63 protein-coding genes (1 of these 63 cut by a window edge) are annotated in these 57,671 nt (G+C 42.9%); 2 read left to right on the top strand and 61 right to left on the bottom strand.

Going from position 1 to position 57,671, the window contains the following annotated elements:
* Positions 1–33: 33 nt before the first annotated feature.
* The 22 genes from ispG to HGJ98_RS17780 form a co-directional block, all read right to left on the bottom strand.
* Positions 34–1,113, bottom strand: coding sequence for a flavodoxin-dependent (E)-4-hydroxy-3-methylbut-2-enyl-diphosphate synthase (ispG, locus tag HGJ98_RS17885; protein ID WP_291353138.1), 1,080 nt, complete (start codon positions 1,111–1,113; stop codon positions 34–36).
* A gap of 21 nt (positions 1,114–1,134) precedes the next feature.
* Complete coding sequence (gene rseP / locus HGJ98_RS17880) at positions 1,135–2,205, bottom strand: RIP metalloprotease RseP (RefSeq protein WP_291353044.1); 1,071 nt, start codon at positions 2,203–2,205, stop codon at positions 1,135–1,137.
* Positions 2,206–2,411: 206 nt separating this feature from the next.
* Positions 2,412–3,587 (bottom strand): 1-deoxy-D-xylulose-5-phosphate reductoisomerase, encoded by a 1,176-nt coding sequence (locus HGJ98_RS17875; protein ID WP_291353043.1) that lies wholly within the window; start codon positions 3,585–3,587, stop codon positions 2,412–2,414.
* Between the two features lie 53 nt (positions 3,588–3,640).
* The gene (ytvI, locus tag HGJ98_RS17870; RefSeq protein ID WP_291353042.1) at positions 3,641–4,744 is read right to left on the bottom strand and encodes a sporulation integral membrane protein YtvI; all 1,104 of its coding nucleotides are present in this window, start codon (positions 4,742–4,744) and stop codon (positions 3,641–3,643) included.
* A gap of 10 nt (positions 4,745–4,754) precedes the next feature.
* Positions 4,755–5,537, bottom strand: a complete 783-nt coding sequence (locus HGJ98_RS17865) for a phosphatidate cytidylyltransferase (protein ID WP_291353041.1) — start codon at positions 5,535–5,537, stop codon at positions 4,755–4,757.
* Positions 5,538–5,545: 8 nt separating this feature from the next.
* Entirely contained in the window at positions 5,546–6,310 is a 765-nt protein-coding gene (locus tag HGJ98_RS17860) for an isoprenyl transferase (protein ID WP_291353137.1), read from the bottom strand.
* Positions 6,311–6,539: 229 nt separating this feature from the next.
* Positions 6,540–6,752 carry a hypothetical protein gene (locus tag HGJ98_RS17855; protein WP_291353040.1) on the bottom strand — a complete coding sequence of 71 codons (213 nt, stop codon included), beginning with the start codon at positions 6,750–6,752 and terminating at the stop codon, positions 6,540–6,542.
* Complete coding sequence (frr, locus tag HGJ98_RS17850) at positions 6,749–7,306, bottom strand: ribosome recycling factor (RefSeq protein WP_291353039.1); 558 nt, start codon at positions 7,304–7,306, stop codon at positions 6,749–6,751. The genes HGJ98_RS17855 and frr overlap by 4 nt, the downstream gene beginning before the upstream one ends.
* Positions 7,306–8,028 carry a UMP kinase gene (gene pyrH, locus HGJ98_RS17845; RefSeq protein WP_291353038.1) on the bottom strand — a complete coding sequence of 241 codons (723 nt, stop codon included), beginning with the start codon at positions 8,026–8,028 and terminating at the stop codon, positions 7,306–7,308. The genes frr and pyrH overlap by 1 nt, the downstream gene beginning before the upstream one ends.
* A gap of 96 nt (positions 8,029–8,124) precedes the next feature.
* A complete protein-coding gene (gene tsf / locus HGJ98_RS17840; RefSeq protein ID WP_291353037.1) occupies positions 8,125–8,778 on the bottom strand; it encodes a translation elongation factor Ts in 654 nt (217 codons plus the stop codon).
* 354 nt (positions 8,779–9,132) lie between these two features.
* Positions 9,133–9,855: a 30S ribosomal protein S2 gene (gene rpsB, locus HGJ98_RS17835; RefSeq protein WP_291353136.1), complete on the bottom strand. Its 723-nt coding sequence runs from the start codon at positions 9,853–9,855 to the stop codon at positions 9,133–9,135.
* A gap of 188 nt (positions 9,856–10,043) precedes the next feature.
* A complete protein-coding gene (locus HGJ98_RS17830) occupies positions 10,044–10,493 on the bottom strand; it encodes a hypothetical protein (RefSeq protein ID WP_291353036.1) in 450 nt (149 codons plus the stop codon).
* Between the two features lie 17 nt (positions 10,494–10,510).
* A complete protein-coding gene (codY, locus tag HGJ98_RS17825) occupies positions 10,511–11,302 on the bottom strand; it encodes a GTP-sensing pleiotropic transcriptional regulator CodY (protein ID WP_291353035.1) in 792 nt (263 codons plus the stop codon).
* A 64-nt stretch (positions 11,303–11,366) separates the two neighbouring features.
* Positions 11,367–12,752 (bottom strand): ATP-dependent protease ATPase subunit HslU, encoded by a 1,386-nt coding sequence (gene hslU, locus HGJ98_RS17820; RefSeq protein WP_291353034.1) that lies wholly within the window; start codon positions 12,750–12,752, stop codon positions 11,367–11,369.
* 12 nt (positions 12,753–12,764) lie between these two features.
* The gene (hslV, locus tag HGJ98_RS17815; RefSeq protein WP_291353033.1) at positions 12,765–13,295 is read right to left on the bottom strand and encodes an ATP-dependent protease subunit HslV; all 531 of its coding nucleotides are present in this window, start codon (positions 13,293–13,295) and stop codon (positions 12,765–12,767) included.
* Between the two features lie 87 nt (positions 13,296–13,382).
* Positions 13,383–14,297 carry a site-specific tyrosine recombinase/integron integrase gene (xerA, locus tag HGJ98_RS17810; RefSeq protein ID WP_291353032.1) on the bottom strand — a complete coding sequence of 305 codons (915 nt, stop codon included), beginning with the start codon at positions 14,295–14,297 and terminating at the stop codon, positions 13,383–13,385.
* A gap of 2 nt (positions 14,298–14,299) precedes the next feature.
* Positions 14,300–15,619, bottom strand: a complete 1,320-nt coding sequence (gene trmFO, locus HGJ98_RS17805; protein ID WP_291353031.1) for a methylenetetrahydrofolate--tRNA-(uracil(54)-C(5))-methyltransferase (FADH(2)-oxidizing) TrmFO — start codon at positions 15,617–15,619, stop codon at positions 14,300–14,302.
* A gap of 25 nt (positions 15,620–15,644) precedes the next feature.
* Complete coding sequence (gene topA / locus HGJ98_RS17800; RefSeq protein ID WP_291353030.1) at positions 15,645–17,738, bottom strand: type I DNA topoisomerase; 2,094 nt, start codon at positions 17,736–17,738, stop codon at positions 15,645–15,647.
* Positions 17,739–17,933: 195 nt separating this feature from the next.
* Positions 17,934–19,055 carry a DNA-processing protein DprA gene (gene dprA / locus HGJ98_RS17795; RefSeq protein ID WP_291353029.1) on the bottom strand — a complete coding sequence of 374 codons (1,122 nt, stop codon included), beginning with the start codon at positions 19,053–19,055 and terminating at the stop codon, positions 17,934–17,936.
* Positions 19,056–19,205: 150 nt separating this feature from the next.
* Positions 19,206–20,207, bottom strand: a complete 1,002-nt coding sequence (locus HGJ98_RS17790) for a Ku protein (protein ID WP_291353028.1) — start codon at positions 20,205–20,207, stop codon at positions 19,206–19,208.
* 276 nt (positions 20,208–20,483) lie between these two features.
* On the bottom strand, positions 20,484–21,089 hold the full coding sequence (locus HGJ98_RS17785; RefSeq protein WP_291353027.1) for a DUF3786 domain-containing protein: 606 nt from the start codon (positions 21,087–21,089) through the stop codon (positions 20,484–20,486).
* 147 nt (positions 21,090–21,236) lie between these two features.
* Entirely contained in the window at positions 21,237–22,070 is an 834-nt protein-coding gene (locus HGJ98_RS17780) for a TIM barrel protein (protein ID WP_291353026.1), read from the bottom strand.
* A 218-nt stretch (positions 22,071–22,288) separates the two neighbouring features.
* Here HGJ98_RS17780 and HGJ98_RS17775 point away from each other — a divergent pair, with 218 nt between their 5' ends.
* Positions 22,289–22,477: a protein sspF gene (locus HGJ98_RS17775; RefSeq protein WP_291353025.1), complete on the top strand. Its 189-nt coding sequence runs from the start codon at positions 22,289–22,291 to the stop codon at positions 22,475–22,477.
* Positions 22,478–22,599: 122 nt separating this feature from the next.
* Here the strand turns inward: HGJ98_RS17775 and HGJ98_RS17770 are convergent, their stop codons facing one another.
* The 16 genes from HGJ98_RS17770 to HGJ98_RS17695 all read right to left on the bottom strand — a co-directional run bounded on the left by HGJ98_RS17770 (position 22,600) and on the right by HGJ98_RS17695 (position 38,019).
* Positions 22,600–23,028, bottom strand: coding sequence for an Hsp20/alpha crystallin family protein (locus HGJ98_RS17770; RefSeq protein WP_291353024.1), 429 nt, complete (start codon positions 23,026–23,028; stop codon positions 22,600–22,602).
* 108 nt (positions 23,029–23,136) lie between these two features.
* Positions 23,137–24,075, bottom strand: a complete 939-nt coding sequence (locus HGJ98_RS17765) for a hypothetical protein (RefSeq protein ID WP_291353023.1) — start codon at positions 24,073–24,075, stop codon at positions 23,137–23,139.
* A gap of 331 nt (positions 24,076–24,406) precedes the next feature.
* The gene (locus tag HGJ98_RS17760; protein WP_291353022.1) at positions 24,407–25,018 is read right to left on the bottom strand and encodes a superoxide dismutase; all 612 of its coding nucleotides are present in this window, start codon (positions 25,016–25,018) and stop codon (positions 24,407–24,409) included.
* A gap of 141 nt (positions 25,019–25,159) precedes the next feature.
* Positions 25,160–25,855 (bottom strand): response regulator transcription factor, encoded by a 696-nt coding sequence (locus tag HGJ98_RS17755; protein WP_291353135.1) that lies wholly within the window; start codon positions 25,853–25,855, stop codon positions 25,160–25,162.
* A gap of 17 nt (positions 25,856–25,872) precedes the next feature.
* The gene (locus HGJ98_RS17750; RefSeq protein ID WP_291353021.1) at positions 25,873–26,586 is read right to left on the bottom strand and encodes an ATP-binding protein; all 714 of its coding nucleotides are present in this window, start codon (positions 26,584–26,586) and stop codon (positions 25,873–25,875) included.
* A 16-nt stretch (positions 26,587–26,602) separates the two neighbouring features.
* Positions 26,603–27,034 carry a response regulator gene (locus tag HGJ98_RS17745; protein ID WP_291353020.1) on the bottom strand — a complete coding sequence of 144 codons (432 nt, stop codon included), beginning with the start codon at positions 27,032–27,034 and terminating at the stop codon, positions 26,603–26,605.
* Between the two features lie 269 nt (positions 27,035–27,303).
* The gene (locus HGJ98_RS17740; RefSeq protein ID WP_291353019.1) at positions 27,304–30,000 is read right to left on the bottom strand and encodes an MASE3 domain-containing protein; all 2,697 of its coding nucleotides are present in this window, start codon (positions 29,998–30,000) and stop codon (positions 27,304–27,306) included.
* A 283-nt stretch (positions 30,001–30,283) separates the two neighbouring features.
* A complete protein-coding gene (locus tag HGJ98_RS17735) occupies positions 30,284–30,493 on the bottom strand; it encodes a hypothetical protein (protein ID WP_291353018.1) in 210 nt (69 codons plus the stop codon).
* A gap of 175 nt (positions 30,494–30,668) precedes the next feature.
* The gene (locus HGJ98_RS17730) at positions 30,669–31,106 is read right to left on the bottom strand and encodes an ATP-binding protein (protein WP_291353017.1); all 438 of its coding nucleotides are present in this window, start codon (positions 31,104–31,106) and stop codon (positions 30,669–30,671) included.
* Positions 31,103–31,924, bottom strand: a complete 822-nt coding sequence (locus HGJ98_RS17725; RefSeq protein WP_291353016.1) for a PAS domain S-box protein — start codon at positions 31,922–31,924, stop codon at positions 31,103–31,105. The genes HGJ98_RS17730 and HGJ98_RS17725 overlap by 4 nt, the downstream gene beginning before the upstream one ends.
* Before the next feature lie 171 nt (positions 31,925–32,095).
* A complete protein-coding gene (locus HGJ98_RS17720) occupies positions 32,096–32,308 on the bottom strand; it encodes a hypothetical protein (protein ID WP_291353015.1) in 213 nt (70 codons plus the stop codon).
* Between the two features lie 24 nt (positions 32,309–32,332).
* A complete protein-coding gene (locus HGJ98_RS17715) occupies positions 32,333–32,890 on the bottom strand; it encodes a hypothetical protein (RefSeq protein ID WP_291353014.1) in 558 nt (185 codons plus the stop codon).
* A gap of 302 nt (positions 32,891–33,192) precedes the next feature.
* On the bottom strand, positions 33,193–34,764 hold the full coding sequence (locus HGJ98_RS17710; RefSeq protein WP_291353013.1) for a YifB family Mg chelatase-like AAA ATPase: 1,572 nt from the start codon (positions 34,762–34,764) through the stop codon (positions 33,193–33,195).
* 214 nt (positions 34,765–34,978) lie between these two features.
* Complete coding sequence (locus tag HGJ98_RS17705) at positions 34,979–36,790, bottom strand: ATP-binding protein (protein ID WP_291353012.1); 1,812 nt, start codon at positions 36,788–36,790, stop codon at positions 34,979–34,981.
* Positions 36,791–37,480 (bottom strand): response regulator transcription factor, encoded by a 690-nt coding sequence (locus HGJ98_RS17700; RefSeq protein ID WP_291353011.1) that lies wholly within the window; start codon positions 37,478–37,480, stop codon positions 36,791–36,793.
* A 182-nt stretch (positions 37,481–37,662) separates the two neighbouring features.
* Positions 37,663–38,019: a YraN family protein gene (locus HGJ98_RS17695; protein WP_291353010.1), complete on the bottom strand. Its 357-nt coding sequence runs from the start codon at positions 38,017–38,019 to the stop codon at positions 37,663–37,665.
* Positions 38,020–38,324: 305 nt separating this feature from the next.
* Here HGJ98_RS17695 and HGJ98_RS17690 point away from each other — a divergent pair, with 305 nt between their 5' ends.
* A complete protein-coding gene (locus tag HGJ98_RS17690) occupies positions 38,325–38,483 on the top strand; it encodes a hypothetical protein (protein WP_291353009.1) in 159 nt (52 codons plus the stop codon).
* Between the two features lie 215 nt (positions 38,484–38,698).
* Here the strand turns inward: HGJ98_RS17690 and HGJ98_RS17685 are convergent, their stop codons facing one another.
* The 23 genes from HGJ98_RS17685 to HGJ98_RS17575 all read right to left on the bottom strand — a co-directional run.
* Entirely contained in the window at positions 38,699–40,141 is a 1,443-nt protein-coding gene (locus tag HGJ98_RS17685) for an NADH-quinone oxidoreductase subunit N (RefSeq protein ID WP_291353008.1), read from the bottom strand.
* Entirely contained in the window at positions 40,141–41,688 is a 1,548-nt protein-coding gene (locus HGJ98_RS17680; RefSeq protein ID WP_291353007.1) for a NuoM family protein, read from the bottom strand. The genes HGJ98_RS17685 and HGJ98_RS17680 overlap by 1 nt, the downstream gene beginning before the upstream one ends.
* Positions 41,688–43,634 (bottom strand): NADH-quinone oxidoreductase subunit L, encoded by a 1,947-nt coding sequence (gene nuoL, locus HGJ98_RS17675; protein ID WP_291353006.1) that lies wholly within the window; start codon positions 43,632–43,634, stop codon positions 41,688–41,690. The genes HGJ98_RS17680 and nuoL overlap by 1 nt, the downstream gene beginning before the upstream one ends.
* A gap of 21 nt (positions 43,635–43,655) precedes the next feature.
* Positions 43,656–44,000: an NADH-quinone oxidoreductase subunit NuoK gene (gene nuoK / locus HGJ98_RS17670; RefSeq protein WP_291353005.1), complete on the bottom strand. Its 345-nt coding sequence runs from the start codon at positions 43,998–44,000 to the stop codon at positions 43,656–43,658.
* Positions 44,000–44,503, bottom strand: a complete 504-nt coding sequence (locus HGJ98_RS17665) for an NADH-quinone oxidoreductase subunit J (RefSeq protein ID WP_291353004.1) — start codon at positions 44,501–44,503, stop codon at positions 44,000–44,002. The genes nuoK and HGJ98_RS17665 overlap by 1 nt, the downstream gene beginning before the upstream one ends.
* Positions 44,504–44,505: 2 nt before the next feature.
* Positions 44,506–44,907, bottom strand: a complete 402-nt coding sequence (locus HGJ98_RS17660; protein WP_291353003.1) for an NADH-quinone oxidoreductase subunit I — start codon at positions 44,905–44,907, stop codon at positions 44,506–44,508.
* Between the two features lie 4 nt (positions 44,908–44,911).
* Complete coding sequence (nuoH, locus tag HGJ98_RS17655; protein ID WP_291353002.1) at positions 44,912–45,979, bottom strand: NADH-quinone oxidoreductase subunit NuoH; 1,068 nt, start codon at positions 45,977–45,979, stop codon at positions 44,912–44,914.
* Between the two features lie 25 nt (positions 45,980–46,004).
* Complete coding sequence (locus HGJ98_RS17650; protein WP_291353001.1) at positions 46,005–47,108, bottom strand: NADH-quinone oxidoreductase subunit D; 1,104 nt, start codon at positions 47,106–47,108, stop codon at positions 46,005–46,007.
* Positions 47,109–47,119: 11 nt separating this feature from the next.
* Positions 47,120–47,608: an NADH-quinone oxidoreductase subunit C gene (locus tag HGJ98_RS17645; RefSeq protein ID WP_291353000.1), complete on the bottom strand. Its 489-nt coding sequence runs from the start codon at positions 47,606–47,608 to the stop codon at positions 47,120–47,122.
* Positions 47,598–48,119 carry an NADH-quinone oxidoreductase subunit B gene (locus HGJ98_RS17640; protein WP_291352999.1) on the bottom strand — a complete coding sequence of 174 codons (522 nt, stop codon included), beginning with the start codon at positions 48,117–48,119 and terminating at the stop codon, positions 47,598–47,600. Before HGJ98_RS17640 ends, HGJ98_RS17645 begins: the two co-directional genes overlap by 11 nt.
* Complete coding sequence (locus tag HGJ98_RS17635; protein ID WP_291352998.1) at positions 48,110–48,469, bottom strand: NADH-quinone oxidoreductase subunit A; 360 nt, start codon at positions 48,467–48,469, stop codon at positions 48,110–48,112. Before HGJ98_RS17635 ends, HGJ98_RS17640 begins: the two co-directional genes overlap by 10 nt.
* A gap of 115 nt (positions 48,470–48,584) precedes the next feature.
* Entirely contained in the window at positions 48,585–49,349 is a 765-nt protein-coding gene (locus tag HGJ98_RS17630) for a ribonuclease HII (RefSeq protein WP_291353134.1), read from the bottom strand.
* A gap of 123 nt (positions 49,350–49,472) precedes the next feature.
* Complete coding sequence (gene ylqF, locus HGJ98_RS17625) at positions 49,473–50,312, bottom strand: ribosome biogenesis GTPase YlqF (protein ID WP_291352997.1); 840 nt, start codon at positions 50,310–50,312, stop codon at positions 49,473–49,475.
* A 47-nt stretch (positions 50,313–50,359) separates the two neighbouring features.
* Complete coding sequence (gene lepB, locus HGJ98_RS17620; RefSeq protein ID WP_291352996.1) at positions 50,360–50,875, bottom strand: signal peptidase I; 516 nt, start codon at positions 50,873–50,875, stop codon at positions 50,360–50,362.
* Between the two features lie 182 nt (positions 50,876–51,057).
* The gene (gene rplS, locus HGJ98_RS17615; RefSeq protein ID WP_007786333.1) at positions 51,058–51,405 is read right to left on the bottom strand and encodes a 50S ribosomal protein L19; all 348 of its coding nucleotides are present in this window, start codon (positions 51,403–51,405) and stop codon (positions 51,058–51,060) included.
* A 164-nt stretch (positions 51,406–51,569) separates the two neighbouring features.
* Entirely contained in the window at positions 51,570–52,130 is a 561-nt protein-coding gene (locus tag HGJ98_RS17610) for an RNA methyltransferase (protein WP_291352995.1), read from the bottom strand.
* Positions 52,131–52,261: 131 nt separating this feature from the next.
* On the bottom strand, positions 52,262–53,074 hold the full coding sequence (gene trmD, locus HGJ98_RS17605; protein ID WP_291352994.1) for a tRNA (guanosine(37)-N1)-methyltransferase TrmD: 813 nt from the start codon (positions 53,072–53,074) through the stop codon (positions 52,262–52,264).
* 78 nt (positions 53,075–53,152) lie between these two features.
* The gene (rimM, locus tag HGJ98_RS17600; protein WP_291352993.1) at positions 53,153–53,656 is read right to left on the bottom strand and encodes a ribosome maturation factor RimM; all 504 of its coding nucleotides are present in this window, start codon (positions 53,654–53,656) and stop codon (positions 53,153–53,155) included.
* A gap of 95 nt (positions 53,657–53,751) precedes the next feature.
* The gene (locus tag HGJ98_RS17595) at positions 53,752–53,982 is read right to left on the bottom strand and encodes a KH domain-containing protein (RefSeq protein ID WP_291352992.1); all 231 of its coding nucleotides are present in this window, start codon (positions 53,980–53,982) and stop codon (positions 53,752–53,754) included.
* Between the two features lie 25 nt (positions 53,983–54,007).
* Positions 54,008–54,274 carry a 30S ribosomal protein S16 gene (gene rpsP, locus HGJ98_RS17590; RefSeq protein WP_291352991.1) on the bottom strand — a complete coding sequence of 89 codons (267 nt, stop codon included), beginning with the start codon at positions 54,272–54,274 and terminating at the stop codon, positions 54,008–54,010.
* A 188-nt stretch (positions 54,275–54,462) separates the two neighbouring features.
* Complete coding sequence (gene ffh / locus HGJ98_RS17585) at positions 54,463–55,821, bottom strand: signal recognition particle protein (protein WP_291352990.1); 1,359 nt, start codon at positions 55,819–55,821, stop codon at positions 54,463–54,465.
* Positions 55,822–55,902: 81 nt separating this feature from the next.
* Positions 55,903–56,271, bottom strand: a complete 369-nt coding sequence (locus HGJ98_RS17580) for a putative DNA-binding protein (protein ID WP_291352989.1) — start codon at positions 56,269–56,271, stop codon at positions 55,903–55,905.
* A 178-nt stretch (positions 56,272–56,449) separates the two neighbouring features.
* Positions 56,450–57,671: the 3' portion of an amidohydrolase gene (locus tag HGJ98_RS17575; RefSeq protein WP_291352988.1), read on the bottom strand. It continues 80 nt past the right edge of the window; 1,222 of the gene's 1,302 nt are visible here — the last part of the coding sequence; the start codon falls outside the window, past its right edge — the gene reads right to left on this strand; its stop codon occupies positions 56,450–56,452.

Raw genomic sequence — 57,671 nt, 5'->3', positions numbered from 1 at the left:
ATTCATTTTGCTTCCTATCCCAATGGATTTAAACTAAAGTTTCTGATGTCCCCGGACATACTCCTCAATTTCTTGGAGCAAGGCCGCTAACAATTCTTCTTCCGGAAGACGGGCTACAATCTCTCCTTTGCGAAATAAAAGCCCCATACCTTTACCGCCGGCGATCCCGTAATCAGCTTCACGGGCCTCTCCAGGTCCATTAACTACGCAACCCATAACTGCAACTTTTAAGGGCTTGTCCAGTGGCGGAAGTTGTGATAACCTTTCCTCAACTTTTTCAGCTAGGTCTGCTAAGTCAACCTGTGTTCGGCCACAAGTGGGACAGCTGATTAATTCCACACTGCGTTGTCGCAAGCCGAGGACATGTAGGATCTCTAAAGCCACTGGAATTTCCCGTACAGGGTCTCCAGTGAGTGATACTCGAATCGTATCCCCAATTCCTTCTGCAAGCAGGGTCCCAATTCCTATGGCTGATTTTACTACACCTGAGCGAATTGTTCCTGCTTCGGTTACCCCAAGATGTAAGGGATAATCGATAACTTCATGGATCTTGCGATAGGCTTCAAGCATCAGGGGAACAGAAGAGGCTTTAAGGGAAACTTTAAGTTTATCATAACCTTCCTCTTCAAGTAAACGGATATGTCCTAAAGCACTTTCAACCATACCAGCTGCCGTGGGGCCTCCGTACTTTTCAAGAAGTTCTTTTTCCAGCGACCCTGCGTTCACTCCGATACGAATCGGAATCTGTCGTTCCCTAACAGCACGCACGACCTCCTGAACTTTCCAACGCGCCCCAATATTCCCTGGATTTAATCTTAATCCATGGATCCCTTGTTCAACCGCCTGTAAGGCCAAACGGTAATCAAAGTGAATATCAGCAATGACCGGTAAGGGACTTAGTGCAGATATTTCTTTTAGAGCTTTCGCTGCCTCTCCGTCCAAAACAGCAAGGCGCACAATTTCACACCCGGCTTCAGCTAAGTTATGAATCTGAGCTAACGTGCTTTTAATATCACGGGTATCCGTATTGGTCATTGATTGAATAACAATAGGGGTTCCGCCACCCACTGTCACCGACCCAACCTGTACTGGTTGGGTCCTCTTTCTCTGTATCATAACTTTATCCCCCTGTTACTACCCGGCTTTAACAAACAAGCGCAAGACATCTTTGTAAGTTACGGCGAGCATTAAACCCATAAGCAAAACAAAGCCAACTAAGTGAATCATGTTTTCCTTTTCCGGGTTCAGTGGTTTTCCTCTTAAGCCTTCAATCAAAAGGAAGACTAACCTGCTTCCGTCTAAGGCAGGTATGGGGAATAAGTTAATAAGACCCAGTTGGATGCTTAAGACGCCTGTTAAACCCAATAAGTTTGAAAATCCTTCTTTAGCACCTTCTCCAATGACCTGAGCAATCATGACCGGACCACCTACGTCTGCCGGAATCTTCCCAGTGACCATTTGTGTTAATGTCACTATAATTAGCTTTGTGAAGTCCACTGATCGTTCAATTCCTACACGGGTCGCCTCAAAAATCGAGGCATGTACATAAGTGACTTCCGGCGCAATCCCGATCATCCCATACCCAGTTTGAGGATCTTTTTCTGTCTTAACAGACACAGTTTGACGTTGCTGTTGGCTTCCTCGTTCGATTGTTAAGCTTAACACTTGTTCCGGTTTGGAATGAATAACTTCCGTCAAACGAATCCAATCCTCTGTCGTTTCTTGGTTGACTGCAATGATTCTATCTCCTAGTTGAATCCCTGAAGCAGCTGCTGGTTTTCCCTGAACCAGTGAGCCGACGGTATTGCTGCTCCCTTGTGATGGAATCCCAAGATAAGCAAAAACACTTACAAACATGATTATCGCCAAAACGAAGTTCATAATTGGCCCAGCCGCAATAACAGCCATACGCTGCCAGACAGGCTTATTCATAAAACTTCTCGCATCATTTTTCGAGGCTATAACCGCCTGACCTTTTTCGTTGATTTCTGCATCCATCCCATGAAGTTTAACGAACCCACCTAGGGGAACAATGCGAAGAGCATAAAGTGTTTCTTTCCCTTGATAACCCACAATTTTCGGACCGAAACCAAAACTGAACTCAATGACCTTGACTCCAATCCACTTGGCTACAATATAGTGTCCGAATTCATGAATCATTACCATACTTCCAAAAACAAAAACGATGGCGAGTGTCGTTAACACTTTTACCCCCCCTTTATCGATATGCGATGTTCGTGGTTCGAGGCTCGAATACCCTTTAACTGATATCGAGATATCAAGTACTATATTCCATTCCCGTTGTCTTTTAGATAACGAAATCGTGGTTTCGAACTATCGGATATTCAAATACTGACTACGAGTACTATATTATCTCTGAATCGATTTCATACTTCAAGCTTATTGTCCTTTTAAGACTCGAACCTCCTACCTCGCGCATCGAACTTCCCAATAAGTTCTTCCGCCCTACGACGAGCCCAAGTGTCTGCATCGAGTATGCTTCCCAAATCCATATTATCTAAAACATTGTGCTCCGTACAAACCTTTCGTACTATGTCTAGTATTCCCAGATAAGATACTTTCTTCTGAAGGAAGGCTGATACAGCAACTTCATTTGCAGCATTCATAACAGCCGGCAAAGTCCCCCCTTGTCGTCCGACCTGATAAGCCATCGCTAAGGCGGGAAAAGCTTCGAGATCAGGTTCATGGAAGGATAAGGTTTTTCCGCGCAAGTCAAGGCGTTCAAATGGATTCTTCCAACGGGTTGGATAACTTAAGGCATACTGGATTGGCAGCCTCATATCGGGCCTGCCTAACTGAGCCAGCACTGAACCATCATAATACTGAACCATAGAATGGATCACACTCTGAGGATGAATCAAAACCTCTATCCCGTCATAGTCCATGTCAAACAAATGATGAGCCTCGATTACCTCGAGACCCTTATTCATCATTGTTGAGGAATCGATGGTGATTTTTGCCCCCATTTCCCAGTTGGGATGGCAGAGAGCCTTCTCTAAGGTGACTGTCGCTAACTTCTCCTTAGTCCAGCCAAAAAAGGGTCCTCCTGATGCTGTCAGAATAATCTTTTCCATAGTTCTTGAGTCTTCTTCGAGACATTGAAAGATTGCTGAGTGTTCACTATCGACTGGCAGGATCTTGCATTTCTTTTTCTTAGCCAATGACATAACTAAATCTCCGCCAGCTACTAAGGTTTCTTTATTCGCAAGTGCAATTGTTTTGCCTGCCTCTATTGCTGCAAGGGTAGGCTCTAGGCCAATACGTCCGGAAAGGGCTGTAACGACTGTATCTGCTTGGGGAGCCGTGACAGCTTTGATCATACCATCCATGCCTTGATCAACTTTAATCGGCAAATCCCTCAATCGACCGCGTAGTTCAAGAGCCGCTTTTTCGTCCATCATTACAACCAGGGACGGGATAAATAGACGAGCTTGCTCTTCCATTAAGTTTACATTTTTATCTGCTGCTAGAGCATGTATCCTAAGGTTCCCTTCGGCGTGACGAACGACATCTAGAGTTTGTCGTCCAATAGATCCTGTTGATCCTAATAGAGTTAGCGTTTTCAACGCGAATCATCTCTCCCTGCTCTACAAGCTTGTTATAGTTGTCATTTTAATGGTTACTCTTTAGGAGGTCCAAAAATACTGACTCTTCGCACTGCTTCATAACATATCACAATAGCAGGTCCTACAATAAGACCAAAGCCGCCTATCAACTGAAGCCCCACATACATCGAAATTAGGGTTGGCAATGGGTGAATCCCAATTCCTTTGGACATAACTTTGGGTTCAAGAAACTGCCTTACAACCATGATTATTATCCACATAGTCAATAGTTTTAGTCCTTCTCCGAAGGATCCCATAATAAAAAGCCCGATAGCCCAAGGTACGAACAGCATCCCTGTACCTACAATCGGGACAATATCAAGTAATCCCGCGAGGACTCCTAGGGTAACAGCGTAACGATTGCCCATAAGCAACAACCCGCCGATAGTCGCAAGGGAAGTCACAGAGACTAAAATAGCTTGAGATCGCACAAACCCTACTACAGCTGCTCCCAAATCCTCGCTAATCGCTTGAGCACTGACACGGAAGCGACGAGGAAACAACTTAGAAATATACTGTTTAACATTTGGATAGCTTGAACTAATGAGTATTGTAGCAACAATAGACACCACAATAACGATAAATACACGGGGTAGGGCAGTTAAAACCGAAAGTAAAAATGAACTTGCTGATTTGGCCCAAGCTTGAAGCATCGATGCCAGGGTTTGTGTCGCACTAAACAAAGTATCCTGAACTTGAGGGTTAACCTCAACAAATCGTTCAGCGGTCTCTACTTGCTTTGATACAAGATCAACAAGATACCCATAGTTCGGCAAGCTTATAGCTAGTTCAGATAACTCTGTGTACAGACGGGCAACAATAATAAAAATGAAAAGACTTACTGCCGCGATGGCTAGTAATAGTGAAACGACTGCTGCATAAGGCCGGCGGATTCTTAAGGTACGCATCACTCCAACGAGGAGCGGTTCTAGTAAAAAAGCGATAATAATTGCAATAACGAAGGGCAAAAAGGCGCTAAATAATACACTTATTACATCACCAAAAACAGGTAAAAAGTCTTGAAAGAAATATGTAAAGACTTTCAAACTTACTAAGATACTTGTTACAATTGCTAGCCTATTGATATTTGTCCAGAGAGGGTGTTTTTGGATACTCAATGTTTTCACCTCATGATAGAAGGATTACTCCATAGTATACTAAGGGAAGGGCAAAGATAAGACTATCAAAGCGATCTAAAATACCGCCATGGCCTGGAATAATTTCCCCTGAATCTTTAACCCCTGCACTTCGCTTTAATGCTGATTCGAATAGATCTCCAATTTGGGCACTAATTCCAATAACAACTGCCAAAATAACATAGGTAAGCCAAGAAGATCCACCGATTAAATACCAGCATAGGATAGCTACCACGATACTCAAGAGTAATCCACCCACCGAACCTTCCACCGTTTTCTTAGGACTTACTTGTGGGGCTAGAAGGTGACGTCCAAATTGTCTCCCTATGAGATATGCGCCTGTATCCGTAGCCCATACCAAAAAAATTGTCACAAACGTCCACTCAAGTCCCCGTGGAAGTTCTCTAAGTAAATAAAGATGGGAAAGCAGGACAACGGCATAAATAACAGACAACAAATTATAGTTTACTTCCGAAAGGGGTGACTTAGGATAGGTTAGAGCAAGTCGTCCAAGGCAAATTACAACCCAAAAGAGAAGCGCCGTTACTATCCATTCTTCCCTACCAACGAATAAACTAGTCAACCAAACAGCAGTAGCCAGAGTAGTTTGGATATACCAAGCATGTACACCCATTTGAACGCCAATTTTCAAAAATTCCCGCAAGGCCAGCAATGTTAAAACAGCGACCAAGAAGGCTGTATAAGGTCCCCCTAAATAGATCAATCCCAGAAAGATTGGGGCACCGATCAATGCACTCATTGTTCTTCTAAACATTTACTACCTCAATCTGTATGTATTCCACCAAAACGGCGATCTCGTTTCTGATAGGTTTTAATCGCATCAATTAACGTTTTTTCTCCAAAATCAGGCCAAAGATCCTCTATAACAACAATTTCAGTGTATGCTAATTGCCACAGCAAAAAGTTGCTGAGTCTCATTTCCCCTGAGGTCCGAATCATTAAATCTGGATCCGGTAAGCCTCTGGTAAAGAGTGCATTACTAAATTGTTCTTCATCTATCGCTTCTATTTGCTGTTTCCCACTTAAAACATCTTTGCAAACTGTCCTTACAGCATTAATAATCTCGGATCGTCCGCCATAGTTTAACGCAAGGTTAAGAATAAGACCCGTGTTATTACTGGTTCGCTTAATAGAGTTCTCTAATTCACGCTGTGCCTCCCGAGGCAGGTCAACTATTCCCCCTATAGCACGGATCACCACATTGTTCTGATGGAGCTCTTGGAGTTCTTTTTTCAAGTATTCCGTGAGCAACGTCATGAGCACACCCACTTCATCTTTAGGCCTACTCCAATTTTCCGTCGAGAATGCATACACTGTGAGAACTTTAATTCCCAACGTGGAACAGGTTTTGACAACTTTCCTTAAAGCCTCTACTCCTGCCCTGTGTCCCATCGAGCGAGGAAGTGCACGCTTTTGAGCCCAACGCCCGTTTCCGTCCATAATAATGGCAATATGGCGAGGAAGGCGTTCAGGCGCAATCTGATCCAATAAATCCTCTTTATTTTGTCTCCAAGGTTTGAGCCACATTACTGATTGCACCCCCAACTCGATATACGTGGTTCGTGGTTCGTGGTTCGACATTTAAGAATGATATTAGGATAATGTACAGAACCCTATTTCGAACCACTGAAATCTATCAGACATCAGATATCTAATTCTCTAAATAATTGAACCTGACTTTTAACTACTTACAGAGGAATTCTTATTCGAACTTCGAACCACGAACCTCGAACTACGAGTAAGACCCCCTTGTAATTTAGGGGGTCAATGTCTGCCTTGGCGAATATTTTTCGTGCGCTAATACAACCTCTACCAGGTTATCGAACTCTCTAACTCGAACAACCCGGTAGTTTCCCCATGATTCTATATTACCATGAGGACGTGTGATTTGGAAAGCGCAAGGTTTACCCAAACCTACGATTTCCGGTTGAATCTTATTCCACTCTCGACCAAGCCAAGCCTTGATCATACTTCCATGATTTCGCTTTCCTTGGCTTCCATGACACGTTCGATTTCTTTTATCATTTTATCAGTCATTTTCTGTACGTCTTCTTGGGCACGTTTGACCTCATCTTCTGAAGCCTCGTGATCCTTTTCTAATTTCTTCAACTGATCGTTGACATCCCGACGTACGTTTCGAACTGCGACACGTGCATCTTCTGCCTTCTTTTTTACAGCCTTCACTAGTTCGACACGCCGTTCTGAGGTGAGCTGAGGAATCATGAGACGAATCACATTACCATCACTTGAAGGATTAAGCCCCAGATCGGATTTCATGATTGCCTTTTCAATGGCCGGAAGAACGGATCTGTCCCAAGGCTGAATCATCAGCATTCGGGCTTCCGGCGCAGACACATTCGCCAGTTGATTAATAGGGGTTGGAGTTCCATAATATTCAACCATGACCTTGTCTAAGACACTTGGATTGGCACGGCCCGCACGAATAGAGGTGTATTCTCTGCGTAAGGCATCAATACCCTTATGCATCCGCTCGTCCGCGTCTTTAATCACTTCTGAAATCATTAAGTATCCCTCCCAACATATGTTCCAATTGACTCTCCCAGGACAACCCGGCGGATATTACCCTGTTTCGTAAGGTCAAACACTATAACCGGAATATTATTATCCATACAAAGTGAGGTGGCCGTGGAATCCATCACACCCAGCCCTCGACTTAGGACATCCAAATAGCTTAAGCGCTCGAATCTCTTAGCATCAGGATTGATCATGGGATCTGAGTCGTATACTCCATCCACTCGTTTAGCCATCAAAATGACATCCGCTTCAATCTCTGCAGCTCTTAACGCAGCCGTAGTATCTGTTGAAAAGTAAGGATTACCTGTTCCAGCAGCAAAGATTACGATACGCCCTTTTTCCATATGTCGGATAGCTCGACGGCGAATATAAGGTTCAGCGACCTGTCGCATTTCAATTGCTGACAAAACACGGGTATCTGATCCAGCTTTTTCTAAAGCATCCTGTAAGGCTAAGGCATTCATCACTGTTGCCAACATCCCCATATAATCTGCTTGAGCCCGATCCATGCCTTGTGCACTGCCTGTAATACCACGCCATAAGTTTCCCCCACCAACAACTAGGCTCACTTCAACTCCCATTTCAAGGATTTGTCCCACCTGCTCTGCAACGGAAACCAGCATATCATGTTGAAGGCCAAACCCTTGATTACCTGCAAGGGCTTCTCCACTTATCTTAAGGACAACTCGTTTATACCGTGGCTTTTCCATGGATTAACCTCCATCAATCTAATTATCCTAAATTGAAAACCTTTCACATTCCAAAAAGAGAACACCGGGGTGTTCTCTAGATGATGGCTAGGTCACTTATCGATTTAGTTCTTTCATAACTTCTGCAGCAAAATCATCCTGCCGTTTTTCGATACCTGCACCTAACTCATAACGAGTGAATCGACGAATCACAATACGTTCACCAATTTTAGCGGTCTTATCTAAGACGAGTTCGCTAATGCTCTTATCTGGATCTTTAACAAAGGCTTGTTCTAATAAACATACTTCTTTGTAGTACTTTTCAATTCTGCCTTCGACCATCTTTTCAATGATCTTTTCAGGTTTTCCTTCATTAAGGGCTTGAGCTTTCAAGATATCTCTCTCGTGTTGGAGCACATCAGCAGGAACCTCTTCCTTGCTTAAGTATTGTGGGTTTGCTGCAGCAATGTGCATACCAATATCACGAACTAGTGCTTTAAATTCATCTCCACGTGCAACAAAGTCGGTCTCGCAGTTTACTTCAAGCAATACGCCGATTCGTCCACCGCCATGAATATAGGACTCAATTGTTCCTTCCGCGGCAACACGAGCTCCTTTTTTTGCGGCAGCAGCTAATCCTTTCTCACGGAGAAAATCACAAGCTTTTTCCATTTCTCCACCACATTCTGTTAGGGCCTTTTTGCAATCCATCATGCCTGCCCCGGTCCGTTCTCTAAGCTCTTTTACTAGAGCTGCAGTTACCTCTGCCATTGTGTTAACCTCCTAATATCGATGCACGAAGCTCGAGGCGCGAGGCACGATATTAAATCTATGCTCGATGCTCAACATCAACGCGCACTATAGTTATGTGTTCTATGAAACCTTATAAGTATAAGAAAACCTCATCTGCGCTACGTTCCTTATGCAAACCATCCTTGCGAAACGAAGGCTTGTCATTCTGAACGCAGTGAATAATCTATCCCGCTTTGTCCGGAAACTTTGGGTTAAAACGAAAGATTATTCTGTAAGTTAAACGGTCATGTAAAGGGAGTCTCAAAACTTAATGCGTCAGATATTATGAAATATGCGAGGTTCGAACTTCGAGCTTCGAACCTCGCACTTCGCTTACGCTTCGACTGCTTCTCCAGCTTCCTCTTCTTCTTCGTTCCCCTGTTGTCCCTCGATAATAGCATCAGCCATTTTTCCGGTTAATAACTTAACAGCACGAATGGCGTCATCATTAGCTGGAATAACAACATCGATTTCATCTGGGTCGCAGTTCGTATCGACTATTGCCACAATAGGAATATGCAAACGGCGTGCTTCCGCAACAGCAATGCGCTCTTTGCGTGGATCTACGATAAATAGAGCATCTGGGAGTTTCTTCATATTCTTAATACCACCCAGGAAGCGCTCCAGTTTTTCCATTTCATGACGCAGTGCCGAAACTTCTTTTTTAGTAAGAACTTCGAAAACACCTTCTGCCTCCATACGTTCCAAAACACGTAAACGATCAACTCGTTTTTGAATGGTTTGGAAGTTGGTCAGCATTCCGCCAAGCCAACGTTCGTTGACAAAGTACATACCGCAACGTGCAGCTTCATCTTTGACAGACTCTTGTGCTTGTTTCTTGGTACCTACAAACAGCATGGTACCCCCTTCAGTCGCAAGATTCCTAACAAAGTTGTAGGCCTCATCTACCTTTTTTACGGTCTTTTGTAAATCGATAATGTAGATCCCGTTGCGCTCAGTAAAAATATAGCGCGCCATCTTAGGATTCCACCGACGAGTTTGGTGTCCAAAGTGAACACCCGCTTCAAGCAATTGTTTCATAGAAATGACAGCCATTTGTAAATACCTACTTTCTTTTTGTTTGTTCCGCCGCAGGTTCATCTCAAAGTGCCCCTTGCCTCCCGACAAGGAACCGGCACCTTCATCCCACTGCGTGTGTCATTTAATCACACTGTTACTAGATTAGCATATTATTAGTAGCTTTGCAACGAAATCTACGCTTTTAAACTGCTGATAGAGTCCACTTAATTAGCATACCTTGAAAGATTTGAACGTATATCGTATTGCTCAATAAAAATCTCCAAATCACTCATAAGTTCGGGAAAGGGGAAATAGAATTCACTTACATAGTACAAATCCTCACTCGTCCGAATCTGAGCAATTTCCTGCCCTTTATCATCGAAATAAAAGGCAACCCGCCGAATATCCTTCGGTTCAAGAATCCGCTCACCCAGCAGCGAACGGAAGACAATTTGATTACCATTAATGATAATACGTTTGCTCTTGCCTACGACCCACAAGGTGATGATTCCAAGTCCTGAAATCACATAGATTCCTATGAGCACCCTTAGTTCCAGGGCTGGTAACTTGCTGAAAGCATGTATTCCTCCAACAATTAGAGGATATAGGATAAGAAAGATGAGGCCCGGAATTATTAGGGGTCTTAGTTGGTAAACATAATCATGTTCTTCCATCAAATACCTCCTACGGCCTATTTCATGTGTTTAGTCTGTTTCTCTAGTTCATCTAACAGGTAATCGTTTAGAACCCGAATATAAGTTCCTTTCATCCCTAAGGACTTTGACTCAATCACGCCGGCAGATTCAAATTTTCTGAGGGCATTAACGATCACGGAACGAGTAATCCCCACTCGATCAGCAATTTTGCTTGCAACTAAAAGTCCTTCTCCGCCGCCCAGCTCTGCGAAAATATGCTCAACTGCTTCAAGTTCGGAGTACGACAAAGTCCCTACAGCAATTTGGACCGCTGCTTTTTTACGTGCTTCTTCTTCGGCACGTTCTGCTTTTACTCGCAAAATTTCCATACCCACAACGGTTGCTCCATATTCGGCAAGTACAAGATCGTCCTCATTAAATTCTACATCATATTTAGCGAGCATAAGTGTCCCGACGCGTTCCCCTCCACCTAAGATTGGCACAGTTGTTGTCAGTTTATTAGTGAAACCACAGGCTTCATTACTATTAAAGATACAACCATTGGCAACTTGGGTTGTATTTGTGGTTGTTCCGGTAACTTTCATAAGTCCCTCGTTGTAACTTTCTGGAAAACGTTCGGAATGGATCACGATTTCTTCCATGATTCCACAGGCAAAGCCCTCCATAAAACTATACCCAAGGATCTTTCCTCGTCGTCCTACAATATAGCAGTTAGAAGTCACTGCTTGCCCGAGGACTTTTGCCATTTCCTCAAAATCAACTGGATTACCCGCAGCACGTTGTATTAACTTATTGATTGATCTCGTTTTTTCTAGTAATGATGCCATAATTTTTGCATCCTCCTTTTAGTTACTATTTTTAAGATAGACATATCTTTTAAAACAACATTTGTTACAGAATATAGCGAGCTAAATCTTGGTTTCGAATAACATTTCCTAGACGATGCTCGACATATTCACGATTAATGGTCACCGTGTAATCATCCGGTAGTTCTGAGGCTTCAAAGGATAATTCTTCAAGTACTTTTTCCACAATTGTGTGGAGTCGACGGGCACCGATGTTTTCTGTACTGGAATTAACTTTGTAGGCGACTTCTGCCAATTCATCAATAGCATTCTCTGTAAATTCTACGTTTATCCCTTCAGTTCCCAATAAAGCACTGTACTGTTTAATGAGGGATGATTGAGGTTCTGTAAGTATACGTTTAAAATCCGCAACACTTAGGGACTCAAGTTCAACACGAATTGGAAATCTGCCCTGGAGTTCGGGGATCAGGTCCGATGGTTTACTGACATGGAACGCTCCAGCTGCAATAAATAGAATATGATCAGTTTTAACAGGACCATACTTGGTTACGATAGTAGATCCCTCAACAATTGGAAGGATGTCACGTTGGACGCCCCCTCTGGAGACATCTGCACCGCTAGAGTTTTCCCGTCCCGCGATTTTATCAATTTCATCCAAGAATACTATTCCTTCTTGTTCAGTTCTTCGAATTGCTTCCTGAACCGCTTCATCATGGTCTATTAAATTTTGAGCTTCTTCTTGGATCAAGATTTTTCGTGCTTCGCGTACTGTCACTTTTCTCTTTTTGTGTCGCTTGGGAAGCATCCCAGACATCATATCTTGAATATTTAAGCCCATCTCCATCATGTTATTGTTGCCCAGCATATCGGAAAGCGGCATGCTTTCTTCAACTGAAATGTCGATAACCTTTTCTTCAAGATCCCCGCGTTCTAAGTGTTCCCTTACAATTTTGCGTTCCTTTTCTATCTCTGGAGTTACTTGAGGTTCTTTTTCTTGATTTGCTGACTGCCCGAATAACATTTGAAAGGGGTTGTTTGATGAACTCTCAGTACGCTTTTCTGGAACAAGCAACTCAAGTAACCGTTTTTCGGCATTGATTGCTGCCTGAGCCTGAACCTGTTCCATCCGCTCGGCCTTGACCATCCGCAGGGATATTTCGACTAAATCACGAATGATGGATTCCACATCCCGGCCTACATAACCAACTTCTGTAAACTTAGTTGCTTCGATCTTGATAAACGGGGCTTTTACCAGCTTTGCCAGACGCCGTGCTATCTCTGTCTTACCAACACCCGTTGGACCTATCATCAAGATGTTTTTAGGTATAACCTCTTCTTGCAACTGCTCTGACAAACAAGAACGTCGGTAACGATTACGTAAAGCAACGGCAACAGCCTTTTTAGCTGTATTTTGTCCAATTATATACCGATCCAATTCATGGACAATTTCACGCGGAGTCAAGTGATCCATAGTCACACCCCCTTATAACTCTTCGACAATAATTTGTTCATTAGTATATACACATATTGAGGCAGCAACCAGCATGGCTTCTTGGACAATTTCCCTTGTTGGTAAATCTGAATGCTTCGCCAAGGCGCGAGCGGCTGCTAATGCATAGTTCCCCCCGGATCCAATGGCCGCAATACCATCATCCGGTTCGATCACTTCACCTGAACCACTTACGATCAAAAGGTTTTTCGCGTCAGCAACTAGAAGTAACGCTTCGAGATTCCTTAACATTTTGTCTGTTCGCCATTCTTTGGCCAATTCTACGGCTGAACGCTGAAGATTTCCATGGTATTCTTCGAGTTTTTGCTCAAACTTATCAAATAGAGTAAACGCATCCGCAACGGATCCGGCAAACCCTGCAATGACTTTTCCATGAAATAAACGACGAACTTTGCGGGCCGTATGTTTCATAATAGTCGCCTGACCCATTGTTACTTGACCGTCACCCGCGATAGCTACGTGTTCTCCTTTTTTCACAGCGACAATAGTTGTTGCATGAAACATCATCGAACCCCCTTTGATTTAAGTTTACTAGGGCCATTTCGGCATGTCAAGTTGAATTGTAGGTAATTTACATTTTTTTGTGAAAATTTATGGTAACTCCTCCTTGTTAACTACTTTTGCACGAGGATGAGCCAGGGTAAAGACTTCTTTTAGTCGTTCACGGGTTAAATGCGTGTAGATTTGAGTGGAGGAGAGTTTCTTGTGTCCCAATAACTCTTGAACACTTCTTAAGTCCGCTCCCCCGTCTAATAAATGAGTAGCAAAGGAATGACGCAGCATATGTGGATTTACATGTTGTTCCAAACTAATCTTACCGACAAGTTTGTCTAGGATTCTGCGGACAGATCGTTCAGATAACCGAGTTCCTTGATAATTAAGCAAAAGAGCTTGACGGTGATCTACACGTCTTGTTAGGTAGGTTTTGATGGCTCGGATAGCATAGTTTGTTACCGGAATTACCCGCTCTTTACTTCCCTTCCCAAGAACTCGAATCAACCCGCTGTCTAAATCAATAGACTCTCGATTTAAGCCGACTAATTCACTAACCCTTAGGCCTGAGCCATAAAGAAGCTCTAGAATGACTCTATCTCTGCAGCCTAATATATCCTTATCGTCTGGAGCACTAAGCAGCCCCTCAACCTGATCTTGATAAAGAAAATGCGGAAGTTTGCGCCCTAGCTTTGGACTGGCCACCCGCTGAACAGGATTATTTAGCAGGATATCTTTATGGCATAAGAACTTGAAAAACGAGCGCAGTGCAGCCAGCTTACGGGCCATACTTTTTCTCGCTAATCCATGGTCTGACAGAACACCTAGAAAACTACGAACAATATATATATCAATCTGGTCTACTGTCAGTGTTTCTGGCTCTTGATTAAGTTCTGATGAAGCAAATCTAAAAAACTGATTAAGGTCGGTTTGATAGGCAATTACCGTATAGTCTGAACGATTTTGGGAAGATTGATGGCCCACAAATAAACTTAACGCTTCATCAACGAGCATAGTTACCTCCCTATATCCTCTCGCGCACAGAACTCCTTCAAACTTGCTAAAGCCCTTTCCGAAATTTTAGTATTCTTTTCACGCTTGTCCCGTATACGCTGATCCAAAGGGGGCAATAGCCCAAAGTTAATATTCATTGGCTGGAAACTTTGACTAGGGGATCCCTCTAAATGGCGCGCTAGTCCACCTAAGGTCGTTTCAGGCGGAAATACTAAGGTATCCATCTGATTAAGCCTTCGCCAAGCATTAAGGCCTGCTAGAAAGCCGCTGGCAGCAGATTCTACATATCCTTCGACTCCAGTCATTTGACCGGCAAAGAAAAGGCCTGGTTTAGAACGCAGACTAAAATCCGCGTTTAGCACTTTCGGGGCATTGAGGAAGGTATTGCGGTGCATGACGCCATAACGTACGAACTCAGCCTTCTCTAGACCCGGTATTAATGAAAATACACGCTTTTGTTCTCCCCATTTTAAATGAGTTTGAAACCCTACTATATTAAACAAGGTTCCAGCTTGATTTTCTTTACGAAGCTGTACAACAGCATAAGACCTAATGCCCGTTCTTGGATCAACCAAACCTACCGGCTTCAGTGGACCAAAGGTCAGTGTCTGGGGTCCACGCTTGGCCATCACTTCCACAGGGAGGCAGCCTTCAAAGACCTTACCTTGTTCAAATCCCTGGACTTCAGCCATCTCTGCCTCTACTAATGCTTTGTGAAAGGAGTCGTACTCTTCCCTAGACATCGGACAATTTAAGTAATCCGCTTCTCCTTTATCATATCGCGAAGCCCAAAAAGCTTTGTCTAAATCGATGGATTCCAGAGTAACGATGGGAGCTGCCGCATCGTAGAAGGATAAAGCTTGTTCGCCAGTCAGCTTCAGTATATCAGCTGCTAAATCATCTGAGGTCAAGGGCCCGCTGGCAACGACAGTTATTCCTGTCTGGGGAACCCTTCGCACTTCCTCACGATGAATACAAACGTTGGGATGTTCCGCTAGCCGGGTTGTAATTTCACTCGAAAACAGTTCCCGATCGACAGCTAAAGCACCGCCAGCGGGAACCGCGTTATGATCCGCCGCACTCATAATTAAGGACCCTAAGCGGCGCATTTCTTCTTTTAATAACCCTACGGCATTCTCTACAGCAGCTCCCCGAAGGGAATTGCTGCAGACTAGTTCTGCAAATAGATCCGTTTGATGAGCAGGGGTCGTTTTGGTCGGACGCATTTCAAAGAGATCCACCTTGACACCACGTTCGGCCAGCTGCCAAGCAGCCTCCGACCCTGCGAGACCTGCGCCGATCACAGTTATAGACTGTTCCATGTGTTTATTCGCTCCTATACCTTCTTCAATTGGTTTCTTCAAGCACGATTGTATGCCGACATTCTGGGTTAGTGCAAACATGCTTCTTTTGCCGTTTTGTTGATTTAATGACCATCAAATGCTGGCACTCTGGGCAAGGGTCAGGGGCAGGCATTTCCCACGATACAAAATCACAGTCCGGATAGCCAAGGCATCCATAAAACTTTCGTCCTTTCTTGGAGCGACGAACTACAAGAGGTTTAGTACAGGTTGGGCAATTTGCACCCACTTCTTCAAAGAGTGGCTTGGTATTTCGACACTCAGGAAAACCTGGACACGCTAAGAATTTGCCGTAGCGACCCATCTTGATCACCATATTTCGGCCACAATTCTCACAAATCTCTTCTGAGACTTGATCTTCTATCTTCACCTTTCCAATCTTCTCTTCGGCCTCAGCCAAGGCCACGGAAAAGGGGGTGTAGTATTCTTCTATCACAGCTTTCCAAGGCGCTTTTCCTTCTTCGATTAGATCCAGCTTCTCTTCCAAATTAGCTGTGAACTCCAAATTTAGAATATCCGGAAAATGTTCCTTTAATAAGGTTATTACGATATCTCCAAGTTCCGTAATAATGAGCTGTTTCTCATCTTTAACAACATAGCCCCTGGTTTGAATAGTCTCAATGGTTGGAGCATAAGTACTCGGTCTACCGATTCCTTCCTCTTCCATCTTGCGCACGAGAGAGGCTTCTGTATAACGCGGTGGTGGTTCGGTAAAATGCTGTTTCTCTTGAAGTTTAATCAGGTTTAGCTTCTCTCCAGGTGAAACTGAAAGTGTTAAAGAATTTTGTTCCTCCTCAACTGTCTCAACCTCATCTTTTCCTTCCTCATAGATCGCTAAAAATCCAGGAAAACGGACCTTCGATGCATTGGCACGAAACAAGTATTCTTCCACAAGTGTTTCCACCGTCAAGGTATCTACCAAGGCCACACTCATCTGACTTGCCATAAAGCGCTCCCAGATCAAGCGGTATAATCGCAATTGATCCCGGGACAAAATCCCTTTCAAAAAATCTGGAGTGCGCAAAGGCAGAGTGGGACGAATCGCTTCATGGGCTTCTTGTGCCCGCCCCTTATTGGCAAATTGACGCGGTTCTGGAGGATAATAATCGTTCCCATAATTGGTGAGAATCCATTGCTTAGCCTCCTCTTGCGCAACTTCAGCAATCTTAACAGAGTCTGTACGCATGTATGTAATTAAACCAACCGTACCTTCTTTGCCCAGGTCAAGACCCTCATACAATTGCTGAGCTAACATCATTGTACGCTTTGGGGAAAAACTCAGCTTTCGATGAGCTTCCTGCTGTAGACTGCTTGTTGTAAAGGGTGGCGCCGGAAGTCGTTTCTTTTCTTTGGTTCGAACATCGGAAACTTGAAATTCCTTCCCCGTTAAATCCGCTAAAATCGTCTCCATTTCAGCTTTGCTGGAGATGGAGATCTTTTTCCCTGACTTCTTTAACAGCTTCGCTTGAAACTTTCCTCCAGCTGATTGGAGACTAGCCATCAAACTCCAGTATTCTTCCGATACAAAGGCACGAATTTCTTCTTCTCGATCATCCACTAAACGGACCGCCACAGATTGTACACGCCCGGCACTTAAGCCTTTTTTGATCTTCCGCCAAAGCAAAGGGCTTAGTTGGTAGCCCACTAAGCGATCAAATACTCTACGGGCTTGTTGAGCGTCCACTCGATCTTGGTCTATCTGCCGGGAATGCTTTATCGCGTTTTGTATGGCTTGTTTCGTAATCTCATGGAACTCAATCCGATTTTTGTCCCCTTTGTTAAGTCCTAACAGATGTGAAAGATGCCAAGCAATAGCTTCTCCCTCACGGTCAGGGTCAGACGCTAAGAAGACCTTATCCGCTCCTTTAGCGGCTGCACGAAGTTCTTTAATCAGGTCTCCCCGTCCGCGTATAGCGATATATTTTGGTTCAAAGTCGTTTTCTAAGTCCACACCCAACTGGCTTTTCGGTAAATCACGCAAATGCCCCATGGAGGCTTTAACAGTATAACGACTGCCTAAAAATTTGCTGATGGATTTTGCCTTGGCAGGGGACTCCACAATAACAAGCGTTTTTGACATTATTTCACCTCAATAAACTACTCGAGGTTCGAAGCGCGGTGCGCCAGGATCGAACTCGATGGTTTTCTTTACAGAAAACAATTATTATTTTTCACTCCATATACTTTAACTTATATCCAGATTCGTTTAATCTCAGTACTATGGTTAACAATTGGTAAAACTAAGCCCTATCTTAACGCCTTTTTCGTAGTATGTCTAGCGTTCTCGTGCTAATACATAGTGTTGACCTGGCAATTGTATGACTTTTCCGGCTAGTTGGAGCTCTAATAAGCCCAGCGAAACGGCTGATACTGGAAGATTTGAGTTTATTGTAATTTTGTCAATATGTAAAGGAACATCACTTAACAAACCTAGGATAATGTCATAGTCTTTTACACCATTAGAACTCTCAATGTCACTTGCTAAAGCTTCTTTGCGCAACGAAATATGTCCCACATAGTTGGACCATGCAGGTAATTCCTTGCAAATATCGTCGATTCCTTCCACAATCTTTGCTCCTTGGCGCAGCAAATTATGAGACCCTTTACTAACCTCGCTAAAAATCGGTCCTGGAACAGCAAATACTTCTCGCCCTTGTTCTAAGGCAAAATCAACTGTGATCAAAGCTCCACTTCGTTCTGCTGCTTCCACGACCACAACCCCACGAGAACACCCGCTGATCAATCGATTACGTGCTGGAAAATGCGCTGCATTCGGTGGAGAGCCTGGGGCAAATTCAGAAATCAAGGCGCCCCTTTCTATAATAGTTTCAGCCAGTCTCTGATTTTCTCGTGGATATATTTGATCAAGCCCGCATCCCAGGAAAGCCCACGTAACCCCTCCAGCATCAATTGCTCCTTGATGGGCTGCCGTATCAATTCCTCGAGCAAGACCGCTGGTAATAACAATTTCTTTTGCTGCAGCGTCTCGGGCAAGCATCTTAGCGACTGCTTTACCATAAGCTGTCGCTTTCCGTGAGCCCACAATCGCTAGTGCCTGAATATTCCCTTTTAATTGCCCACGATAATAAAGAAGTGGTGGAGCATCGGATAACTCTGCTAGTAAGTGGGGATAATCGATCTCCTCCGGGGTTATAATTTGGATCCCTTGTTTTATTAACCTTTCTGTAATTCTCTCGGGATCAATTGACTGTCTTGCCGTTATTAGCTCCTTAATCCAACGTTCCTGATAAGGAATTTCAAGATATTTACTTGCTGGAGCCTCCCAGGCTTTAAGAGCACTACCAAAATAAGCTATAAGCAAACGTAATCTCTGACTTCCTACCTTCGAAATTGTTCGAAATGCCGCTCGAATTATCTTTTCCTGTTCTATACCCATGCTAGTGACCCTCCTTAGCCCTCCTTTTCGGGACAAATGGGTCCTTCTCCTGCGCAGAATATTGTCGCTTCTTAAGGGTTTATGCAAAGTAATGTAATTATCTAGGCAGAATCATTGTTATTAAACATGACGCTTTGGGCAGAATAGGTGCTACGCTTCCTTCGCACGACGGGTTGTCCGTTTACGCGGAGTTAACGTAGACTTCGGTTTGACTACTGGTTTATCTTCGAGAATGGTTGTTTTCTCAGTGTCTGACGTTTGGACTTTGTCTGCTCTCTTGACAGATTCTCCAGCTTCTGCGACCTCAACTGGCTTATCTGCTCTAATTCGTTTTACAGATTTGATTGGTTTACTTGATCCATCCTCTTTACCGTCCATTAATTGTCCTTTTTCGTTTTCTGTCAAGGCAATACTAGCACGCAATGCTTCCATAAGATCCACTACTTTTCCACCTTTGACGGGGGTTTCCACTTGATAGGTTTCTCCTGCTACTTTGCTTTCTATTAACTGGGCCATGTGTTCACGTAATTCATCGTGATATTTTTCAGGTTCAAAGGGGCGAGCTAAATTTTCAATTAATTGTCGAGCCATGGTCAATTCTGCCTCTGTTGGAACTAGATGATCCCAAACCACATCCATATGGCGGATTTCCTTTGGGTAATACATAGTTTCCATTACTAAACCTTTTTCAAAAACACGCAGACAAGCCAAGTGCTGTTTCGAACGCATTGTAACTCGTGCTAAGGCGACTTTACCACTCTCTTCCATAGACTGACAAAGCAATCGATAGGCTTTCATGGCAGTTTCTTCTGGAGATAAATAATAGGACTTTTGATAATAAATCGGATCAATATCCGTTAAATTTATAAAATCAAGAATATCAATGGAACGGCTCATTGGTTGTTCTAATGAAGCTAGATCGTCCTCACTTAAAACAACATATCGATCTTTTTCATACTCAAATCCCTTTACTAAATCATTAGTGCCAACCTCTAAATCGCAAGTAGGACATTTTTTGATTGATCGAATACGATTCTTGCAGTCTTTATGAAGATAATTAAACTTAAATTCCTGTGTTTCTGTGGCCGCATGCATTTTTACAGGAACATTAACTAAACCGAAACTAATGGAGCCTTTCCATAACGTATGCATATAACATTCCTCCTCGACTTTAGTGTGATCAGCAAAGGATGTATTAATGCAACCTAACTTGAAAAAGCAGAGCCTTGATAATTTGGTTGATACGTTCAAAAAACCTTTGTCTTATGATAGACAAAGGTTAGATCGCATTAAACTCATTAATGCTAATAAGCACCTATGGCGGATTCCCATTCATTGACCTGCGAGGTTAATAACTGGTAGCATAAAGCAAACTAACTATTTGGCATGGAGGCGCCTTCCGTGTTAACCTTCTTCATACATTTTTCCCTATAACGTTGCTTTGATCCGTTTAAGTCCAAAAACAACCATACTTGCTAAGACTGCAAAATCCTCTGTTGGTAAAATTAAGGGGGCAGAAGCATCGAACAGAATATTACCAGACGCTGGGAATTCATCATCTGCTCTCCAAAGAATCAAGGCCACCGGAATTCTCGGAAACACCCTATATGTAACCCCTACATCACCAAGCCCATTAGTTTGTCCCCCTAAACGTGTCACTACTTCCAAGAGGCTATCTGGATCTGAACCAAACGTCCGTACTAAGGGATCAATAGCACGACCAGTAAAGGGTTTGATATAGATGGCTCCACCCGGTAATTCTTTGTAGGAGATAAGCTTCCCCGCTTCTAAAGGTTGACTAAGATTTGTAACATAATGGAGAATCAATATTTGCGCGGCAAGGGGCAGCTCTCCGTCTGAAGCCTGCATAGGCACAAACTGTCCGCTGGGATAGTCCACCTTAAAATGCTGGCCCAAAAATTCAAGAACCAGGGCATTCCCTTCAATAGAATAACCAGAACAACGCGCCATATCCTCTAAGGAACAAGCACGAAACTTTTCAAGCGCTACCTCATGAGCTGGAGTGTAATTCATCTCTATTTTCGCCTTCTTTCTGTCTTTTACTACCCCTGCGGGAGCCTCTCCCTCATCCTCCGTACTAATCCAACCTCAAACTTCTTAAAATGTTAGAACATTAAGGCCTTAATTAAGTATTTATTGATGACTAGTGAGCATATATGGTTATTTAGCGAGTGCCAAATAAGTCCGCTGAAGGAGTAGAGCATCGTCTTCTAAGTTTGGACTTTCACAAATCGCCAATCCTTCCACTCCGAAGCTATGACAGGCTTTCATTAGCTCTTCATAACGCAAGTCAGATTCTTTTAAAACAAGATGTCGTTTTTCGCCCTTTAATCCATATTCAATCCCAGATATATGAAAATGCACATTTTTCACCCATCGATCCCCAAGTTCCTCGGCAGTTAGATCTAGGATCTCACAAAACTCGTCATAGGAATTATACCTTCCATTAGTTCGGGCATGAAGATGGCTAAAGTCAATACAGGGTAGAACTCCCGGAACCTCTTTAGAGATCCGTATAGTTTCAGCTAGGTCTCCGAACTGAGTCCCTTTCCCAGTCGTTTCCGGACGAAGTACAACATGATTCTCTTCGGCATCGAGGGTATCACGCACAAGAGAAAGTTCTCGAACCACTCGCTCTAAGACCACGTTTGATGGGTCATCGTGATTAAAGGCCGGATGAAAAATCACGCTTCGGACACCTAGGATTTTAGAAAGTCTTGAGGTATGTAATATCCGATCTCGGCTTGCCGTAATTTTCTCCGGCTCACGAGAGTTTAGATTGATATAGTAGGGGGCATGACAACTCAAGGCGACATTATCCTCTTGGGCAACGGCACCAACCTTCTTCGCTTTCTCTTCTCCCATTCGCACTCCCTGGACAAATTCTAATTCTAAGGCCCCCAGATCTAACTCTCGAATACGACGTACCCCTCCCTCACTGGATCGATCCTTTGAGGAAATAGGAACACCTGCAGTTCCAAATAATAATGGCAAAAAGGTCACCCCATTGCTATTTTTTCTCACATTATATCCCTTTTCTTCTAAAAAGCCAATGAAAGACCATAAGACAAAGTCATCAATACTTATTTCTTCATTACCATTAAAGCCATAATTTTGTTTACATATTGTTTTGACAATAAAGCTATACTAACTTTAGTTTCATCATAAAGTGTTGAAAGAAACTAACCCCAACTTTGAAAGGAGGATTCCATATGTCAAGACGACGTAGTAGCATTATGTCTGACGCATTGAAAGAACAAATTGCTCAAGAGTTAGGTTTTGCCGGAACCCTTCACCAAGAAGGCTTTGGAGGAGTTTCTTCCCGTAACTGCGGTAATATGGTGAAAATGGCTATTGAATTAGCTGAAAGAAATCTGCCCAACAACACGAATTTTACTTGATAACATCTCTAGAGCCGAGCAAAATGCTCGGCTCCTTTATTTAAAGTATGAGGAACAGTAAAAATGGGTTGTTGAAGATTTCAACAACCCCATTGCTAATTACTTCGTTCAGTTAGCTTACCTTAGTTAAAATTAACTTCAATATGTCGTGCTGCAGGATGTTCATCTTTTAAAAAGCTAAGTTTTAATAGCCCATTTTTGTAACTTGCGTGAGCCCCATCGGTCTTTACCTGGGCTGGTAGGGTTAGTAATCGTGAAAACCTGCCAAAATATCGTTCCGAGTGCCGAGAAATGCTTTCACCTTCGTCTTCATGAACCACTCTACGAATTTCACCTTGAATCATCAGTCGATTTTCATCCAGTGTTATTCTAAGATCCTCAGGCTTTTCTATACCTGGAATCTCCGCAATGACCAGTACTTTATTCTGGGTTTCTTCAATATCTATACGATATCCATCTGTAAGATTATCTTTCCCATGCTTTAGAATACGATCCATTTCATGCCAAAAGGGATCCAGCATCCGGTATGGTTCATTGGGAATCAACGACATTTTCTATCACCTCATTTGTTTATTCCTTAGAATGCGCTCTTTAATGATAGATTATGCCAACACTGATTAGGCCTTTGACAAATAGTGACCTAACCAGTGATATTTAATTTAGCTTTCATGATTATAGTATTTTAGGGCTCGTAACGCCCTAAGTGTATTCCACCTACTTGGTTTACCTACCTCCTCAATTTCAAAAAAGACCTCCCCTGCTTGTCTGACTTGCATAGACCAAGTGCCATCTGCGCTTTGATGTTTCTTTATTACATCAATCGCTTCACTCATTCTTAAATCATAAGGAACTTCAGCACTTTGGAAATAATCAAGAGCCCTAAGCACATCATAACGCCACCTCATGGGATAGGACAACATAAGCATTCTGGTATCTATAATTTCCCCTGTTCTATCCGATTTGAATAGCTTATGCTGCAAAATGAATTCTCTGGATTGATTCTCAACTTCCCGTAATTCAGATAAGCGATACTTGTATCCCTTCTTAGAATACTCCAAAATCCCTTCGATAACTGATATTGTAGAATGCAAAGAACTATGTTTTGCTCCTTTTCTGTTTAATCTACAATTAAAGCCACCGTCATTCATGTGTTGCAGCAAAATAAAATCAACAATTGATTGTAAATAGTTTTCTCTCACTCCAAAATAAGAAGCATAGTTTAGAACCATCCCATTAATGCAAACATCACTTTCCGCTATAAAGCTAGATGGATTTATTCCTCCATCTGAACCCTTTTCATTTCTAAAAATTGCCCCAAGAGTATCCTCAATAACTCTTATATTTTTTGATATCCCCATGTTTTTTAGATCCAAGAGAATATAATGGGTATTTGTACTTTTAGGGTGATAAAATCCCTTTCCGGTATGAATTTTGATGTAACGACCATTTAGGAATTGTTTTCCCCAACCTTCAAATTGAATGCGATCCTTCAGAGCTTTTACTACCTTTGTGTCCGATTTCAGAAGATCCCGGTGTGTCTGATATTGTATCACAACATCCCCTTGTAAGAGCCAATCAATTACTTTGTTGGTTGTCATCTTCATTAACTCCCATCTAAAAATATAGATTTCCTCAAATTACATGTCTAAACGGACCATTTAAAATAAACTATAAGTTCATCTCTGTCTATATACTCACTACCAGAGTAAATAAGCTTCGAGGAGGAAGCCTTATTGTCACACAAGAGTCACTCCCTTGCTCATTAGATAGAATATTCTATCTAATGTCACGTTTTCCTTCTTAAACAACAATACTTTTTAGAATAATCTAAACTTTTTAAAGTAAAAAGACGAGTACAAGACTCGCCTTCATTAAAAAATTATAGATTCTCCTATAGACAATTAATTTGTCAGTAATCAGATTGTCGCTTTACTTAACGTCCTTCAGGCCCATGACATCTCCAAACCGTATGAGAACATCTTCCCAGTTTACTAAGTTCCACCACGCCTCAACCCATTCTGCTCGCCTGTTTTGATAGTTTAGGTAATAAGCGTGTTCCCAAACATCAATGGTTAAGAGTGGAATTACTCCCCATTGGGCAAGATTTTGATGATTTTCTGCTTGTAGAATCTCTAATTGTTTAAAAAATGGACTCCATACTAATAAGGTCCACCCAGATCCTTCTACAGCAACAGCTGCAGCAGTAAAGTGTTTCTTAAAATCTTCAAAGGAGCCGAAATCCTTATTGATACGTTCCGCTAATATTCCTTGAGCAGTTCCACCACCGCCAGGACGCATATTCTCCCAAAAAAGTGTATGCAGTAAGTGCCCTGATCCATGAAAAGCCAATTCGTGCTCCCAATGCTTGATAAGAGCAAAATTTCCTTCTTCTCTAGCTTTCGCAAGTTGTTCTTCGACTTTATTGAGACCGTCCACGTAGGACTTATGATGGACATCGTGATGAAGCCTAACAGTTGCTTCATCACAATAAGGTTCTAGCGCATCGTAGGCATAGGGTAATTTCGGTAATCGAAATGACAAATTGATCTCCTCCTTTTATAAGTTCAACCGCGCAGGTCCTTTCCTATGTAAGGATAATAACAAAGAAAAATGCCATTATTATGACATTTTTCTTTTATTTAAAATCTATTCTATTCACATGGTTAAACTAGAGATTAGCCACTAATCAGGTCTAACCCCCAGTTTGTATCCTACCCCGTGTACTGTCTTAATGTAATAAGGATTAGAGATATCTGGCTCAATCTTTTCTCTGAGACGCTTTACTAGGGAAGTGACCACGGAAGCACTTCCATAATAGTCTGAGTCCCATATTTGATTCAGAAGTTGTTCTCTAGTAAAGACCTGATCCGGACGGTTGCAGAGAAGCCATAAAAGAGAAAATTCTTTAGGGGTTAAATCTATCTCTTTCCCTTGAACTTCAGTCATTCGGTTGTCATTATTAATAATAAGCCCCGGAAGCTTTACTATATTTTTTTCATTTTTCCGGGGGACCTCTTTAACCCGACGTAACACTGCCTTAATGCGTAAGACGAGTTCTGTGCTGTCAAAAGGTTTAGTGATATAATCATCGCAGCCTAAAATGAGTCCAGAAATCTTATCCTCATTGTCTTCCTTAGCCGTTAAAATGATAATAGGCAGATTACTTTCCCTGCGTATTATGCGGCAAACCTCAAATCCGTCCATTCCAGGCATCATGATATCAAGCAGAAGCAGATTGGGCTTAAAATTACGCCACTCATTGATAACTTCTGTACCCTGCCCAACAACCTTTACACTATACCCTTCCCGGGTTAATAAGATATATAGAAATTGTTGGATACTGGGATCATCTTCTGCTACCAAGATTTTAATTTCGATGATAAAGCCCCCCTCTCCTAAACACCAAATACTGCCGTAAAATAGAATTTGCTTCCTATTCCTTCTCTGCTATCAACATATAATTCCCCATCCATCAATCTAACCAGTTCCTTCGTAATTATTAAACCCGTGCCTCCGAACTCCTTTATGAGAGAATCTGCCTCACGAAATCCCTTGATTAGCTTGGATAGCTTGTCTTCAGGAATGCCGATGCCAGTATCAGACACAATAAATCTAATTTCCATCCAACGTTCATTCAGCTCTTCAAGGTCAACTTCTATTGCTACTCCACCTTGATTCGTGAACCTTACACTATTTCCCACTAAATTTGAAAGTACCTGTTTAATTCTTAGCGAATCTCCTATGACATTTTTGGGAATTTCATTATTAAAATCTTTTAGTCTAATCTCTATGTTTTTTTGTTGGGCAGCGGTGTTAAATAAATCAATCACTTCATGAACTATCTGACGAATATCAAAAGGACGTTGTTCCAAATCGACCTTTCCTGCTTGAATTTTAGAATAATCTATAATATCCGTTAATACTTTCAACAATAATTTAGTTGATGATTTCACGGTAGTTAGATAGTCCCGTTGTTCTTCTGTTACCTCAGTCATAAGGGTTAAATCAGTCATACTGATGATTCTAGTCATATAAGTACGAATTTCATGGCTCTTGGCTTCTAACAAAGAATTGTCTATACGACTATGTTCTGTAACGACGTTTACCATAGAAGGAGTCACCCCATCATTCTCCCAATGTTTTTGTCCATTTATCGACAATTGCATAAAATGCCTGTGTTTCGACTGGTTTTGTTAAGTAATCGTCCATTCCTGCATCAAGGCATGTTTGTCTTGCAGAATTTAAAGCGTTGGCCGTTAATGCAATAATTGGAGTACGCTTCATTTTCTGTCCTTCAAATCGTCTTATAGTACCTGCTGCTTTGTAACCATCTAATATTGGCATCTGACAATCCATAATGATGACATCAAATTCCTGTTTCTGATAAGCGTCGATCGCTGCTTGCCCGTTTTCCGCCACAATAACACTCCAGCCTTTTCGAACTGAAAAGTGTTCCAACACCTTGCGTATAACCACATCATCCTCTGCAATAAGAAGCTTAATTGGTTTTTCTTCGCAGCTATTTTGTAAGAAGGGATTAGTTTCTCCGATCTTCATTAAACCTATCTCCTTTAATCAGGGGCCAATAACGTTGTTCACTGACGACGCTCATTTTTACTGCCACAAAGATTTGATAAATTTCCTCGTACATGGTTATAATATATTCCCTCTCTTCTCTTTATTTCCTGCAAAATAACTTAAAAATTCCATACAAAACATAAAGCTGTTATATCTGTTCTTTTGGTTAAAACCTTTTGCAGTAATAAAATAAGGACACCTTTTACCGTCAGTTAACATAAAAGGCGTCCATTTTTAGGGCTATTACTCTATTCTTGGCGAGCAGTGAATTCGGAAAGCTTTCTTTGAAGGACTTCTATATTAACGGGTTTCGAAATATAATCGTCGCACCCTGCCCGAAAAAATTCTTGGATGTCTTCTTTAAACGCACTGGCAGTTTGCATGATCACGTGAGTATCTTTTAGAGCTGAATCTGCACGGATATGTTTGAGTGTCGTAATACCATCCATTACCGGCATTTGAGAATCTAATAAGACCACGCTAAATCGTTCCGCTTGTAGCATTTTCAGCGCTATTTCACCATTTTCAGCATTTTTATACATAAGATTCAGCCGGCTTAGAATATTGCCAATCAATATCCGGTTCTCTAGGTTATCGTCAACCACTAAGACCATCGATTTACTTTTCGCATACTTCAGTTTTTCTATTTGAAGAGGTTCCGAAGGGAAATAGTTTTTGGGAATCAAGGCTAACATTTCCTTTATTGAGGAGAAATCCTTTTTGACCTTCCCCAAATCAGGTGGATTTTTTCTTAGTTCCACTTCCATTTCGGTAATTTTTAGATAAATCTCACTCATTCGTAAGGTACCTGTACTTCCTTTAAGAGAATGAGTCAGCTGCAGGATATCTTCCATTGCCTGATCAACTAGAGCATTCTCTAAGGTCTCTACTCTAACTACAATATCCTTCAAGCAGTCCAATAGGATCTGATTCGTTCCCATTTCGGATTCTGCTTTTTTCAGCCACCGTTCAATCATGGCTGCTCCGACAGCCTCTCGATCTTGGATAATTCGTTGTATAAACTCGTAATAATCGGCTTCCTGTGATTCCTTTACGTATTTTAGGGCATTCGAATCCGACTGGAAGCTGATCCGATCCTCGCTGCATTCCTTCAGGTGAATAACTGGAAGAAACGCAGTCCGAAAATCCTGTCTTAGATCCTGAGCTAAAACCTCCATCTTGCTGCTTCTAGTCGTCTCATAAAGCAGGATTAAGTCAACACTTCCTTTGAGAATTCGGTCCATAATCTTAGCATCATAAGGCAGCACTTTTATACTAACCCCATCAAACGAACTTATCTTAACGATTCCCATGATCTCTTCCATATTGATAGATTCGTTCCTGTCAACCACCAAAAACACAACCCTATCACGGTAATTCGGCTGGGAATCAGACAAAGCCGGCTCTAACCGATCAAATAAGTGTACTTCCCCCGGTTGGACTGGCAAGGATACGAGGAATTCAGAACCGCTTACAAAACTTCCAACCCTAATAGTCCCCCCCATCAAGTTTAACAGATTCTGAGTGATGGAAAGTCCTAGACCAGTTCCACCATATTTTCTCGCATGGGAAGTATCTACCTGCTCAAAAGCTGAGAAAATGGCTGCCCTTTTCTCCTCGGGGATCCCTATACCAGTATCCCTTACAATGATCTCAAGCTGTCCGTTCAGGTAGGATACCCGAATGCTTACTCCACCAAACTCGGTAAATTTGAAAGCATTCCCAGTAAGATTGACTAGTACCTGCATGATCCGATGTTCATCCCCAATAATAATTTCCGGAACTGACGGATGAGTTTGCACCTCCCAGGATAGGTTACGCTCTTGGGCTTCAAGGATAAACATTCTCTTTAGGTCTTCTAGCATTTTGCGTATAGAAAAACTGCTTTGTTCGATTTCTATCTTGCCTGCCTCGATCTTGGAAAACTCCAGGATATTATTGACTAAACTCAGCAGATGGCTGCCAGCATTTGTTATAATCTCGAGCTTCTCCAGCTTTTTCTTATCCTTCTCTTCTTCAAGCAAGAGGTTAGCAAATCCAAGAATAGAATTAAGAGGTGTACGAATTTCATGGGACATGTTTGCCAAAAAACTACTTTTCATATTATTGGCCGCTTCCGCCACATTTTTAGCCTCTTTAAGTTCTATTTCATTAAGGCTCAGTTCACGAAAGATAAGGTTATAGGGTTCTTCAATTCCTGTCTTCACAATGGCCCGGTACATGAGGTAGAAGGATAAGATCTTAAAAAAATGTCCAACCATATTTAGAATACCATAGTTATCTGTATACAGTGTAAAAGACAACTCCTGAAGGATCGTAAAGATCATTGACGCAATCAACAGTGTATAGATTTTTTCTTCAAAATCCCTTCTGTTTTTCCAGAGGAATAATATTCCAAACACTAAAATAAAGCAGATGATGTATTCACTGATGATCTTAAAGGCTGTTTGCCCCTGGTTTTCAATAAAACAAACCGGGAAGGTATGCCAGACAAAGATTGAGACCACTAGAAACATTGTTATCAGGGTATATATTGACACTATCCCTAGAGTTCCCACCCCGCGGATGATGTGATTGACCCGTTCGGGCCAGGCAAAGGCAATTAGGAGGCTTAGGCTTTCCATATATCGAGCGGAAATCCACAGCTGATTTGCATGAAAGTCGTAGTCTACAAAAATAGACATTCCCTGATAGGAAAGGACATGCAATAGATCGATAATCCCAATAAAAAGGTAGGCAATGCTAATAAAGACCAAAGCTTTGTTCTGCATATACTTCTTGGAATTCCACATAATCAGGAAAAGGGTAACAGCGATAACAATACTAAATAATTCCGCTAATGAATGAAAAAGCAGGTAATTAACCCTTTCTGCAATAACAAGTCCAGCGACAATAATGACACCGCCGACTATATAATTCACCGGATTTTCCCTTATGTTCTCCATAAAACACTTCCTTAAGGCTGGATTTAGTACCGATGAATCATGGAACTTAGGTGGTGATAACCATTTGCTTACAAAGTTCTTAATTTGATAGTAATATATAATAATCCTCCTTTCTGGATTATTATTTTGTATTTGTACATTTTGCATTTTATTGGCAATCCATTAACAAACTTTCCACCGTATAGAGAATATCGAACAAAAACGAGGCCAGAACGCTATGCTTCCAGCCCTTAGTTAATTCTCTATATAAGTAGTAATAGGATCATTACCGGTGTATCCAGAATTAATTCGGCGATTTAGGCAGTAAACTGATGCCTAAGAGCAGTAACGTTGAAAGCGCTATAAAAATTATTAACTCCTTTAGCTCATGACCGAGATATTTCACTTTGTCTACCAGTTCCATTCTTTCGACACTGTTAATACGAAACATGAAATTGTGCAGGTGAGTACCTTCGACAGTTGCAGTTTGAGGTGGTTTAATTCTTCCTTGCATCAGTTTCTTCCCCTTTCACATCTAATTGAGATAAGTCACTAACAAGCTTCACTCACTCTCTAATAAGAATGATACCAAAAGAAAATGCCATTATTATGACATTTTTCTGGTATTTCTCCGTATTTTACTAGATTTATACCTTTGGCTCATGGATTGTTAATTATGTCTCCTGCGATTATATATCAAATTTAATTTGAACTATTGTTCCTAAGTGACTACTTTCAACCTTGAGCGTAGCATTATGCCGCATTACGATACTTTTGCAAATAACGAAGCTAAGACCAATACCTGAATCCTTAGTTGTTAAAAATGGGGTTCCCAGTTGGTTTAAAATTTCAGGTTCTATTCCTGAACCGTTATCATGAATTGATAATGAAAGTGTCTTTTCTTCCTTATGAGTTATTATCGAAGCTTTGCCACCTTTGACCATGGAGTCGAGGGCATTATTCACTAAACTACGGATCAAATAATTGATTTCATCCTCGTCTAAAAGTAGGTCTGGAATCTCTTCAAGTTGAATGTCTATTGTTTTACCTTGAGACTTAGCAATATCCTCTAAAGAAGGAATCATCGCTAGTATTATTTGATTTAGGTTCTTTATCTCTAAGTTCAAGCGCTTCGATTACTTGCAAGTAATAACAGCTCACTAATAATCCTATCGACATGATTAAGTTCCAGAAGCATTACTTCGGAATTTTTGGCAAACCTATCTTGGCTGAGTATCCCACTGGCAACAAGTTGGATAAACCCATGCACACTCGTGATACCGTTTCGAACTTCATGAGCAAGCCCAGACGCGACCTTTCCAATGACCTTAATAGCTTCAGAGTTTACGAACTCCCTTTCTAAGTGCTTACGTTGTGTAATATCTTGAATGATACTAACCAACAAAGTTTCTATCCTGAAAGAGTTTACTTCGACTGGAAAGCACTCACCATTATTCCTTACATGGTTGGTCTCGTAGGTTATTCCTGAACTATAAGCTTCTTGCAATTGCTTGTTGACTAAATCCTTAGATTCCATAGGGCTAAGATCATAAATTTTCATCCCACACAGTTTTTTCTGTGTATAACCATAAGTCTCTAATGCGGCTGTATTGGCACCAAGAATCTGCCCCTCTAGATCAGTGAAAAGGCAACTATGATGAGAATCCTTAAATACCCGCTGACATTTCGCGAGCAGTGTCCGTTTTTTTGCTTCCTCAAGAATAACTATTCCTTGACCATAAGCATAGGCATTAACTTTACCACAAGTCCCATGGTTCTCTCTGCAAAGATTGGAATCATAGGGAATATTTCTATACACATTTGGAAAGTTAATTAAAGCTAGTTTGGACTTTGGAAGGAACTTAGGCTTATGTATAAGTTTTTGCTGGCATATGTAAAACCTCGAAATACTCTCAATACATTTTTTCCCTCGTTCACTTGCCATAAACTCATTCCTTTCTTTTAGTCTTGTTGCTTACACCTCAAAGAAAAGCTCTAATTCTTGCTTTTAGTAAATTTTATTTAATATTAATTATATTTTATTAATTCCTTCTACATAATAATTAGTTTTCCTCCTTTTACCAAGCAAAATTTTCCACGATATTTCGCCTTTAAATCATAAATAACGTGTAATTTGTTTAAACGTCGACTTTAATTGATTAATAATGTCTAAGAGTTGAAGGTATAAAATAAAATAACCGTCCATCGACGGTGTAAAAAGCCAAAAGCTTGGGATGACGGCAGGCACCGGTGCCTCGGTGCCTACCAACTTATCATAATTAAGTTTGAGTGAGACCCCTGCACACCTGCACAGTCGAGTTATAATCATACACGAGCCTCCAAAGTTATACGGTTAGACAGGCGGAAAAACGATTGCTGCAAGTGCACGACTTTCTACAATAGAGGTTTCATTTAACCCCGCAATCTGGGTAACATCAACAAAATAACTATAAGTTCCTGGCGGTCCTGGAACATCGACCCAAGTGAAGTTTGGATGCCATGAATATTCAATCTGTTGATTTGGGGCAGGTCTAATATATATTCCTTGTACCCGTTCATCCGTTAGAATAGTAGCCGAACGACGCAAATCCATTCGTAGATCGAATGAGTAAGTGGATACATTCGGTGAAACGACTTGGATAATGGTTTCGATCATAGCATCGAGCTTTACCCGTTGATTTTGCTCAGTTGTTATTACCTCTAGGGTTAAAACAGGTACCGTAAGGCCATTACTTGGTATAATAACCCGATTGTTTTCTTGAGTCGAAAAGAGGGTTAAAACTTGTGCAGGGGGCCCTGAATTACCTTGACCACTTTCCACTTTCACTTCTACCTTTTGGTTAACATTTTGGTTACAACAACTCTCTTTACTACGATGTTTATCATGGTGATCGTTGTGTTTTTTACCCATAAACCCACTCCCCTTTAATAATATGAATACTTATTTCAATATTAAACTATTCATCCAATCCTAGAAGTGTGCGGACAACCTGAAGTCGATGCTTACTTCCGATCGGGGAGTACCGGTGCCTGATAGAGAAAGCCTCACTGAAGCGCATGATGGAAGGAGCAAGAAGAAAGCTTCCGGATTAGATCAGATTAAAAAAAGGAGTATGACATGAAGCTTGATAAAAATCTCGATAGAATGCTTGATAGCATGAAACGTCAGGCATATAGCCACAACCAGTGAAGAGAGTATACATGTCGGTTCTACTAAAATGAGACCGCTGGCAACCGTTTATCTAAAGCTCGAAACTGAATTGCCTCAGCTAGATGCCCCGGAAGAATATCTGAGGAACCTTCTAGGTCAGCGATGGTACGAGCCACCCTTAAAATCCGATCGTGAGCGCGGGCACTAAGATGCTGGCTGTCAAAAATCTTTTCTAAGAGAGACTCTCCACTCGGAGTCAATTTGCCAAATTCTTTGGTTTCCTTTGCTGTCATCTCTGCATTGGTTTTGGCCGACCCTAGACGCGCCCATTGTCTCTGACGGGCTGCCATGACTCGCTTCCTAACGACACTAGACGGCTCATTATCCGGTTTATTCTTTAATTCAGAGTAATTCAGCCTTGGCACTTCCACATGCATGTCAAAGCGGTCCAAGAGCGGCCCCGAGATTCTTCCCCGATAGTTTTGGATTTGCATAGGGGTACAGTGACATACTCTTCCTTGATCCCCATAATAACCGCAAGGGCAAGGGTTCATACTGGCAATAACACTGACATGGGCAGGATAGGTAATACTCCCTGCTTGCCTAGTGATCGTTAATTCTCGATCTTCCAAAGGTTGCCGTAGACATTCTAAGACTTCACGGGAAAACTCTGGGAGCTCATCTAAAAACAGTACCCCATGATTAGCAAAGCTTAATTCTCCAGGGCGCAGATTCCTACCTCCTCCGATTATTCCAGCCTTTGTAACCGTATGATGAGGACTTCTAAACGGACGATGTTGAACTAAAGAACCATTACAATTCAGCAAACCGCAAACACTATAGAGCTGAGTGACCTCAATGCTTTCCTTCTCGCTTAGTTGAGGAAGAATCCCTGAATAGGCTTTCGCCAAGAGGGTTTTACCAGATCCCGGCGGTCCGACCAAGACTACATTATGCCCGCCCGAGGCGGCTATTTCTAAAGCTCTTTTCACATGTTGTTGTCCGTGAACATCTGCCCAGTCCACATTGACTTCTTTATATAATTCTGGCTGCGTAGTGCTAGATAGTATAAGATCCTCAAAGCTTTCCATTTCTATCCCTTTGACAACTTGTGCCAAAGCAGCCGAACTATGCGTTTCTAACTTAGTCACCAAACGAGCTTCTGCCAGATTATCTGAAGGAACCATCAAGCAATACGGTTCACCAATGCGCCCTCCCTCATCTAAAACAGATTCGTCGTTTACTTTATCTAGAGCTATGGCCATAGTAAGCACGCCCAGTACCGGTCGGAGACTTCCCTCTAAAGAAAGCTCACCGGAAAAAACATACTTGCCCAGCGATGAAGAGATACATTGATCTGTGGCTGCTAATATCCCAATCGCAATTGGTAGATCAAGGCCAGAGCCTTCTTTGCGCAAATCTGCGGGAGCCAAGTTCACAGTGACCCGTTGTAGAGGGAATTGATAACCCGAGTTTCGTATTGCTGAACGAACTCGATCTCGCGCCTCCCTAACAGCCGTGTTAGGAAGGCCTACTATTTCAAAGCTAGGCAGACCATTTGCAACATCAACTTCCACTCGAATTAAATGAGCTTGTAAGCCCAGGACAGTCATTCCATGTACTGCTGCATACAATCCTATCACCTCTTTATAGATAAATGTTCGCGTAAATTTTCTAAATCCCTCCCATATTTATCTATAATTGGCTATATCATAATACTTTTTCATTACTTGTCTCTTAAATAGTTGCAGAAAAGACAAAGACGTGGATATTGACACACCAGTGTCGATATCCACGTTCCCCTATCATGTCTTTATCTTTCGTTGAATAGGTTCACTGCGATAATCTCTAACGTGGAAGGCATATGGAAAAGGTTGTTCCCCTTCCCATGTCGCTTTCTACTCGTACTGACCCTCCATGAGCCTCGACAATTTGACGAACAATAGCGAGTCCCAAACCCATACCTCCATCTTTTCGAGACCGTGCCTTATTTACTCTGAAGAAGCGATCAAAAATATAAGGTAAAGCTTCTTTAGGAATCCCTTCTCCTTCATCTTGGACAACCAGGCGTACATCATTTTGGTCTTCTGCCATAAAAACCCGAACCGTCTTCCCGCGTGGGGTATGGCTCAAAGCATTATCTAAAAGATTGATAAACACTTGTAATAGCTGATCGGGGTTCGCCCACAATTGACCTGAACCCGTCGAAACTTCTAGATTGACGCCTAACTCCTGGGCTCTGCCTTGAAAGCGTTGCTCAATATCTATCATAAAGGACTCTAAATCAATAGCAACTGGTTGTATAATCTGTCCACGCTCAAGCCAGTTGATTTCCTGTAGATTTTGCACTAAGCGAGCCAGACGTTTAGCTTCTTCTAAGACTAAATCGATATATTCTTCCTGCTGATCTTTGGGTATCACTTCGTCTTGAATTGCCTCTAAATACCCTTGGATTAGATGCAGAGGGGTCCTAAGTTCATGGGTAACACTAGCCAAGAACTCACGGCGTGTTTTTTCTGCTCGCAAAGATGCGGTGACATCTCGTAGAACGGCTACATGTCCACAGATCTCTTCAATCTCCTCCATTGGAGCCATAACAACTTGTAATACTTGTACTCCTAACGTGACAGTATCGAAATTTTCGACTTGGTCCTCCCGTTTGGCCATAGTTTTGAGAATAGTCACTATTTGTGTCTTACGTTCAGCATCTTCTATATCGTCCTCTTGCCACAGGGCCTTGGCAGAGTCATTAGCATAAAGAATTGAGCCATCACAACTTAACATAACCACTGCATCACTAATACTTTCAACAATCCCTTGAAGTAAGTTTTTCTCTTGAGAAAGCCATGCCATATGGTTTTTTAAACTTTCACCCATGGAATTTAATGCTTCAGCTAATTCCCCGATTTCATCTTCACTTGTGACTCCTTGAATGGGCAGAAAATCCCCTTTGGCCATTCGTGACGCTCCTCGCTGCATTAGGCCTAGAGGACGCGTGACATGCTGAGCAAAAATAAGACTAATAACCGTGGCCAAGAAAACGGCAATTAACGAAGCATAGAGAATTAAGCGACGAAATGTCGCAATACTCTCTTGGATTGGAATCGGAGAACTACCTAATAACACGACTCCTTTGACAGGGTTTATCCCCACCGGGGTAGCAGCAAGCAACATAGCTTGTGCTCCGCCGTTAATCGGCATTGCCTTAATTGAGATAGTTTGACCAGCCAGAACCTGTTCCAAATTCCCTTGGGTAAAAAAATCCGAAGGTCGTAAGTTTCGTGACAATCCGCTTATCGGATCTCCTACAAAACCCCCAGGATACCATTGAATGCTATTATGTGAACTGTCATTGTTAATAGAGCCTGCCATAACGATCAGATTACCTTGTGGATCTAATAACACTAATTGGGTTCCCGTAGTTAACTTCAGGGATTCGAGTAAACTTAACCTTGAGCTCCAATTAGGTACAGCGGCAAGTTTTGCTGAAATCTCGATTGCTTCAGAACGAAGGGTATTTAATTTTTGTTGAAGATAAAAGTCTCCAAAAAGCCAAGTAAGCGTGAACCCTAATCCCCCCAAGACCGCAAGAATTAGTAATGTCATCGCTAACCATAGTTTTATAGAAATTGACCAAGCGTGACTTGTTTTTGCAGCCATTTAATGTACCTGATCAGGATCAAATTTATAGCCTACACCCCATACAGTAACCAACATCCCTTTAACACTTGGGTGTGACAATTTCTCACGGAGCTTTTTCACATGAGTATCTACCGTACGGGCATCTCCATAGAAGTCATATCCCCAAACGGTTTCCATGAGCTGTTCCCTAGAGAAAACCCTTCCACGATTCTTGGCCAAAAAATAGAGCAAATCAAATTCTAGCGGAGTTAGACTAATGACATCCTCCCCGATACTGACCCTATGACGTTCTTTATCGATGCGGAGTGTCCCTGCAGTTATTTCTGAAGTCACTGTCTGTAGTTGCCCTCTGGACCTTCGCAAGAGGGCTTTGACTCTTGCGACTAATTCCTTGGTACTAAATGGTTTTACCAAATAATCATCAGCGCCCAGTTCAAGGCCTAGGACTCGGTCAAACTCTTCTCCTCGAGCAGTTAACATAATAATTGGGAGGGCAGAACTCTCTCGCACTTCACGACAGACACGCCAGCCATCAATATCTGGCATCATAAGATCGACGATTAATAACGAAAACTGACCTGCCCGAAACTTTTCCAAAGCAACTCGGCCGTCTTCCGCTTCCTCAACTAAAAAACCTTCTCGTTCGAGATATAATCTTACCAAGCTTCTAATTTTCTCTTCATCATCAACGATCAAAATCGGATCCAATTTACCAACTCTCCTTTGGCGAGACCGATTATAGTTCAATTAAAATTGAGCAACGAGACTTCGGTGGAGTCTACGTTCAAGTTTACCACTTATTCTTGAAATTTGTGTGAAAAAACTATGTAGTATATAGAAAACATAACGAATACTAGTCTGCAGCGCTGGACACTGAGTTAAGCTGGTATTTATAAAGCTGCCTTGATCCAATTCACTTCAGGTTGTTCCCTAATCCAGCGGATTGCAATGACATCGAATCTTAGGCAAGGCCAGCTCGAATAGCCCTTTTGGAGTACATAATAAGAAGCAATGGCCTGTAATCGATGGGATTTTTGAGGAGTTATACTCTCCTCTCCCCAACCTCTATAGGAGGACTGGCGGGTGCGAACCTCTATAAACACAAGTACTTCTCCATCACGTGCAATTATGTCCATTTCCCCTTTTGGACAGCGATAATTCCGAGTAACTATTTTCAAGCCAGACTCTATTAATAAGCGTGCCGCAAATTCTTCGCCGGATTTTCCTAGAGATTGTTTATTCTCCACAAAGTTAGACAGCTCCTTTTAATAGATAATTCTTTACAACCCAATGCGACCTTCCTTCTATATTGTACCTTTAAATGCCCCATTAACAAAATCGAATCCCCACAAAATTTGCTCTAACAAGATTATATAATCAAGCATTCTATTCAACATAATCTTATGGCCTTAGTTGCAATGAGAATACCCCAGTGAGGTCTGCCCTGAAAAACACCCCGAAACATTCAAAGAATCCGTAGACCTCAAAGGAAGGCATCTTCTCCCACAGGAGTAACTCATCGCATGGAGAGGCGATAAAAGCCCACAAGCCGGTGCGGGGAAACGGAGCCACGGGTTCACATCAGGTACTACCCAGAGGTTTGGCACGAAAGTGTCCGGTGGACACTTTCGCCGAAGCGGCAGTCTCCAAAGAATACTTATCCGCTGAAGGAAGTCCCGCACCGGTGAGTGGGCGAGCCTTGGAGTGCTGAGTGACGAAGACACTGTCTTCGCACGAATTAGCTTTCTTGCAGGATCTGGGAGAAGAGGCCCGACCCGAGGGACCTATTTTCATTCATCAGTGGTGCCGCGCAGTGGCATGGAAGTCTATAGTGTTGCAAAAGAGATTCCCAGTAAATAACTGAGAATCTCTTTTTGGACATAGTCTAAAATCATATTCAAAAACAAGCTGACAATCCATGGTCCCTTAGAATAAGCTCTGCGCTGCGGCAATCGCCATCTGCGCAAGAGGAGTTGGGTAAAGACCGATGGCAATGGTAATTAACATGGTGAAAACCATCGTAAACTTAATTGCTCCATGGACTGGAACATCTGGTAAGCCCTCGCCCTCAGCAAGGAACATTACCTTGACCACTGAAAGATAATAATACACAGAAATCATACTCATCACGAACCCGATATAGGCAATTGCGACATACCCTTGATCCATGGCTGCAGAGAAGAGATAGAACTTCCCTACGAATCCGGCAAGGGGCGGAATTCCAGCTAGGGAGAGGAGCGAGGCTGTCATGACAACCGTTGCCAAGGGAGAGCGGCGCCATAAACCAGCAAGGTCCTTGATTTCACTACTTCCTTGCTTCTCATCTATAAGAGTAGCTACTGCAAAAGCTCCCATATTTGCGAAAACGTAGATCATCGCATAGAAAAGAACCCCTTTGATGCCTGCTGTGGATTCAGCAATTATACCAACCATCAAATAACCCGCTTGGGCAATACTTGAATACGCTAACAATCGTTTTAGGTTGGTTTGAGGAATTGCGATTAGGTTACCCACAATCATAGTAATTGCTGCTAAAACTAATAAGAGTGTTTGTCCTGTTGCAGAAAACGCTTGACTGTTCATGGTTAAGAGATAAACACGAATCAGTACTGCAAAGGCAGCAGCTTTCGAGGCGATAGCCAAGAAGGCAGTAACCGGCGTCGGTGCACCTTCGTAAATATCCGGACCCCAAAGATGGAAGGGCACTAGGGAAATCTTAAAGCCCAATCCAGCCAGGAGGAAAACCGTCGCCAGTAACGAGGCCGGGGTAAGCTCTCCACCGAGCCTGCCAGCAACTTCTACGAGCTGAGTCGAACCTGTCAAGCCGTATATTAGGCTGATACCGTAGAGTAAGATGGCTGAAGATGTGGCACCCAGAACAAGGTACTTGATTCCAGCCTCTGAGGAACGGGCGTCATCTGCCAAATAAGCAACAAGAATATAGAAGGAAATCGTCATTAACTCAAGGCCGACATAGATGGTAATCAATTCCCCTGCTCCAGCCATGAGCATCATTCCCAATGTTGCAGCTAAGAGCAAGGCGTAGAATTCTCCACGATGTTTCGGCAATTTCTGCACGTACCCCCCTGAAGAGAGTACTACGAGAAGTGCCGCTGCTAAGAAGAGAACCTTAAAGTAGACTGCAAACTGATCGTGCATATACATTCCACCTAAAAAGGCTGCTTCTTGACCGTAGAAAAAGTCATACAAGGTATAACCAAGAACCCCTAATAATGAGAAAACTGTGAGCGGCATCATGCCTTTGCGAGCGCCAGCCGGAATTAGTAGTCCAATGGCCAACAGAATCAAGGACAGCACGGCTATAGCAATTTCAGGCGTAAGCACTGTTGCGAAATTGAACTCTACCATTAGAACAACCCTCCCATCTTCGCCTGACTCACCGTCTCAAGTACCTTGGCAAGGCCTGAGGAGGTAACTCCGGTATCAATCATACCTAGTAAAACGTTCGGGAATATTCCTGCAAAAAAGATCACGAACCCAAATAATACGAGGGGAACTAATTCAGGTCCACGAATATCCGTTAGATGATCCCATTCGGAACGGCGCGGTCCGAATAAAACATTGGCAATCGTCCGTAAGATATAGACTGCAGTAAAGATAATCCCTGCAATACCTAGAACGGCATGTACGGGGAAAACGTTAATAACACCCATGAAGATTGTAAACTCTGTTATAAAGTTTACAGTCCCCGGTAATCCCAGTGAAGCCATACCTGCAATGACAAAACCAATCGCCAAACGTGGCATTTGATGAGCTAATCCGCCCAGATCGGCAATATTACGAGTATGACTCTTCTCATAGATAAAACCAATCATAGAGAAGAACAGTGCCGCCATGACCCCATGGGCAAACATCATCCCCACTGCACCAGTGACAGCCGTCGGATTCAAGGCTGCAATGGCAATGATAACATACCCCATATGGCTGACGGATGAATATCCAACCACATATTTAAGGTCCTTTTGTGCCAAAGCGATGAAGGCTGCATAGAGCACGCTGACAACAGCCAGGGTGGCGATGTATGGAGCCCAAAATTTTGCTCCAACCGGTAGTACAAAGATTCCTAAGCGAATTAATCCATAGCCCCCGATTTTCTTTAAGACTCCAGCGTGAATCATACTTACCGCTGTAGGCGCACCAGCATAACCGTCTGGAGACCAGGAGTGGAAAGGAAACATGGAAATTAGAGATCCGAAACCAATGATCATTAAGGCAAAGGCAACCTTTTGGAAAGCAGGACTGTAAAGGTCTTGTCTTGCAGCCAATTGATCAAACATAAAGGTTGGGTTACCATTGGCACCTGCTGCCAGGTATAGAGCCACCATTCCCACGAGGAGGAAGGCTGATCCAATCAACAGGTAAATGGTCAACTTCATGGCCGCGTATTCCTTGGTAACTCGTTTTGTACTTCCCCAGATGACAACCATGATATAGATAGGAATAACCACGATTTCATAGAAGAGGAAGAAGATGAACAGGTCGCGAGCGATAAATGTTCCCATAACTCCTGCAATAAGAATTAGCAACAGAATAAAGAATTCTTTGACACGCTTATCAATATTCCAGGAAGCATAGATGGAAGCGAAACCTATGAGGTTGGTTAGAAGAAGCATTGGTAAGCTTAACCCGTCAACTCCCAAGGCTAGATTGACTCCGAGATCAGGAACCCAAGGGATTGTGAGGGTAAACTGCATTCCGCCCTCGGCCCATTGATAGGTTAAGAAGGCGTATAGCGAGAGCACCAAAGACACCAGCATACCCATCGCTGACACTATTTTTATTGTCTTGGTCTCTTCCTTGGGCAAGAAAACGATCAAGAGCATTGCCACTAAGGGTGCTAGTATGGTGAAGGGCAGAAGCATTGACATTGATTCCACTGTTGGTAGTGCAGACATTATTTCGCACCTCCTAGCGTCGCTAAGGGGTTAATAGCCGCCAGCTGACTTTCTCCAATGGCGAAGGCCATAAATATGACAACTACTGCGAAAAAGAACACCATAGCGTACGTTTGTAGTTGTCCTGTATTTGTCCGACGAAGAACTTTACCACTACCCCGGGTGACTAAAGCAAGTCCATTGACTATGCCGTCAACAATATAGATGTCAAACCAGTAGAGAACTTTTGCCATCCCATCCATGATGTTTTTAATAATCCAGAGGTAGAGCTCATCGACATAGTATTTGTTTTTCAGTAACTTGTACACTCCAGAGAACTGGCCAGCAACACTCTCTGCAGAGATTAGTTTTTTGACATAGGTGATGTAGGCCAAGCCAATACCTAAGAGTCCTGCAAGAACTGAAATTCCGGCTAAGCCCCAGGCTATTGCTTCATGATGGAATTCGCCATAATGAATATACCAAGCAAAATTATGCTCGGGCAAAGCCACAAATCCGCCAAAGACACTGAAGAAAGCGAGGATCATAAGTGGAATCGTCATACTCCACGGAGATTCATGGGGATGATTTTCAGGTTTTTCGGGTCCCATGAAAACGACGAAGAACAATCTAGACATATAGAAAGCGGTTAAGAAGGCCGTAAACAGACCCACTCCATAGATAATTGGATGCCCATTATGCAATGCATTGGCTAAGATTTCGTCTTTTGACCAGAAGCCTGCAAAGGGCGGCATTCCAGAAATAGCTAATACACCAATGAAAAAGGTCGTGCCGGTGATGGGCATCTTTTTCCAAAGGCCACCCATATCCCAGATGTCTTGTTTATGATGCAGAGCATAAATCACGGAACCAGCACCTAAGAACATCAACGCTTTGAAGAAGGCGTGAGTCATTAGGTGGAACATAGATCCCGAGTAGGACCCCACTCCAAGGGCAAACATCATGTAGCCCAGTTGGCTTAAGGTGGAGTAGGCTAGGATTCGTTTAATGTCATCTTGGGCAATCGCAATCGAAGCCGCAAAGATAGCTGTGAAAGCACCCAATCCGGCAATAAACTGTAAGGCCGCAGGTGAGGCAAAATCAAACAGAAAGTACATCCGAGCCACTAAATAAACCCCAGCTACAACCATCGTTGCGGCATGGATCAGAGCACTAACAGGGGTAGGACCTTCCATGGCGTCTGGAAGCCAAACGTGAAGGGGAAACTGTCCGGATTTCCCGATGGGTCCTAAGAAAACGAGGAAAGCCATGACCGTTACATATCCTGCGGTTCCAATAACCAAGACATCTTGGAAATTTGTGTTTAACGCTGCAGAAAGGGCTGCAAAATCAAGGGTTCCAAACTTGGTATAGAGGAAAAGCATTCCAAGAAGTAATCCAAAGTCTCCGACACGAGTTGTCATAAATGCCTTCTTCGCAGCTTCGCGAGCAGACACTTTGAAGAACCAGAATCCAATTAACAAGTAGGAGCATAATCCTACTAATTCCCAGAAAATAAAGAGTTGTAATAGGTTTGTTGCCAGAACCATACCCAACATAGAGGATGCAAACAAAGACTGGTATGCATAGTAACGGGAAAAACCCTCGTCTCCGTGCATATATCCTAAGGAGTAAATTTGCACCATTGAGGCTACTAGGGTAACAACAAACAACATCATGGCACTTAGCGGATCGACAATGGTTCCAAAGTCGATCTGTAACCCCACAATATTAAGCCAATTCACATTTACGATCGCTGGATGTTCCACAATTTCTTTACCCGCTTGAATAACGCCCAGTCCTATAGCAATAGCTAAGCTCAACGAGGTAAGAATAGCGAGAATCGACACTGTGGAAGACAGTCTTTTGGATCGTTTCGTGATAAAGGCGATGATTAGAAACGACAAGAAGGGCAAAGCAGGAATTAACCATGCCCACTGAAAGAGATCATGCATTTCCTTGAACACCTACCTTCTCCATAGTCTCTCTTACCACTTCAACCAATTTAATTCGTCCACGTTAGTTGACCGACGATTACGATAAATGGTAATAATCAAAGCCAATCCAACGGCTACTTCAGCAGCTGCGACGACAATCACGAATATTGCTGCCACATGCCCGGTGAGCAAGTAGTGAACATCAATCTTTTGGTTCCAAAGGAAGCGATTGAACGCCACAAAATTTATATTGACTGCATTAAGCATTAACTCAATGGACATGAGTAAGGCAATAATATTTCTCTTGGCCAATACTCCGTATAGACCCAAACAAAAGAGCATTGCTCCAACTAAGAGATACGTAGAAAGCCCAACACTTAAATTACTCAAATTCATCATTTGCTTTCTTTCACTCCCTTCGCCAAGATCACTGCTCCGATTAGGGCCACGGTAAGCAAGACAGCTGCAGCTTCAAATGGAATCATAAATTGGGAGAGTAAGAGTAAGGACATGTCTTCTGCCGACCCTCCGCCTGTCCACGGTGTAGCTAAGACTCGCCAGTCTGCATTTGTGAGAACGACAAGAGCAATCATGGCAAATACTGACACAGCTACAAGGGCACCTACAAACCAACTGCGGTTTTCCGGATTGCTTTCGCGAACGTCACCGCGCAAGGTTAACATAACTGCAAAAACGACCATGACTGCAACAGCACCTGTATAAATCAACAGTTGTACAGCAGCCAAAAAATCAGCATTCATCAGAATGTAGAGTACCGCGACCCCAGCAAAGGAAAGTGCCAGGTAGAAAGCGCTATGCACGATGTTCTTAGATGTAACAACACCCCATGCAGCAGCAATCGCCAATATCGCAAATATAAAGAAAACGATAGTGCTCACGCTTACTTCACCTGCCCTTTCTGCTTAGCCCGCTCTAGCATATCCCAGTTTAAATCGGACCGTTCAAAGATAGAGTTCTCAAATTCCTGAGTAACTGTCAAAGCTTTAGTCGGACACACTTCTGTGCACATGCCACAGAACAGACAACGCCCAACATTCATATGATAGCTTGTAAGGACTTTTTTATTGCTTTCGTTTTTTTCACTGGTTAGTTTAATAACCGAGTTTGGACAGGCCATCACACACATGTTACAAGAGATGCATTTGTCCGGTTGCAGCCCCATGGAACTACGCACCTTGGTCGGAAGGGTTGGTTTTACCTCGGGGTAAAACTCAGTGATATTGGGACCGACCATGCGTTTGAGCGTGATGCCTAAACCTTGTAGTAGACCTTTACCAAACACTATGTCACCCTCCCATCACGAATCCGTAAATATAGATTCCCAGACCCGTTAACAAAATGTTCAAAATCGCAAGCGGTAACAAGACTTTCCACGCTAAGTGCATAAGGTGGTCAATACGAATTCTAGGGAAAGTCCAGCGAGCCCACATCATAAAGAAGACGAAAACTCCAACTTTCATGAAGAACCAAACGTACCCTGGCAAGAAGGCCGGCCCCTGCCATCCACCTAGAAACACCGTCGCGCCAAGTGCTGATAAAGCAGTCATGTTTCCGTATTCACCAAGGAAAAACAAACCCCAACGAAGTCCTGTATACTCTGTAAATGGTCCGGCAACAACTTCCTGATCCGCTTCAACAAGGTCAAAGGGTGCACGATTTAGTTCTGCCATACCTGCAATAACGAAGATTACAAAAGCAAGAGGTTGAAGGACAATAAAAGGAATCGTTGCTTGGGCTTCAACAATGACACCAAGATTAAAGGATTGAGTGATCATAACTACGCCAAGCAAAGAAAAGAGCAAGGGAATTTCATAGCTTACCATTTGGGCAACCGCCCGCATGCCTCCAAGTAACGAGTATTTATTGTTGGATCCCCATCCTGCCATTAAAAAAGCTACTGTTGAAATGGAAGACATGGCTACAAAGTAAAAAATACCCAAATCTAGGTTTGCAGGTGCCAGGCCCTTTCCAAACGGTATAACGGCTAAGGTCATCATTGGAATGCAGAAGATCATCATTGGCGCAATTTTAAAAATCAACTTGTCCGCGCCTGCGGGAGTAACATCTTCTTTTCCAATCAGTTTTAATGCATCGGCAATTGTCTGAAACCATCCGCGTGGACCGAGTCGATTAGGCCCTGGTCTTTGCGAGGTCCATCCTGCTACTTTACGTTCAAGCAAAATTAAAATTAAAGCAGCTAAGACGATTATAACAACCACGATGATAAACCCAATAACATCCATGGTTAAATTAGCCCAAACTGATTGGGGATCCGCAAACAATCCACGGATGAAAGCCGCAATAATCAAAAATAGATTATTTAGGGTCTCAAACAGATTATAGAGAGTCTCCATCTTATTCTCCCCTCATTGCAATTTACTACTTATCGACTTCACCCAATACAGCATCCAATGTTGCAAAGATTGCCACAATATCTTGAATTTTCAATCCTTTAGCTACAATTGGGAGCATTTGAATGTTGATAAATGTAGCTGGTCGGATACGAACCCGGGATGGTTTGGTCGTTCCATCACTCTTGATATAGAAGCCTAATTCACCCTTAGGGTTCTCAACACGGTGATAGACTTCACCGACCGGTGGTTTGATAACCTTTGGCACCTTGGCCATAATCGGGCCTCCCGGGATATCACGAATAGCTTGCTTAATAATCTTAATGCTTTCAACAATTTCGTCCATCCGGATAATGGTACGATCATAGCTGTCGCACCCAGTTAGTACCGGGACTTTAAAGTCAAATCGATCGTAGATGCTGTAGGGTTCTGCTTTACGAACGTCATAATCCACACCCGATGCCCTTAATACCGGACCAGTAATGGAGAGATTTTCAGCAAGTTCCTTCGTTAAGATACCAACGTTCTTCAACCGTCCTTGCGCGATCTCATTTCCGAAAAACATACCATAATACTCTTCGAGCATCTCTGGCGTATCATCGAGGAAAGATTTTAAGGCAGTCCAAAATTCTTCCGGTGGCTCTGCAAGCATTCCACCAATTCTCATAATATTGACAGTCATTCGATTACCTGCAGTCATCTCGTACATGTCTAAGATACGTTCCCGATCCCGGAATGCATAAGACCATAGCGTCCATCCCGCTAAATCAAGTGCCGTACTGGCAATGAAAACCTGATGACTGGCAATACGAGCAAGTTCTCCAAAAATAACCCGCAGATATTCCGCACGTTCGGGAACCTCAACCCCCATCAGTTTTTCTACAGTTTGTACATACCCCCAGTTATTATGCGGAGAAGCAAGATAATCCAGTCGATCTGTATAAGGAATAAACTGCGAATAAGTTCGGCTTTCAGCAAGCTTTTCCATTCCTCGATGAAGATAACCCATTTTAGGTATAATCTTGGTAATCGTTTCACCCTCTACATGGACCACCATCCGAAACAAACCGTGCATACTCGGGTGTTGGGGGCCCATGTTCATGATAAGTTCTTCCGTTTTTTCAACTGTCATGGCTTTCCCCCCTATTCCCCTTCTATTCGCTTGCGCACGACATCGCGAACCTCTATGGGCTCAGTCACGTAGTCCTTGCGCATTGGATAACCTTCAAAATCATCCCAGAGGTAAATACGTTTGAGATTTGGATGCCCCTTAAAAATAATTCCGAACATATCATAGGCCTCACGCTCTAAAAAGTTTGCACCCTCCCAGATAGGCGTTACGGAGTCAATGACAGGATTTTCGCGGTCGACCATCGCCTTAACACGTAAACGCTGCGGTCCGTGTAGGCTTGACAATTGATAAACGACCTCAAAATGCTCTGTCGTATCCACTCCACATAAATCGTGTAGAAAATCACATGGTATATCAGGAAAGTTTTTTGCCTCTTTTAAGGTTTCTGTTACAGAGGCGGCTTTAACTTTCAAAATCAGAACTCCAAAACTCTCTTCGACTTCCCCGTTAACTCGAGTTGCAAGCTCTTCAACATATCGGTTTAATACATTATTTTCCATGTCTCATTAACCTCACCTTAGCGGGATTTGAAACTTTAAATTGAAGTTGCAAAAGCCCATAAATTAAGGATTCTGGCCTCGGAGGGCAACCTGGGACATAAACGTCGACTGGTACAATCTTATCTACACCTGACATCATAGCATAGGAATCGACAAAAGGACCCCCTGCACTTGCGCAGCTTCCCATGGCAATAACCCATTTCGGCTCAGGCATCTGGTCATAGATACGACGCAGCAGTGGAGCCATTTTTCGAGTGCAGGTTCCGGCTACAATCATGACATCTGCTTGTCGAGGAGAGGCACGGAAAACCTCCCAGCCAAAGCGCGATAAATCATAACGTGGTCCGCCTGCCGCCATCATTTCGATTGCACAGCAAGCCAAACCAAATGTAACTGGCCAGAAGGAATGCCCCCGCGCCCAGTTCAATGCTTTGTCAACTGTAGTTACGAATACATTTTTTTCCGCTAACGCTTCTTCTTCACGAAGCATTTTTTCGGATGCTACATCCACTCTAGTGCACCTTCCTTCCAAGCATACCAGAAACCGACTAAGAGAATAACAATAAAGATGAACATTTCAACGAAGGCAAATGTCCCCAGTTTTTGGAATGTTAGAGCCCAGGGAAATAAGAACACTGATTCAACGGTAAAAACAGTGAAAACTAAAGCGTACAGAAAATAATTGCTCTTAAATCCGAGCCATGTCCGCCCGATTGTCTCGTTGCCGCACTCATAGGTCGTTAGTTTTTCTTTATGCGGCTTATGAGGTGCAAAAATCTTAGGCATAATCATCATAATGATAGCTACAGCCATGGCACCAACTAGGAATACTCCTATATCGGCAAAATTATTATCAGGCATCGCTTAACCTCCCTTCATAGAAAAATTAAATACCCACAATCAATTAACTAAGCCCATTGTGCCACATCTTTGTTTATGGGTCAAATGATTTAGTATTCTGTCTATCTCCTCCTTCCTAACCTATTGACGTTCTTTGATTCACCGGTGCAAAACTTCGACGATGAAGTGGACACGGTCCAAACTGTTTTAAAGCTTGCAGGTGTTCACTTGTACCATACCCTTTGTTCTTAGAAAACCCATACTCAGGGTACAGGGTATGCAATTGAACCATCAATCGGTCGCGTGTTACCTTTGCCAAGATTGAAGCTGCTGCAATCGAGGCACTTAAACGGTCCCCCCCTACTAAGGGGAGCTGGGGAAGATGAACATTCGGGAGATTTAAGGCATCAATCAATAAGTAATGTGGACGAACCGTACATCCTTCTATTGCACGCTTCATGGCTAACTTAGTCGCTTGTAAAATGTTTAAGGCATCGATCTCTGCCGGCTCAGCACTTCCTATTGCGAAATCAATGGCCTGACTACGAATCTGAGTGAACAATTTTTCTCGTTTGCTTTCAGTCAGCATTTTAGAATCATTGAGACCGGGCAAATTAAAGTTTGCCGGTAAAATGCAAGCCCCAGCGACAACTGGTCCAGCAAGAGGCCCTCGGCCCGCCTCATCAACTCCTGCCAAGAGCAAAAAACCTTGCTTCCAAAGCTTGTTTTCTTCAACAAGCAGTTGTTGAATGCGAGCTTGTTCCAAAACTTGTGCTTCCTGATCCTTGACTAGTTTAACAGCTAGTCTCTGAACTCCTTGACGCGGGTCGTTCTGACATGCATTTATCATGCGAGAGGAAGGGTTTTTATATAGTGCTTCCTGAACTTCCCGAATACTCATTTGGGATAACGGTGGCTCCACACTTTTTCTCCTCTTTTCTCCCTAAAAATTCAGTTCGACATACAGAGACAATTCCCTTTATTTAGCTATCAGCGTTCAATATACACGAAATCATCTGAATCTTTAGAAAGTAGTGTCATTTATATGATCCATGGTAATTGGTCCGAGTTGTCCCATCCTCAAATCCCTGAGAAAAATCTGAGCAGCTTTTAAGGTATCCACACGCCCACCATGAATTAAGCATCCACGTTTACGGCCTAGACTCTCTAGGGTAACTTCTGAATCTGCAATCTGGTAGCGGGACAGGGAATTTGGGGAGTACAAATTCAGCCAATCTATGATCCAAGTCGATAATTCCTCGATATCAAACACATCATCTTTAACAGCCCCTAGGGCCGCTAACTTTCGCCCAACATCAAGATCCTCAAATTTAGGCCATAACATTCCCGGTGTATCTAACAATTCCACTCGGTCATGAATCCGTACCCATTGATTTCCGCGAGTCACGCCCGGTTTGTTTCCCACTTTAGCCTGAGCGCCGCCGGTTAACTGATTAATTAGGGACGATTTCCCGATATTAGGTATTCCGACAATCATAACTCGAATCATTTGTGGACGTATGCCTTTTTCTGCTTGTTTAGCTTGTTTAGCAAGAACCATACGTTCAAGTTCCGGTACGATCTGCTTAATACCAACCCCGGTGGTGGCACTTACTGCAAAAACTGGGCTTGATACTTTTAAGTATCTAAGCCATCTTGATGTCCAATTTACATCTGCCAAATCAGCTTTATTCAGGATCAAGAGCCGCGCTTTATTGCCCAGCAACTTATGTAGCATTGGATTACGACTGCTGGCTGGTATCCGTGCGTCGGCAAGTTCTAAAACAACATCCACCCATTTTAGTTGTTCTAATAAAAGACGTCTCGTTTTAGCCATATGTCCTGGGAACCATTGAATACTCATGAATACCCTCTCTTCATTCCTCTAGAAACTCCTTACCTTTTGCTGACTCAAGGAATCAGCCTGAAACGCGAAAAAGGATAATATACCAACCACGCTTTTCCTAAAAGATACTCTTTAGGAAGAAGCCCCCATTCCCTTGAATCTTCGCTCTCACGACGGTTATCACCTAATACAAAGACCTTTCCCTCAGGTACAACTTCTGGACCATAGGGGGGATAATCACCTGGTTTAACGTAAGGCTCATCAATGGCCTTTCCATTGACAAACACCTTATTGTCCCGCAGTTCGACGCTTTCATCTTCTACAGCAATAACTCGTTTAACAAACGTTCGCTTAAGGTCCTTTGGAAAAGCAAACACAACTACGTCTCCACGGGTTGGTGCCCAGAGGCGATAGGAAATACGATTAACCAGAATGTGATCACCTGGAGCCATACCCGGCTCCATTGAAGGAGATGGAATTAGATAGGGTTGCAACACTCCCCAACGTAATATTCCACCAGTCAATAGGACTAAACCTATAATACCTAAAATCCATCGCATTTTTGATTTCTTATTTTCCATTCTTACGCTCCCCTCTTGTACTACTCTTTTAGTATGAACAAGATTCGTCGGAGCATACACCTGTAAATCATAAAAATCATCAATGCATATTATAACTCAATATAGAAAGCAAATTCCTATAGCTGGTTGTACTTCTAAACAGTAAAAAAAAAGAGCCAGATTTCTCCAGCTCATTTTTCTCCCTAGCCGATACGACGGTCGCGAATCCGTGCCGCCTTACCTGAAAGTCCACGTAAATAGTAAAGCTTAGCCCGGCGAACAATACCTCGACGAGCCACCTCGATTTTTTCCAAGCGAGGTGAATGTAAAGGAAAGGTTCGTTCTACCCCGACTCCAGCGAAGACACGACGAACAGTAAAGGTCTCTCGAATGCCGCCACCTTTCATTGCGATGACAAGCCCTTCAAAAACCTGGATACGTTCACGGGTTCCCTCAACAATGCGCACATGTACACGAACTGTGTCACCTGGGCGGAAGTTAGGAAGATCCTTTTTCATTTGTTCTTCTTCAATCATGCGAATATAATCCATTAAAAATCCCCCCTTCCTTGCCTAGATGTTCATACACTGACTTTCAGTGAGCGGACCATCTATCATCAGACCTAATTATATTATCACAATCCAATTAGTTATGCAACACATTTCGAACTTAATCCGCTGGGACGGTGGGACAAAGAACCTGTCCCCCCGTCCCTTCAGTGCCCGCGTAGGCGGTCTAAGATGATTGAAACTGCTGAACGTACGGATAAGTGGTTGTACTCCGTCGGTCCATAGATTGGTTCAAGAATTCGATCCATCGTCTCGACGTCTTCTTTGAGCAATCCCCATCCCGTACCAAATAATAAAAGAATTGGTGTTTCTATAGTTTCTATATCATCACGAAGTTTTGCATAGGTGACTGTATTAGCATACTTACGAGCATCTGTCGCCACTTTAATTGGGGCAACCCCGTGTTCAGCTTCAATCTCAGCATAGACTTCTGCTAAATTTTCCGCAATTTTTACACGTCCGAAGGCTTCCTGGCGGTCCGGATTATACTCTGCTCCATACCCTTCTTGCCAAAAACCCATAATACGTTTGGCTAACTGACGCTGTGCTTCCGCCGGATGAACGACGTAATATCGTTTTACGCCATAGGTGGTTGAGCATCTGGCAATGTCATGTAAATCTAAGTTAGTGATTGAAGTCGCGACGGTCTCCATATTCTTGTTGTACACAGGGGAATGGATTAAAGCTAAGTAGATATCTGCAGCCATGAGATTCCTCCAACAATTACTGAAATCAGAGATCTGCTCTGATTATATTTACCCGATAGCAAACTTGCTTTTTCTAAAAGCGACAGTGGTTTTAAAACCGCTTTGGGGATAATTAAATGAATTGCCTCTGCTTATGTATGACTTTGGGAAGAACGTCGCCGTCGCTTAGGGGGTGGGCAAAGATGCTCCCATTTCCCTCGCCATTGGGCGATCTCTTTGTGTTCAAGGATTAGTTCTTCTAAGAGAGGATAATCCTCCGCTCCAAAAGTAACCCCATGGATCAGATCCGGACGTCTTAAAAAGGTACGTCGTAGAGACTCTTTTCTCCGCCAGCGCTTTATTTGAGCATGATGCCCGGATAACAGGACATCTGGTACTTTCTGTCCTTCAAAATCAGCCGGACGGGTATATTGAGGATATTCCAAGAGCCCCAAACTATGAGAATCATCCTCTGCGGAAGCTTCTTCTCCCAGAACTCCGGGTATGAGCCTAGCTACAGCATCGATCATTACCATTGCAGGCAACTCTCCACCAGTTAAAACATAGTCTCCCAAGGAGACTTCTTCATCTGCTAACTCCCTGATCCGCTCATCAAATCCCTCATAATGTCCACATATAAAGACAAGCTCCTCTTGGGCAGACCATTGCTTAGCTTTCTCTTGGTGAAAGACTTGGCCCTGGGGAGACATGAGAATGAGCCTGCGTTTAGCACCAATCTGAGGTAAATCCCTTATAGCAGCAAAAATCGGTTCTGGCTTTAAGAGCATGCCTGCACCGCCGCCATAAGGAACATCATCTACATTTTTATGTTTACTGGTTGCGTAATCTCGGAAATTAACTAAGCGAATCTCCATTAGCCCAGCTTCTTGGGCGCGTTTTATAATGCTTTCCTGTAAAGGAACAAACATCTCAGGAAATAAGGTTAAAACTGTGATTTTCATCATCTTAGTCTAACCCCCAAAATCGATATTTGTGGTCCGATATTCGTGGTTCGAACATTGATATTGAATAACGTTTATCGATCATTGAATATCGAGTAGGCCTGGAGGAAGTATTACCTCCATGCGTCGGCCAGGAACATCTACGTGTTGAACAACACTTTTAAGAGCCGGTATGCATAGTTCACCTTTGGGCCCTTTAACCACATAGACATCATTTGCTCCAGTTTCTAAAACTTGCGATATAGTTCCTAATAAGAGTTCCCCTTCATAGACCTGCATACCTTCGAGTTCGAAATAGTACCAGCCTTCTGATAGAGGAGGTACTTCTGCACGATCTATGCGAACTTCACACCCTCGGTATTTCTCTGCCTGTTCGACAGAATCTATACCTTCGACTTTGAGTAAAACAAACTCCATTTGTAAGCGGGCGTTGATAATCTTAAAGCGTTGATCGGTCTCCCCACATCGCAGGACAACCTCCTTGAGTTTCAGAAAGCGCTCAGGGTTATTCGTCAAAGGATAGATTTTTAGTTCACCATTAATTCCCTGCGGACGCAACACTTCTCCAATCAGCACTTCATCCATAATCTTTGCCCCTTCCCAAGTGAACTTGTTGAGCTGCAGCTAAACAACGATAGATAGTTTTAAACGTTGAGAAGGGCGATTAGCCCTTCTCAACGTTATTGATCAATGTCCATATGAACTCGGCGCCCATCTTTGACGGCAGCCGCTTTAACCAGCGTACGAATAGCGTTTGCAATTTTGCCTTGTTTCCCAATAACTTTCCCCATGTCTTCAGGTGCGACTTTTAGCTGCAAATGCACGCTTTTTTCAGTCTCAGTCTGGACAACGAGAACTTGGTCTGATTTATCCACTAACGCTTTCGCGAGGATTTCTACAAGTCCCTTCACAGGAACCACCCCCCAAACTCTGCACTTAGTTCTTGGACTCGTGGAATTTGGTCATGATACCAGCTTGGCTCAACAAAGACTTAGCAGTATTTGAAGGCTGAGCTCCGGTAGATAGCCATTTTAAAGCCTTTTCCTCATCAATGTTCAAAACGACTGGGCTTTTAGTCGGATCATAATATCCAAGTTGTTCAATGAATCGACCATCACGGGGAGCTCTAGCATCAGCAACCACCATACGGTAGAAAGGATTCTTTTTCGCACCCATGCGGCATAAACGAATTTTCGCAGCCATGTTTTCACCTCCCCCGATTCGAGGTTTGAAGTTCGAAGTTCGAGGTTCGAATGTCGTGCATTCTATATCTCACTTCGTACATTTTGCCCCAAGTTAATTTCAACTAAACTTTAAAACAGAGTATCAACTCAAAATAAAGTAAGTCTTTTATATAAACAACGCTATATTATAGCGTGGTCCATCATGTATTACATAAATCCTGGGAATTTGGGCTTCTTGCCCTTTTTACCTTTTTTTCCGCCTCCGAGCATTCCCATACCTCCGGGACTGGAAAATTGCTTCATCATTTTTTGCATCTGTTCAAACTGCTTTAATAAGCGTCCAACATCTTGTACAGAGGTGCCACTTCCTTTGGCAATTCTCTTTTTACGTGAGTCTTTTATAATAATCGGTTTCCGACGCTCTTCAGTCGTCATTGACCGAATAATTGCCTCAACATGGGCAGTATCCTTTTCATCAATCTTTACATCTTTTAATTGTTTTCCGACCCCTGGGATCATCTCTAAGATTGAGGATAGGGGACCCATCTTTTTCATTTGCTCCATCTGATCTAGAAAATCATCAAGGGTAAATTCCTGCTTGCGCAGTTTTTGCTCCATTTCTTTGGCTTTTTTTTCATCAAAAGACTCTTGGGCTTTTTCGATGAGAGTAAGCACATCGCCCATTCCCAAAATTCTCGAAGCCATACGGTCTGGATGGAAAGGTTCGAGGGCATCCATTTTTTCCCCCAGCCCTACAAACTTTATCGTACACCCAGTCACGGCTTTAATAGAAAGGGCTCCGCCCCCACGTGTGTCCCCATCAAGCTTTGTGAGAATGACTCCATCAAGCCCTAATTCACTATGAAACGACTCGGCAACATTAACCGCATCCTGACCAGTCATTGCGTCTACGACTAATAAAATCTCATGAGGTTTCACAGCACCTTTAATATCTCGAAGTTCACCCATCAGTTCTTCGTTAATATGCAAACGTCCCGCGGTATCGATAATGACAACATCTTGCCCGTTCTGATTTGCATGGGCAATACTTGCTTTAGCAATATCCCTCGGAGCTTCTTGTCCCATAGAAAAGACCGGAACGTTTAGTTGTTCACCCAAAACTTGCAGTTGTTTAATCGCAGCCGGACGGTAAATGTCGCAGGCCACAAGCAAAGGATGCTTACCTTGCTTCTTTAACATATTGGCCAATTTAGCTGCATGGGTTGTTTTTCCTGCACCTTGAAGACCTATTAACAAAATGATCGTTGGAGGCTTTGAAGCAATGAGAATTTTGCCTGTAGCACCGCCCATTAGTTCGATCATTTCCTCATGCACAATCTTAATAACATGCTGTGCCGGTGAAAGGGATTCAAGGACTTCCTGTCCGATGGAACGTTCCTTAACCTTGGCCACAAAGTCTTTGACAACTTTAAAGTTAACATCTGCCTCCAACAATGCAACGCGAACTTCACGCATAGCCTCGTTGACATCTGCTTCCTTTAACTTACCCTTTCCTTTTAGCCGTTTAAATGTTTCTTGGAGTTTCTCGCTAAGTCCTTGAAACATGCCTATCCTCGCTTTCGATTTGATCCACTTCTGCGTAGGGGGAATTCATTAATTTCCCCTACTGTATCTACTAAAAATAGTCTACACACCTTGGATATTGACGAAAATATCTTCGATCATGGCGCGTATCTTCCGATGCCGCTCACATGCAGTTGGACTAGAAAAATCATCCTCAGTTAATTCTTGTAACAAAGTCTGTACTTCCATCAGCTTCTCACGTTCTATCCAAAACCTCTGAACAAGTCCTAACTTATCCTCATACTCCGTTAGGATTCTTTCTGTTCGTTTGAGCAAATCATGAATAGCCTGACGGCTGATATGCTCCACTTCAGCAATTTCGGTCAAAGACAGATCTTGTTGATAATGAAGATCCCAAACGTTTCGTTGCTTTTCCGTGAGAAGCGGGCCATAAAAGTCGACTAAAAGAGCCCTTTTGGCAAGTTTCTCCATGGCAACCCCCTGTAAAGCGTTTTTACTTTACATCGGAATATTAGACTAAATCTTATGGTTTGTCAAGTAGGGGCAATTCATGAATTGCCCCTACAAGATTTCGCATTCACAAATTGCCCCCATAATGCACACATTTACTAAATTATGTCACTAATGTCGACTCAAGCAATCCCCGCGCTTAACCATTTAATTCCTTAGAGATTCGCTTTGCCCTTATTTCCGCTTCTTGGCAGATTCTACCCACATCCATTGTCAGTAGTTCTCGTTCTTCCATAATAAATTTACCATCCACCATCATCGTCCGGACATCCCCGGCATGGGCAGCATAGACCAAATGGGCTGGGATGGAAAAACGAGGATAGAAATGTGGTTGATCCATATCAATAGTGATCAAGTCAGCTTTATAGCCAGGAGCTAGCATACCGACATTTTCCAGACCAAGAGTTTGGGCCCCTCCAATTGTCGCCATCTCCAATACTTGGTAGGCCGGAAGTGCGGTTGAATCGACCCGAAGCTTTTGTTGGAAAGCAGCCGAGCGCATCTCTCCAAAGAGATCAAGATTGTTATTGCTTGAAGCACCGTCAGTTCCGAGGCCTACAACAGCCCCTCTTGCCCGCAAATCCGTGATTGGAGCTGTTCCACTGCTCAGCTTCATGTTGCTTTCCGCATTATGAGCAATATAAACCTGGTGCTGTACTAATATCTCTATGTCCTGGGGTGTCAAGTGAACGCAGTGTGCTGCCACAACATGCCCACCGAAAAGGCCAAGCTCATTCAGCCACTGGACAGGGGTTTTTCCATGCTGGTCTCTGAGTATATTAATCTCATCTTGGGTCTCTGCCACATGAATGTGAATCCCTACGTTCAGACGATCCGCCTCAACCTTAACCTTTTGAAGATAGTCTGCCGAGCAGGTGTAAGGGGCGTGAGGACCAAACATGATGCTCACCCTCCCATCACCAGCTCCGTGATATCGGCGCACTAATTCAATATTTTCCTGCAACGCACGCTCCCCATTGGGTCCATTTCCAATTAACCCTCGAGAAAGTACAGCACGGGTTCCAGCTGCTAGTACCGCCTCTGCAACTTGATCCATCGAAGCATACATGTCAAGCATCGTGGTCGTTCCAGAGCGAACCATTTCGCAAAGGGCCAAGGACGTTCCCCAATAGATATCCTCATCCGTCAGTCTATCTTCGAAAGGCCATACTTTCTCTTTGAGCCAGGGCATTAGCGGCAGATCATCCGCATACCCCCTAAGTAATGTCATGGCTGCATGGGTGTGAGTGTTGATCAGACCAGGCATCACTACGTCATTAGGTAATTCTAGAATACGATCAGGTACAAATCCTGCCGGAGCAGAGCCTGACTCTCCAACAAAAACGATTCGCTGATCCTCA

This window comes from Desulfosporosinus sp., from assembly GCF_014237355.1.
Classification (GTDB): domain Bacteria; phylum Bacillota; class Desulfitobacteriia; order Desulfitobacteriales; family Desulfitobacteriaceae; genus Desulfosporosinus.
The sequence above is the reverse complement of the archived record's forward strand: the minus strand, read 5'-3'. Positions and strand labels throughout refer to the sequence as shown.

Bases quoted from the DNA above. Each gene is read 5' to 3' on its own strand.
- hslU (WP_291353034.1), bottom strand. From the start codon at position 12,752: ATGGATCACTTGACTCCGCGTGAAATTGTCCATGAATTGGATCGGTAT.
- HGJ98_RS17650 (WP_291353001.1), bottom strand. From the start codon at position 47,108: ATGACAGTTGAAAAAACGGAAGAACTTATCATGAACATGGGCCCCCAA.
- HGJ98_RS17720 (WP_291353015.1), bottom strand. From the start codon at position 32,308: ATGATTATAACTCGACTGTGCAGGTGTGCAGGGGTCTCACTCAAACTT.
- HGJ98_RS17775 (WP_291353025.1), top strand. From the start codon at position 22,289: ATGTCAAGACGACGTAGTAGCATTATGTCTGACGCATTGAAAGAACAA.
- rimM (WP_291352993.1), bottom strand. From the start codon at position 53,656: ATGGATGAAGTGCTGATTGGAGAAGTGTTGCGTCCGCAGGGAATTAAT.
- frr (WP_291353039.1), bottom strand. From the start codon at position 7,306: ATGATTTCAGAAGTGATTAAAGACGCGGACGAGCGGATGCATAAGGGT.
- HGJ98_RS17580 (WP_291352989.1), bottom strand. From the start codon at position 56,271: ATGGAGAAACTTGCCAAAAGGGCTCTTTTAGTCGACTTTTATGGCCCG.
- trmFO (WP_291353031.1), bottom strand. From the start codon at position 15,619: ATGGAACAGTCTATAACTGTGATCGGCGCAGGTCTCGCAGGGTCGGAG.
- HGJ98_RS17680 (WP_291353007.1), bottom strand. From the start codon at position 41,688: ATGTCTGCACTACCAACAGTGGAATCAATGTCAATGCTTCTGCCCTTC.
- HGJ98_RS17750 (WP_291353021.1), bottom strand. From the start codon at position 26,586: ATGGTAAACGTCGTTACAGAACATAGTCGTATAGACAATTCTTTGTTA.
- HGJ98_RS17765 (WP_291353023.1), bottom strand. From the start codon at position 24,075: ATGACAACCAACAAAGTAATTGATTGGCTCTTACAAGGGGATGTTGTG.
- codY (WP_291353035.1), bottom strand. From the start codon at position 11,302: ATGGCATCATTACTAGAAAAAACGAGATCAATCAATAAGTTAATACAA.
- HGJ98_RS17740 (WP_291353019.1), bottom strand. From the start codon at position 30,000: ATGGAGAACATAAGGGAAAATCCGGTGAATTATATAGTCGGCGGTGTC.
- HGJ98_RS17855 (WP_291353040.1), bottom strand. From the start codon at position 6,752: ATGATCAAGGCTTGGCTTGGTCGAGAGTGGAATAAGATTCAACCGGAA.
- HGJ98_RS17715 (WP_291353014.1), bottom strand. From the start codon at position 32,890: ATGGGTAAAAAACACAACGATCACCATGATAAACATCGTAGTAAAGAG.
- nuoK (WP_291353005.1), bottom strand. From the start codon at position 44,000: ATGAATTTGAGTAATTTAAGTGTTGGGCTTTCTACGTATCTCTTAGTT.
- HGJ98_RS17790 (WP_291353028.1), bottom strand. From the start codon at position 20,207: ATGCATACGTTATGGAAAGGCTCCATTAGTTTCGGTTTAGTTAATGTT.
- HGJ98_RS17785 (WP_291353027.1), bottom strand. From the start codon at position 21,089: ATGAATTACACTCCAGCTCATGAGGTAGCGCTTGAAAAGTTTCGTGCT.
- nuoH (WP_291353002.1), bottom strand. From the start codon at position 45,979: ATGGAGACTCTCTATAATCTGTTTGAGACCCTAAATAATCTATTTTTG.
- HGJ98_RS17770 (WP_291353024.1), bottom strand. From the start codon at position 23,028: ATGTCGTTGATTCCCAATGAACCATACCGGATGCTGGATCCCTTTTGG.
- HGJ98_RS17865 (WP_291353041.1), bottom strand. From the start codon at position 5,537: ATGTTTAGAAGAACAATGAGTGCATTGATCGGTGCCCCAATCTTTCTG.
- HGJ98_RS17645 (WP_291353000.1), bottom strand. From the start codon at position 47,608: ATGGAAAATAATGTATTAAACCGATATGTTGAAGAGCTTGCAACTCGA.
- tsf (WP_291353037.1), bottom strand. From the start codon at position 8,778: ATGGCAGAGGTAACTGCAGCTCTAGTAAAAGAGCTTAGAGAACGGACC.
- HGJ98_RS17860 (WP_291353137.1), bottom strand. From the start codon at position 6,310: ATGTGGCTCAAACCTTGGAGACAAAATAAAGAGGATTTATTGGATCAG.
- ffh (WP_291352990.1), bottom strand. From the start codon at position 55,821: ATGTTTCAAGGACTTAGCGAGAAACTCCAAGAAACATTTAAACGGCTA.
- HGJ98_RS17630 (WP_291353134.1), bottom strand. From the start codon at position 49,349: ATGAGTATTCGGGAAGTTCAGGAAGCACTATATAAAAACCCTTCCTCT.
- rplS (WP_007786333.1), bottom strand. From the start codon at position 51,405: ATGGATTATATTCGCATGATTGAAGAAGAACAAATGAAAAAGGATCTT.
- HGJ98_RS17610 (WP_291352995.1), bottom strand. From the start codon at position 52,130: ATGGCTGCAGATATCTACTTAGCTTTAATCCATTCCCCTGTGTACAAC.
- rpsB (WP_291353136.1), bottom strand. From the start codon at position 9,855: ATGGCTGTCATTTCTATGAAACAATTGCTTGAAGCGGGTGTTCACTTT.
- HGJ98_RS17830 (WP_291353036.1), bottom strand. From the start codon at position 10,493: ATGGAAGAACATGATTATGTTTACCAACTAAGACCCCTAATAATTCCG.
- pyrH (WP_291353038.1), bottom strand. From the start codon at position 8,028: ATGGAAAAGCCACGGTATAAACGAGTTGTCCTTAAGATAAGTGGAGAA.
- rpsP (WP_291352991.1), bottom strand. From the start codon at position 54,274: ATGGCTGCGAAAATTCGTTTATGCCGCATGGGTGCGAAAAAGAATCCT.
- trmD (WP_291352994.1), bottom strand. From the start codon at position 53,074: ATGATGAAAATCACAGTTTTAACCTTATTTCCTGAGATGTTTGTTCCT.
- HGJ98_RS17745 (WP_291353020.1), bottom strand. From the start codon at position 27,034: ATGAAGATCGGAGAAACTAATCCCTTCTTACAAAATAGCTGCGAAGAA.
- dprA (WP_291353029.1), bottom strand. From the start codon at position 19,055: ATGGGTATAGAACAGGAAAAGATAATTCGAGCGGCATTTCGAACAATT.
- hslV (WP_291353033.1), bottom strand. From the start codon at position 13,295: ATGTTTCATGCAACAACTATTGTCGCTGTGAAAAAAGGAGAACACGTA.
- HGJ98_RS17735 (WP_291353018.1), bottom strand. From the start codon at position 30,493: ATGCAAGGAAGAATTAAACCACCTCAAACTGCAACTGTCGAAGGTACT.
- HGJ98_RS17725 (WP_291353016.1), bottom strand. From the start codon at position 31,924: ATGGCAAGTGAACGAGGGAAAAAATGTATTGAGAGTATTTCGAGGTTT.
- xerA (WP_291353032.1), bottom strand. From the start codon at position 14,297: ATGCTCGTTGATGAAGCGTTAAGTTTATTTGTGGGCCATCAATCTTCC.
- lepB (WP_291352996.1), bottom strand. From the start codon at position 50,875: ATGGAAAATAAGAAATCAAAAATGCGATGGATTTTAGGTATTATAGGT.
- HGJ98_RS17705 (WP_291353012.1), bottom strand. From the start codon at position 36,790: ATGGCTGCAAAAACAAGTCACGCTTGGTCAATTTCTATAAAACTATGG.
- HGJ98_RS17635 (WP_291352998.1), bottom strand. From the start codon at position 48,469: ATGCCTGATAATAATTTTGCCGATATAGGAGTATTCCTAGTTGGTGCC.
- ylqF (WP_291352997.1), bottom strand. From the start codon at position 50,312: ATGAGTATTCAATGGTTCCCAGGACATATGGCTAAAACGAGACGTCTT.
- topA (WP_291353030.1), bottom strand. From the start codon at position 17,738: ATGTCAAAAACGCTTGTTATTGTGGAGTCCCCTGCCAAGGCAAAATCC.
- HGJ98_RS17685 (WP_291353008.1), bottom strand. From the start codon at position 40,141: ATGGTAGAGTTCAATTTCGCAACAGTGCTTACGCCTGAAATTGCTATA.